At 71.1% G+C, this 56,385-nt stretch carries 55 protein-coding genes (2 of these 55 cut by a window edge); 33 read left to right on the forward strand and 22 right to left on the reverse strand.

What is annotated here, in order from left to right:
• The 7 genes from WMR31_RS08345 to WMR31_RS08375 form a co-directional block, all read left to right on the forward strand.
• Positions 1-205, forward strand: partial view of a gluconeogenesis factor YvcK family protein gene (locus WMR31_RS08345; RefSeq protein WP_340538334.1) — the final stretch only. It extends 776 nt beyond the left edge of the window; the window shows 205 of its 981 coding nt (coding positions 777-981); its start codon lies off the left edge, out of view; the stop codon is at positions 203-205.
• 122 nt (positions 206-327) lie between these two features.
• Positions 328-1,311, forward strand: a complete 984-nt coding sequence (whiA, locus tag WMR31_RS08350) for a DNA-binding protein WhiA (RefSeq protein WP_340538335.1) — start codon at positions 328-330, stop codon at positions 1,309-1,311.
• Between the two features lie 150 nt (positions 1,312-1,461).
• Positions 1,462-2,460 (forward strand): type I glyceraldehyde-3-phosphate dehydrogenase, encoded by a 999-nt coding sequence (gap, locus tag WMR31_RS08355; RefSeq protein WP_340538336.1) that lies wholly within the window; start codon positions 1,462-1,464, stop codon positions 2,458-2,460.
• 2 nt (positions 2,461-2,462) lie between these two features.
• Positions 2,463-3,701, forward strand: a complete 1,239-nt coding sequence (locus WMR31_RS08360) for a phosphoglycerate kinase (protein WP_340538337.1) — start codon at positions 2,463-2,465, stop codon at positions 3,699-3,701.
• An 8-nt stretch (positions 3,702-3,709) separates the two neighbouring features.
• A complete protein-coding gene (gene tpiA / locus WMR31_RS08365; protein ID WP_340538338.1) occupies positions 3,710-4,507 on the forward strand; it encodes a triose-phosphate isomerase in 798 nt (265 codons plus the stop codon).
• 37 nt (positions 4,508-4,544) lie between these two features.
• Positions 4,545-4,775, forward strand: coding sequence for a preprotein translocase subunit SecG (gene secG, locus WMR31_RS08370; protein ID WP_340538549.1), 231 nt, complete (start codon positions 4,545-4,547; stop codon positions 4,773-4,775).
• A gap of 61 nt (positions 4,776-4,836) precedes the next feature.
• Positions 4,837-5,196, forward strand: a complete 360-nt coding sequence (locus tag WMR31_RS08375) for an RNA polymerase-binding protein RbpA (RefSeq protein WP_340538339.1) — start codon at positions 4,837-4,839, stop codon at positions 5,194-5,196.
• A gap of 57 nt (positions 5,197-5,253) precedes the next feature.
• On the opposite strand, the gene WMR31_RS08380 is transcribed toward WMR31_RS08375, so the two are convergent.
• The 7 genes from WMR31_RS08380 to tkt all read right to left on the reverse strand — a co-directional run bounded on the left by WMR31_RS08380 (position 5,254) and on the right by tkt (position 14,485).
• Entirely contained in the window at positions 5,254-6,204 is a 951-nt protein-coding gene (locus tag WMR31_RS08380; RefSeq protein ID WP_340538340.1) for a type IV toxin-antitoxin system AbiEi family antitoxin, read from the reverse strand.
• Positions 6,205-6,322: 118 nt separating this feature from the next.
• On the reverse strand, positions 6,323-7,126 hold the full coding sequence (gene pgl / locus WMR31_RS08385; RefSeq protein ID WP_340538341.1) for a 6-phosphogluconolactonase: 804 nt from the start codon (positions 7,124-7,126) through the stop codon (positions 6,323-6,325).
• Positions 7,123-8,028: a glucose-6-phosphate dehydrogenase assembly protein OpcA gene (locus WMR31_RS08390; RefSeq protein WP_340538342.1), complete on the reverse strand. Its 906-nt coding sequence runs from the start codon at positions 8,026-8,028 to the stop codon at positions 7,123-7,125. The genes pgl and WMR31_RS08390 overlap by 4 nt, the downstream gene beginning before the upstream one ends.
• Positions 8,025-9,557, reverse strand: a complete 1,533-nt coding sequence (gene zwf / locus WMR31_RS08395) for a glucose-6-phosphate dehydrogenase (protein ID WP_340538343.1) — start codon at positions 9,555-9,557, stop codon at positions 8,025-8,027. The genes WMR31_RS08390 and zwf overlap by 4 nt, the downstream gene beginning before the upstream one ends.
• Positions 9,554-11,227 (reverse strand): glucose-6-phosphate isomerase, encoded by a 1,674-nt coding sequence (pgi, locus tag WMR31_RS08400; protein WP_340538344.1) that lies wholly within the window; start codon positions 11,225-11,227, stop codon positions 9,554-9,556. Before pgi ends, zwf begins: the two co-directional genes overlap by 4 nt.
• Positions 11,224-12,330 (reverse strand): transaldolase, encoded by a 1,107-nt coding sequence (tal, locus tag WMR31_RS08405; RefSeq protein WP_340538345.1) that lies wholly within the window; start codon positions 12,328-12,330, stop codon positions 11,224-11,226. Before tal ends, pgi begins: the two co-directional genes overlap by 4 nt.
• A gap of 43 nt (positions 12,331-12,373) precedes the next feature.
• Entirely contained in the window at positions 12,374-14,485 is a 2,112-nt protein-coding gene (gene tkt, locus WMR31_RS08410; protein WP_340538346.1) for a transketolase, read from the reverse strand.
• A gap of 135 nt (positions 14,486-14,620) precedes the next feature.
• Here tkt and WMR31_RS08415 point away from each other — a divergent pair, with 135 nt between their 5' ends.
• Complete coding sequence (locus tag WMR31_RS08415) at positions 14,621-15,595, forward strand: heme o synthase (RefSeq protein WP_445321619.1); 975 nt, start codon at positions 14,621-14,623, stop codon at positions 15,593-15,595.
• Positions 15,596-16,149: 554 nt separating this feature from the next.
• Here the strand turns inward: WMR31_RS08415 and WMR31_RS08420 are convergent.
• Genes WMR31_RS08420 through WMR31_RS08430 form a run of 3 tightly spaced genes read right to left on the reverse strand, consistent with a single transcriptional unit; the run spans position 16,150 to position 18,781 of the window.
• Complete coding sequence (locus WMR31_RS08420; RefSeq protein WP_340538347.1) at positions 16,150-17,073, reverse strand: COX15/CtaA family protein; 924 nt, start codon at positions 17,071-17,073, stop codon at positions 16,150-16,152.
• 8 nt (positions 17,074-17,081) lie between these two features.
• The gene (locus WMR31_RS08425; RefSeq protein WP_340538348.1) at positions 17,082-17,837 is read right to left on the reverse strand and encodes an ABC transporter permease; all 756 of its coding nucleotides are present in this window, start codon (positions 17,835-17,837) and stop codon (positions 17,082-17,084) included.
• Positions 17,834-18,781: an ABC transporter ATP-binding protein gene (locus tag WMR31_RS08430; protein ID WP_340538349.1), complete on the reverse strand. Its 948-nt coding sequence runs from the start codon at positions 18,779-18,781 to the stop codon at positions 17,834-17,836. The genes WMR31_RS08425 and WMR31_RS08430 overlap by 4 nt, the downstream gene beginning before the upstream one ends.
• A gap of 84 nt (positions 18,782-18,865) precedes the next feature.
• On the opposite strand from WMR31_RS08430, the gene WMR31_RS08435 reads away from it, so the two are divergent.
• The 10 genes from WMR31_RS08435 to WMR31_RS08480 all read left to right on the forward strand — a co-directional run bounded on the left by WMR31_RS08435 (position 18,866) and on the right by WMR31_RS08480 (position 26,485).
• Entirely contained in the window at positions 18,866-19,231 is a 366-nt protein-coding gene (locus tag WMR31_RS08435) for a hypothetical protein (protein WP_340538350.1), read from the forward strand.
• Positions 19,224-19,643 carry a hypothetical protein gene (locus WMR31_RS08440; RefSeq protein WP_340538351.1) on the forward strand — a complete coding sequence of 140 codons (420 nt, stop codon included), beginning with the start codon at positions 19,224-19,226 and terminating at the stop codon, positions 19,641-19,643. The genes WMR31_RS08435 and WMR31_RS08440 overlap by 8 nt, the downstream gene beginning before the upstream one ends.
• 61 nt (positions 19,644-19,704) lie before the next feature.
• Complete coding sequence (locus tag WMR31_RS08445; protein WP_340538352.1) at positions 19,705-20,388, forward strand: helix-turn-helix transcriptional regulator; 684 nt, start codon at positions 19,705-19,707, stop codon at positions 20,386-20,388.
• Complete coding sequence (gene sufB / locus WMR31_RS08450) at positions 20,385-21,803, forward strand: Fe-S cluster assembly protein SufB (protein WP_340538353.1); 1,419 nt, start codon at positions 20,385-20,387, stop codon at positions 21,801-21,803. Before WMR31_RS08445 ends, sufB begins: the two co-directional genes overlap by 4 nt.
• 79 nt (positions 21,804-21,882) lie before the next feature.
• Complete coding sequence (gene sufD / locus WMR31_RS08455) at positions 21,883-23,079, forward strand: Fe-S cluster assembly protein SufD (protein WP_340538354.1); 1,197 nt, start codon at positions 21,883-21,885, stop codon at positions 23,077-23,079.
• On the forward strand, positions 23,076-23,426 hold the full coding sequence (locus WMR31_RS08460; RefSeq protein WP_340538355.1) for a non-heme iron oxygenase ferredoxin subunit: 351 nt from the start codon (positions 23,076-23,078) through the stop codon (positions 23,424-23,426). The genes sufD and WMR31_RS08460 overlap by 4 nt, the downstream gene beginning before the upstream one ends.
• A 64-nt stretch (positions 23,427-23,490) precedes the next feature.
• The gene (gene sufC, locus WMR31_RS08465; RefSeq protein ID WP_340538356.1) at positions 23,491-24,249 is read left to right on the forward strand and encodes a Fe-S cluster assembly ATPase SufC; all 759 of its coding nucleotides are present in this window, start codon (positions 23,491-23,493) and stop codon (positions 24,247-24,249) included.
• Between the two features lie 121 nt (positions 24,250-24,370).
• The gene (locus WMR31_RS08470) at positions 24,371-25,639 is read left to right on the forward strand and encodes a cysteine desulfurase (RefSeq protein ID WP_340538357.1); all 1,269 of its coding nucleotides are present in this window, start codon (positions 24,371-24,373) and stop codon (positions 25,637-25,639) included.
• 5 nt (positions 25,640-25,644) lie between these two features.
• Positions 25,645-26,091, forward strand: coding sequence for a Fe-S cluster assembly sulfur transfer protein SufU (gene sufU, locus WMR31_RS08475; RefSeq protein ID WP_340538358.1), 447 nt, complete (start codon positions 25,645-25,647; stop codon positions 26,089-26,091).
• Entirely contained in the window at positions 26,084-26,485 is a 402-nt protein-coding gene (locus WMR31_RS08480) for a metal-sulfur cluster assembly factor (protein ID WP_340538359.1), read from the forward strand. Before sufU ends, WMR31_RS08480 begins: the two co-directional genes overlap by 8 nt.
• Positions 26,486-27,031: 546 nt before the next feature.
• Here WMR31_RS08480 and WMR31_RS08485 read toward each other — a convergent pair.
• Positions 27,032-27,496, reverse strand: a complete 465-nt coding sequence (locus WMR31_RS08485) for a GbsR/MarR family transcriptional regulator (RefSeq protein WP_340538360.1) — start codon at positions 27,494-27,496, stop codon at positions 27,032-27,034.
• A gap of 52 nt (positions 27,497-27,548) precedes the next feature.
• On the opposite strand from WMR31_RS08485, the gene WMR31_RS08490 reads away from it, so the two are divergent.
• Genes WMR31_RS08490 through WMR31_RS08505 form a run of 4 tightly spaced genes read left to right on the forward strand, consistent with a single transcriptional unit; the run spans position 27,549 to position 31,611 of the window.
• Complete coding sequence (locus tag WMR31_RS08490; protein ID WP_340538361.1) at positions 27,549-28,466, forward strand: ABC transporter ATP-binding protein; 918 nt, start codon at positions 27,549-27,551, stop codon at positions 28,464-28,466.
• A complete protein-coding gene (locus WMR31_RS08495; protein WP_340538362.1) occupies positions 28,463-30,025 on the forward strand; it encodes an ABC transporter permease in 1,563 nt (520 codons plus the stop codon). The genes WMR31_RS08490 and WMR31_RS08495 overlap by 4 nt, the downstream gene beginning before the upstream one ends.
• Before the next feature lie 10 nt (positions 30,026-30,035).
• On the forward strand, positions 30,036-30,674 hold the full coding sequence (locus tag WMR31_RS08500; RefSeq protein WP_340538363.1) for an acVLRF1 family peptidyl-tRNA hydrolase: 639 nt from the start codon (positions 30,036-30,038) through the stop codon (positions 30,672-30,674).
• Positions 30,675-30,684: 10 nt separating this feature from the next.
• On the forward strand, positions 30,685-31,611 hold the full coding sequence (locus WMR31_RS08505; protein ID WP_340538364.1) for a phosphotransferase: 927 nt from the start codon (positions 30,685-30,687) through the stop codon (positions 31,609-31,611).
• Between the two features lie 65 nt (positions 31,612-31,676).
• On the opposite strand, the gene ypfJ is transcribed toward WMR31_RS08505, so the two are convergent.
• Positions 31,677-32,624 carry a KPN_02809 family neutral zinc metallopeptidase gene (gene ypfJ, locus WMR31_RS08510; RefSeq protein ID WP_340538365.1) on the reverse strand — a complete coding sequence of 316 codons (948 nt, stop codon included), beginning with the start codon at positions 32,622-32,624 and terminating at the stop codon, positions 31,677-31,679.
• An 89-nt stretch (positions 32,625-32,713) separates the two neighbouring features.
• Between ypfJ and WMR31_RS08515 the strand changes: the two genes are divergently transcribed.
• Positions 32,714-34,312 (forward strand): ABC-F family ATP-binding cassette domain-containing protein, encoded by a 1,599-nt coding sequence (locus WMR31_RS08515; protein WP_340538366.1) that lies wholly within the window; start codon positions 32,714-32,716, stop codon positions 34,310-34,312.
• Here the strand turns inward: WMR31_RS08515 and WMR31_RS08520 are convergent.
• Both WMR31_RS08520 and WMR31_RS08525 read right to left on the reverse strand, forming a co-directional pair.
• Complete coding sequence (locus tag WMR31_RS08520; protein WP_340538367.1) at positions 34,197-35,567, reverse strand: S-adenosylmethionine:tRNA ribosyltransferase-isomerase; 1,371 nt, start codon at positions 35,565-35,567, stop codon at positions 34,197-34,199. The two genes, WMR31_RS08515 and WMR31_RS08520, sit on opposite strands and share 116 nt — an antisense overlap.
• Positions 35,564-36,265 (reverse strand): SDR family NAD(P)-dependent oxidoreductase, encoded by a 702-nt coding sequence (locus tag WMR31_RS08525; RefSeq protein ID WP_340538368.1) that lies wholly within the window; start codon positions 36,263-36,265, stop codon positions 35,564-35,566. The genes WMR31_RS08520 and WMR31_RS08525 overlap by 4 nt, the downstream gene beginning before the upstream one ends.
• A gap of 107 nt (positions 36,266-36,372) precedes the next feature.
• Here WMR31_RS08525 and WMR31_RS08530 point away from each other — a divergent pair, with 107 nt between their 5' ends.
• From WMR31_RS08530 to WMR31_RS08545, 4 genes are all read left to right on the forward strand, one after another.
• Complete coding sequence (locus WMR31_RS08530; protein ID WP_340538369.1) at positions 36,373-37,194, forward strand: enoyl-CoA hydratase/isomerase family protein; 822 nt, start codon at positions 36,373-36,375, stop codon at positions 37,192-37,194.
• A 30-nt stretch (positions 37,195-37,224) separates the two neighbouring features.
• Positions 37,225-39,144, forward strand: a complete 1,920-nt coding sequence (locus WMR31_RS08535) for an ABC transporter ATP-binding protein (RefSeq protein ID WP_340538370.1) — start codon at positions 37,225-37,227, stop codon at positions 39,142-39,144.
• Positions 39,137-40,666 carry an MFS transporter gene (locus WMR31_RS08540; RefSeq protein ID WP_340538371.1) on the forward strand — a complete coding sequence of 510 codons (1,530 nt, stop codon included), beginning with the start codon at positions 39,137-39,139 and terminating at the stop codon, positions 40,664-40,666. Before WMR31_RS08535 ends, WMR31_RS08540 begins: the two co-directional genes overlap by 8 nt.
• Positions 40,667-40,769: 103 nt before the next feature.
• Positions 40,770-41,552, forward strand: coding sequence for an SDR family oxidoreductase (locus tag WMR31_RS08545; protein ID WP_340538372.1), 783 nt, complete (start codon positions 40,770-40,772; stop codon positions 41,550-41,552).
• Here WMR31_RS08545 and WMR31_RS08550 read toward each other — a convergent pair.
• Positions 41,438-42,436 carry an SURF1 family cytochrome oxidase biogenesis protein gene (locus WMR31_RS08550; protein ID WP_340538373.1) on the reverse strand — a complete coding sequence of 333 codons (999 nt, stop codon included), beginning with the start codon at positions 42,434-42,436 and terminating at the stop codon, positions 41,438-41,440. The two genes, WMR31_RS08545 and WMR31_RS08550, sit on opposite strands and share 115 nt — an antisense overlap.
• A 332-nt stretch (positions 42,437-42,768) precedes the next feature.
• On the opposite strand from WMR31_RS08550, the gene moaA reads away from it, so the two are divergent.
• Positions 42,769-43,785: a GTP 3',8-cyclase MoaA gene (moaA, locus tag WMR31_RS08555; protein ID WP_340538374.1), complete on the forward strand. Its 1,017-nt coding sequence runs from the start codon at positions 42,769-42,771 to the stop codon at positions 43,783-43,785.
• Here moaA and WMR31_RS08560 read toward each other — a convergent pair.
• Positions 43,768-43,980, reverse strand: a complete 213-nt coding sequence (locus tag WMR31_RS08560) for an acetone carboxylase (RefSeq protein ID WP_340538375.1) — start codon at positions 43,978-43,980, stop codon at positions 43,768-43,770. The genes moaA and WMR31_RS08560 overlap by 18 nt on opposite strands.
• Before the next feature lie 4 nt (positions 43,981-43,984).
• Entirely contained in the window at positions 43,985-44,308 is a 324-nt protein-coding gene (locus tag WMR31_RS08565) for a DUF3099 domain-containing protein (protein WP_340538376.1), read from the reverse strand.
• A 45-nt stretch (positions 44,309-44,353) separates the two neighbouring features.
• Between WMR31_RS08565 and WMR31_RS08570 the strand changes: the two genes are divergently transcribed.
• From WMR31_RS08570 to WMR31_RS08590, 5 genes are all read left to right on the forward strand, one after another.
• The gene (locus tag WMR31_RS08570; protein WP_340538377.1) at positions 44,354-44,569 is read left to right on the forward strand and encodes a dodecin; all 216 of its coding nucleotides are present in this window, start codon (positions 44,354-44,356) and stop codon (positions 44,567-44,569) included.
• A 33-nt stretch (positions 44,570-44,602) separates the two neighbouring features.
• The gene (locus WMR31_RS08575) at positions 44,603-45,361 is read left to right on the forward strand and encodes a beta-ketoacyl-ACP reductase (RefSeq protein ID WP_340538378.1); all 759 of its coding nucleotides are present in this window, start codon (positions 44,603-44,605) and stop codon (positions 45,359-45,361) included.
• 1 nt (position 45,362) lies between these two features.
• A complete protein-coding gene (gene fabI, locus WMR31_RS08580) occupies positions 45,363-46,133 on the forward strand; it encodes an enoyl-ACP reductase FabI (RefSeq protein ID WP_340538379.1) in 771 nt (256 codons plus the stop codon).
• A gap of 162 nt (positions 46,134-46,295) precedes the next feature.
• Positions 46,296-46,655 (forward strand): YciI family protein, encoded by a 360-nt coding sequence (locus WMR31_RS08585; protein WP_340538380.1) that lies wholly within the window; start codon positions 46,296-46,298, stop codon positions 46,653-46,655.
• Positions 46,656-46,688: 33 nt separating this feature from the next.
• A complete protein-coding gene (locus WMR31_RS08590; RefSeq protein ID WP_340538381.1) occupies positions 46,689-48,404 on the forward strand; it encodes a Mur ligase family protein in 1,716 nt (571 codons plus the stop codon).
• Position 48,405: 1 nt separating this feature from the next.
• Here the strand turns inward: WMR31_RS08590 and WMR31_RS08595 are convergent, their stop codons facing one another.
• The 5 genes from WMR31_RS08595 to WMR31_RS08615 form a co-directional block, all read right to left on the reverse strand.
• Positions 48,406-50,472, reverse strand: a complete 2,067-nt coding sequence (locus WMR31_RS08595) for a hypothetical protein (RefSeq protein ID WP_340538382.1) — start codon at positions 50,470-50,472, stop codon at positions 48,406-48,408.
• A gap of 173 nt (positions 50,473-50,645) precedes the next feature.
• Positions 50,646-53,963: a S53 family peptidase gene (locus WMR31_RS08600; protein WP_340538383.1), complete on the reverse strand. Its 3,318-nt coding sequence runs from the start codon at positions 53,961-53,963 to the stop codon at positions 50,646-50,648.
• Between the two features lie 124 nt (positions 53,964-54,087).
• Positions 54,088-54,780 carry a YwaF family protein gene (locus tag WMR31_RS08605; RefSeq protein WP_340538384.1) on the reverse strand — a complete coding sequence of 231 codons (693 nt, stop codon included), beginning with the start codon at positions 54,778-54,780 and terminating at the stop codon, positions 54,088-54,090.
• 10 nt (positions 54,781-54,790) lie between these two features.
• Entirely contained in the window at positions 54,791-55,156 is a 366-nt protein-coding gene (locus tag WMR31_RS08610; protein ID WP_340538385.1) for a cupin domain-containing protein, read from the reverse strand.
• Positions 55,156-56,385, reverse strand: partial view of a serine hydrolase domain-containing protein gene (locus tag WMR31_RS08615; RefSeq protein ID WP_340538386.1) — the 3' portion only. The gene runs 93 nt beyond the window's last position; 1,230 of the gene's 1,323 nt are visible here — the last part of the coding sequence; its start codon lies beyond the right edge, outside the window; the stop codon is at positions 55,156-55,158. The genes WMR31_RS08610 and WMR31_RS08615 overlap by 1 nt, the downstream gene beginning before the upstream one ends.

The following is a 56,385-nucleotide window of genomic DNA, read 5'->3' on the forward strand; positions in this document are numbered from 1 at the left end:
GCACGCGCCGGGCCTGCAGATCCACACCGTCCTCGCCGACGCGGCCAACCTCTCCGACGAGCAGCGTCTCGACCTCCACCGCGCCGCCACCGACGCGGGCGCCCGGCTGGTCGTCGACGACGTCGCCCGCGACGACGGCACCCCCCGTCACGACCCCGCCAAGCTCGCCGCCGCCTTCGCCCGCATCATCGACACCGCCGACTGACCGCGAGTCGGCGCGAGTCGGCGCGAGTCGGTGTGAGTCGGCGTGTCGAGACGACGACGCGGCGTCGGGGAGCGGTCGGGGCGTCGTCGAGGGTGATTGACCAGCGTGGAAGACTCGCCCCCATGGCGATGACGGCTCAGGTGAAGGCGGAGCTCGCCAACACCCAGATCACCAAGACCTGCTGTCGCAAGGCCGAGGTTGCCACCACGCTGCGCTTCGCCGGCGGCCTGCACATCGTGAGCGGCAAGATCGTCGTGGAGGCCGAGCTCGACACCGGCGCCGCGGCCCGGCGGCTGCGCCGCGACATCGACGAGGTCTACGGCCACAAGTCCGACGTCGTCATGGTGCAGGGGAACGGGCTGCGCAAGGGGAGCCGCTACCTGGTCCGCGTCGTGCGCGACGGCGAGTCGCTGGCCCGGCAGACCGGGCTGCTCGACCAGCGTGGCCGGCCGGTGCGCGGGCTGCCGCCCGCCGTCGTCTCGGGCGGTGCCTGCGACGCGGTCGCCGCCTGGCGCGGCGCCTTCCTGGCCCACGGCTCACTGACCGAGCCGGGCCGGTCCTCGTCCTTGGAGGTCACCTGCCCGGGACCGGACGCCGCGCTGGCCCTGGTCGGCATGGCCCGGCGGCTCGGGATCCAGGCCAAGTCGCGCGAGGTGCGTGGAGTCGACCGGGTGGTCATCCGAGACGGCGACGCCATCGGTCAGCTGCTCACCCGGCTCGGTGCCCACGAGACCCTGCTCGCCTGGGAGGAACGGCGGATGCGGCGCGAGGTCCGCGCCACGGCCAACCGGCTCGCCAACTTCGACGACGCCAACCTGCGCCGCTCCGCACGTGCGGCCGTGGCCGCCGGCGCCCGGGTCGAGCGCGCGATGGAGATCCTCGGCGACGAGGTGCCCGACCACCTCAAGCTCGCCGGGTCGCTGCGGCTCGAGCACAAGCAGGCCTCGCTCGAGGAGCTCGGTCAGCTCCACGACCCCGTGCTCACCAAGGACGCGATCGCCGGCCGCATCCGCCGGCTGCTCGCCATGGCCGACAAGCGCGCAGAGGAGCTCGGCGTGCCCGACACCGAGGCCTCGCTGACCGCCGACATGCTCGCCGACGACTGACCCGGCGCCGGGGGTCCGACCCGGGTTCACCCGCGGCTCGCGGTTACCCGCACGTACGCCGGTCTGGATGTCGGCGGAGCACGCTCGGCTTGTAGGCTCGCGGTGCATCGTCCGTCGTGTATCCAGTCGAGCATTCAGGAGCAGATCGCAGTGACCGTTCGCGTAGGAATCAACGGCTTCGGCCGCATCGGCCGCAACTTCTTCCGGGCCGTGCGCGCCTCGGACCTCGACATCGAGATCGTGGCGATCAACGACCTCACCGACAACGCCTCGCTGGCCCACCTGCTGAAGTACGACTCGATCCTCGGTCGCCTCGACGCAGACGTCACCTCCACCGACGACGCCATCATCGTCGACGGCAAGGAGATCAAGGCGTTCGCCGAGCGCGACCCCGCCAACCTCAAGTGGGGCGAAAACGACGTCGACGTCGTGATCGAGTCCACCGGCTTCTTCACCGACGCCAACAAGGCGCGCGCGCACGTCGACCAGGGCGGCGCCAAGAAGGTCATCATCTCCGCCCCGGCGACCAACGAGGACGTCACCATCGTGATGGGCGTCAACGAGGGCGACTACGACCCGAAGACCGACACGGTCATCTCCAACGCCTCCTGCACCACCAACTGCCTGGCCCCGATGGCCAAGGTGCTCAACGACGAGTTCGGCATCGTCAAGGGCCTGATGACCACGGTCCACGCCTACACCGCCGACCAGAACCTGCAGGACAACATCCACAAGGACCTGCGCCGGGCGCGCGCCGCCGCGCTCAACATCGTGCCCACCTCCACCGGCGCCGCGAAGGCCATCGGCCTGGTGCTGCCCGAGCTCAAGGGCAAGCTCGACGGCTACGCGCTCCGGGTGCCCGTCCCCACCGGCTCGGCCACCGACCTCACCTTCGAGGCCGGCCGCGACACCACCGTCGAGGAGGTCAACGCGGTGGTCAAGGCCGCCGCCGACGGCCGCGTCCTGCGGTACTCCACCGACCCGATCGTCTCCAGCGACATCGTCACCGACCCGGCCTCGTGCATCTTCGACGCGCCGCTGACCAAGGTCAACGGCAACCTGGTGAAGGTCGTCGGCTGGTACGACAACGAGTGGGGCTACTCCAACCGCCTCGCCGACCTCACCGCGCTCGTCGGCGCCGAGCTCTGAGGATGGGGGAGTACGCCGGGCTGGGCGACGTCCGAGGCAAGCGGGTCCTGGTCCGCTCCGACCTCAACGTCCCGCTCGATGGTCCCGACGATGCGTTGGTGATCACCGACGACGGCCGGATCCGCGCGAGCGTGCCGACGATCCAGGCGCTGTCCGACGCCGGCGCGCGGGTGATCGTCACCGCGCACCTCGGTCGCCCGAAGGGCGCCCCGGAGGCGCGCTTCTCGCTCGCTCCGGTGGCCCGGCGGCTCGGTGAGCTCCTCGGGAAGCCGGTCGCGTTCGCCGAAGACACCGTCGGGGAGTCGGCGCGGGCGGCGGTCGCGGCGCTCGAGGACGGCGACGTCGTCGTCCTGGAGAACGTGCGGTTCAACCCGGGGGAGACCAGCAAGGACGACGCCGAGCGCAGCGCCTTCGCCGACCAGCTCGCCGACCTCGCCGACGCCTTCGTCTCCGACGGATTCGGCGTGGTGCACCGCAAGCAGGCCAGCGTCTACGACGTCGCCCAGCGGCTCCCGCACGCGATGGGCAGCCTGGTGGGCACCGAGATCGAGGTCCTTCGCAGGCTCACCGCCGACCCCGAGCGGCCCTACGTCGTCGTCCTCGGCGGCTCGAAGGTCTCCGACAAGCTCGGCGTGATCGACAACCTGCTCAGCAAGGCCGACAAGCTCCTCATCGGCGGCGGGATGGTGTTCACCTTCCTCAAGGCCCAGGGCCACGAGGTCGGCAAGAGCCTGCTGGAGGAGGACCAGGTCGAGACCTGCCGCTCCTACCTCCAGCGCGCGGCCGAGTCGGGCGTGCAGATCCTGCTGCCGGTCGACGTCGTGGTCGACACCGAGTTCCCCGGCGGCGAGCGGGCGCCCGCACCCCAGGTCGTGGCGGCCGACCAGATCCCGGCCGACTCGCTCGGACTCGACATCGGACCGGCCTCCGCGGCCGAGTTCAGCTCGGCGCTGTCCGATGCCCGCACCGTGTTCTGGAACGGTCCGATGGGCGTCTTCGAGACCCCTGAGTTCTCCGCCGGCACCCGAGCCGTGGCGCAGGCCCTGATCGACGTCACCGAGCGTGGCGGCCTCTCGGTCGTCGGCGGCGGCGACTCCGCTGCCGCCGTCCGTGCTCTCGGCTTCGACGAGACGGCCTTCGGTCACATCTCCACCGGCGGCGGCGCCAGCCTCGAGTACCTCGAGGGCAAGGAGCTTCCCGGAATCACCGTCCTCGAGACGTCAGACAGCACCAAGGACTAGGACTCGGCATGGCAAAGCCCACCCGCACGCCGCTGATGGCGGGCAACTGGAAGATGAACCTGAACCACCAGGAGGCGGTGGTCCTGGTGCAGAAGCTGGCCTGGACCCTGTCCGACAAGCGGCACGACCACGCCGCCGTCGAGGTCGTGGTGATCCCGCCGTTCACCGACCTGCGCTCGGTCCAGACGCTCGTCGACGGCGACCGCCTCGCCGTCAAGTACGGCGCGCAGGACGTCTCGGCCCACGAGTCCGGCGCCTACACCGGCGAGATCTCGGCCGCGATGCTCGCCAAGCTCGGCTGCTCCTACGTCATCGTCGGTCACTCCGAGCGCCGCGAGCACCACAACGAGAGCGACGAGGTCGTCAGCGCCAAGGCGCACGCCACCGTCGATGCCGGCATGACGCCCATCGTGTGCGTGGGCGAGGGCCTCGAGGTCCGCCAGGCCGGCGAGCAGGTGCCGTACACGATGGCGCAGGTGGTGGGCTCGCTCGCCGGCTTCACGCCCGAGCAGGTCGCGGATCTCGTCATCGCCTACGAGCCCGTCTGGGCCATCGGCACCGGCGAGGTCGCGACGCCCGAGGACGCGCAGGAGGTCTGCCAGGCCATCCGCGCGCAGATCCGGGAGGACTTCGGCGACGCCGCCGCCGACGGCGTCCGGATCCTGTACGGCGGCTCGGTCAAGGCCTCCAACGTCGCCGGCATCATGGCTCAGCCCGACGTTGACGGCGCGCTGGTCGGCGGCGCGAGCCTGCAGGCGGACGAGTTCGGCGGAATCTGCCGCTACTACGACATGCCGACGCTGTGACAACGGCCCTCCTGACGTAGGATTCCTGCTCGTGAACGTGGAACTGATCCTCACCGTCCTGTTGCTGCTGGCCAGCGGGCTCATGATCTTGCTGGTGCTGCTGCACAAGGGGCGGGGCGGCGGCCTCTCCGACATGTTCGGAGGCGGCGTGTCGAGCTCGCTCGGCGGCTCCTCGGTGGCCGAGCGCAACCTCGACCGCTTCACGATCGGCACCGGCGTCATCTGGTTCGCCTGCGTCATCGCCCTGGGTCTCGTCAAGGCATACTGACCGCACCCGCGGCACTCGCACGGCACCCGCATCACCCCGGATCGAACGAGGAGTCAGACACATGGCAGGTGGAGGAAACGCGATTCGCGGCAGTCGGGTCGGCGCCGGCCCGATGGGTGAGGCGGAGCGGGGCGAGGCCGCCCCGCGTCAAGCCGTCACCTACTTCTGCTCCCACGAGCACCGCTCGGTGATCACCTTCGCGGTCGAGGCCGTCGTCCCCGAGTCCTGGGACTGCCCCAAGTGCGGCCTTCCGGCCTCCCTCGACTCCGAGAACCCGCCCCCGGCGCCCAAGATCGAGCCCTACAAGACCCACCTCGCCTACGTGAAGGAGCGCCGCTCCGACAAGGAGGCCGAGGTCATCCTCGACGAGGCCATCCAACTCCTCCGCACCCGCCGCAAGTCCGGCGAGATCATCTTCTGACTGTTTCTTTTTCGCCGAGTCGGCACTTCTGCTAAGCAGAAGTGCCGACTCGGCGTTCTAGGACCGAGCCAGCGCGGCCGCGTAGCCCTGTCTGAGCAGTTGCTCGACATTGACCCTGCGCCCGAACACGTGGGTCTTGTCGAAGACGTCGACCTGCCAGTCGTCGTAGGCCAGTCCGGTGCGTCGGGTGTGGTCGTGGTTGATCTGTTCGGTGGACGAGTGCCACTCCTCGCCGTCGTACTCGGCGGCGTAGCGGACCTTCTCGCAGGCGAGGTCGACGATGCCCAGCAGGACGCCGTCGCGGCGGATCGCGACCTGGAGCTCGGGGCTGGGGAGACCGGCGTCGATCCACCGCAGGCGGAGGCAGGACTCGCCCGGCGAGGCCGCCAGCGGGTCGGCGAGCGGACCCAGCTCGCGTAGCCGGGTGACCCAGCGCATCCCGCGGAATCGGGGGATCCCGGCGAGGAACTCCTCCCTGTCGAACCCACCGATGCGGAACATCTGGTCCAGACACGACAGGGACGCGTCGCGGGAGCGTTGCCGTCCCAGATCCCAGGCGGTGCGGAGCCTGGTGGTCACTCGGACGCCGTCGACGACCATGATCTCGCTGGGGCGCAGGTTCCGCTCACCGCTGTCGGCCAGCTCTCGGCGCAGCCGCCCTCGGCCGGCCGGACGAAACACCGAGATCGGACGAAGGACCTGGTTCTCGCCCGGCGCCAGGATCATGTCGGCCCCGTGGAGCCATCCGGCATGACGATCGCACACGACGTAGTCGTCAGGGACGATCAGGGAGAGGCTCTCGGCTCGCAGCCGGACCGAGTCGCCTGCCTGGGTGGCCAGGCAGACACCCCGCACCGGATGCCGGATCAGTCCGGCGTCGATGAGCCGACTCAGGTTGTAGCGGGTGACCCCCGCCGCTTCGGCCATCGAAACGGTGAACGGGTGATCCAGTGGCAGCGGGAAGTCGTCGTCGAGGTGGGACCGGGTCAACAGGTGGTCGATGCGCATACGGCCTGCTGCCCGCCGCCGCATCAGCTCAATCTGCGGCTCAGCTGCCCTGTGGACAACCGTGGCGTCACGCCGAGTCGGCACTTGTGTTGAGCAGAAGTGCCGACTCGGCGTTCAGTCAGAGCTCGGCCGCGGCTTGGGGGTCGAGCCACCAGGTGATCTCGGTGGGGGTGTCGTTCGGGTCGGGATGCGGGGCGGTGGGGTGGGTCGGCACCGAGGGGGTATCGGACGGCGGGCGCCCGACCACTCCGCGGGCCGGGGTCTCGCCCACCGAGCCCTCGGCGGCGAGGGCGCGGGCGACGGCGTCGGCCTTGGACTCTCCGGAGGCGAGGAACCAGATCGCGTCGGCGCGGTTGAGGCACTCCAGGGTGAGGGAGACCCGCTCGGGCGGCGGCTTCGGGGAGTCGTGGACGCCGATCGCGATCGCGTCGGTGACCGTCACGCCCGGCAGGCCGGGGAACAGCGACGCGACGTGGCCGTCGGGGCCGATGCCGAGCATCACGACGTCGAACGCTCCCGAGCCGTGCGCGCGGATCAGCTCGGCGTACGCCGCCGCGGCGTCCTCGACCGTCGCCGCGGCGTCGGTGGCCGGGATCTCGTAGACCCGGCTCGCGCCGACGGCGTCGAGGAAGGCAGCGCGGGCCTGGCCGGCGTTGCGGTCGGGGGAGTCGGGTGCGACGAAGCGCTCGTCACCGAACCACACGACCACGGCGCCCCAGTCGACCCCCGACTCGGGCGAGAGCCGCGCGATCTCGCGGTGGACGGCGTCGGCGATGGTGCCGCCGGTCAGCGCGATCTGCGGCACGCGACCGGCCGCCTGGAGGTCGGCGAGCCGGCTGAGCAGCTCGCCGGCCACCGCGGTGGCGAGCGCCTCGGGAGTCGGCTGGACCTCGATGCGCGGCTCGATCCGGTGCTCGCTCACTTCGACTCCTTGGCCAGGCTGGTGATGGTGGCCGCGTACACGTCGTCCTCGTCGAGACGACGCAGCTCCTCGGCGAGCAGCTCGGGCACCTTGCGGCGCTTGAGCGCGATGGGCCGGTCGGGCTGGCCCGGTGAGGTGAACGTCGCCAGCCGGCCGTCGGAGCGCGAGATCCGGATCGGCCCCTCGCGGGTCTCCATCACGACCTCGGTGATGCCCGGCCCGGCCGAGCGGTGCCGGGTGACCTCGACCTTGAGCCGGTTGCGCAGCCACGCGGCCAGCAGGTCGGCGCTCGGGCTCGTCTGCTCCGAGGTGACCCGCGCCGAGGTGACCTTGAGCGGATGCTGGTCGAGGGACGCCGCGAGCAGCGCCCGCCACGCGGTGAGCCGCGTCCAGGCCAGGTCGGTGTTGCCGGCGACGTAGGACTCGCACTGCGTGCGCAGCGCGGTGCGCTTGCCGCGGTGCACCTCCGCGGCGTCGGTGATCCGGCGCCGGGCGAGTCGGCCCAGCGGATCGGACGCCGGCTCGGCGGGTGCGTCGTGCGGCCACCAGATCGCGACCGGCGAGTCGGGCAGCAGCAGCGGCAGCACCACCGAGTCGGCGTGCTTGACCACCTCGCCCTCGAGACGGATGACCGCGGCCTCTCCGCCCCAGCCGGCTCCCGTGCCGACCTGGGCGTTGACCTGCGCCGAGCCGCGCTTGGAGCCGAGGACGACGCCGAGAACCCGCGCGGGGTGCTCCTGGGTCGCCTTGCGGGCGTTGGTCATCGCCTCCTCGGCCGACGCCTCGTCGACCACGACGATGAGGGTCATGACCATGCCCATCGCGGGGGAGCCGGCCCGGGTGCGGGCGCGGACGAACTCGGCGGCGATCGCCGCGGAGTTGGTGTCGATCAGCTCGATCACGGTCGCCTCCAGACGCGTCCGTCGCGCGCGAGCATCTCATCGGCCGACGCCGGCCCCCAGGTGCCCGGCGTGTAGTCCTCCGGCTTGCCGGCGTCCGCCCAGCGGTCGAGCACCGGGTCGAGGATCTTCCAGGACAGCTCGACCTCCTCGTGCCGCGGGAAGAGCGGTGGGTCGCCGAGGAGGACGTCGAGGATCAGCCGCTCGTAGGCCTCCGGCGAGGACTCGGTGAACGTGCCGCCGTAGGCGAAGTCCATGTTCACGTCGCGGATCTCCATCGCGGTGCCGGGCACCTTCGCGCCGAAGCGCAGCGTCATGCCCTCGTCGGGCTGGATCCGGATGACCAGCGCGTTCTGGGTGAGGTCCTCGACCGAGGTCGCGGTGAACGGCTGGTGCACCGCGCGCTTGAAGACGACGGCCACCTCGGTGACCCGGCGCCCCAGGCGCTTCCCGGTGCGCAGGTAGAACGGGACGCCGGCCCACCGGCGGTTCTCCACGTGGAGGGTGAGCGCGGCGTAGGTCTCGGTGTGCGAGCGGGCGGGGATGCCCTCCTCCTCGGTGAACCCGAGGACCTTGACGCCGCCGGCCCACCCCGCGGCGTACTGACCGCGCGCGGTGCCGCGGTCCAGGCGCCGCGGCAGCCGGATGCTGGAGAGGAGCTTCTGCTTCTCGATGCGCAGCGGCTCGGCCTCGAACGAGGTCGGCTCCTCCATCGCCACCAGCGCCATCAGTTGGAGCAGGTGGTTCTGGATGACGTCGCGGGCCGCGCCGATGCCGTCGTAGTAGCCGGCCCGGCCGCCGATGCCGGCGTCCTCGGCCATGGTGATCTGCACGTGGTCGACGTACTTGTTGTTCCACAGCGGCTCGAACATGGTGTTGGCGAACCGGGTGGCGAGGATGTTCTGGACCGTCTCCTTGCCGAGGTAGTGGTCGATCCGGAAGATCGTCGACGGCGGGAACACCGCGTCGAGCGCGGAGTTCAGCTCTCGCGCGGAGGCGAGGTCGTGGCCGAACGGCTTCTCGATGACGACGCGGCGCCAGGTGTCCTCGGTGGACTCCGCGAGGCCGTGCTTGTGGAGCTGGTCGGCCACGGTCCCGAACCCACCCGGCGGGATGGCGAGGTAGAAGGCGTAGTTGCCGCCCGTGCCGCGGACGTCGTCGAGCTCCTCGACCGTGCGCCGCAGCTCCTCGAAGGCGTGGTCGTCGTCGAAGGACCCGGACACGAACCGGAAGCCCTCGGCGAGCTGGTTCCACACCTCCTCACGGAACTCGGTGCGTGCGTGCTCCTTGACCGAGTCGTGCACGATCTGCGCGAAGTCCTGGTCGGCCCAGTCGCGGCGGGCGAAGCCGACGAGACTGAAGCCCGGGGGCAGGAGCCCGCGGTTGGCGAGGTCGTAGATCGCCGGCATCAGCTTCTTGCGGGACAGGTCGCCGGTGACGCCGAACAGCACCATCCCGCACGGGCCCGCGATGCGGGGGAGCCGTCGGTCCTGCTCCTGGCGCAGCGGGTTGACGTAGGGCCGCGGGCTCACCCGGCCGCACCTCGTCGGTGCTTGCGGTAGTAGTCGATCAGCGCGCGGGTGGAGGCGTCCTGCTCGGCCAGCGCGTCGGCGTCGCCGGCGATCGCCGGGCCGACCTGCTGGGCCAGCTGCTTGCCGAGCTCGACGCCCCACTGGTCGAAGCTGTCGATGCCCCACACCGCGCCCTGCACGAAGGTCAGGTGCTCATAGAGGGCGACCAGCTGTCCGAGCACCGAGGGCGTGAGCTCCGGGCCGATGATCGACGTCGTGGGGCGGTTCCCGGAGAACACCCGGGCCGGGACGATCGCCTCGGGCGTGCCTTCGGCGCGCACCTCCTCGGCGGTCTTGCCGAACGCCAGTGCCCGGGTCTGGGCCAGGAAGTTGGCCAGGAACAGCTCGTGGACGTCGGTGTCGCCGTCCTTGAGCGGATAGCTCGGGTTGGCCATGGCGATGAAGTCGGCCGGGATGAGCCGGGTGCCCTGGTGGATGAGCTGGTAGAAGGCGTGCTGGCCGTTGGTGCCCGGCTCCCCCCAGAACACCTCGCCGGTCGTCGTGGTGACCGGTGAGCCGTCCCAGCGCACGCCCTTGCCGTTCGACTCCATCGTCAGCTGCTGGAGGTAGGCGGGGAAGCGGTGCAGCAGCTGGGTGTAGGGGAGGACCGCATGGCTCTGCGCGCCGAGGAAGTTGGAGTACCAGACGTTCAGCAGCCCCATGAGCAGGGGCACGTTGCGCGCCGGCTCGGTGGTGCGGAAGTGCTCGTCGATGGTGTGGAAGCCGCCGAGCAGCTCGCGGAAGCGCTCCGGCCCGATCGCGATGACCAGGGAGGTGCCGATGGCGGAGTCGACGGAGTAGCGGCCCCCGACCCAGTCCCAGAAGCCGAACGCGTTCGCCGGGTCGATGCCGAAGTCGGCGACCTTGTCGAGCGCGGTCGAGACCGCCACGAAGTGCTTGGCGACCGCCGCGTCGGTGTCGGTGACGCCGAGCGCCGCGAGTGCCTCCAGCAGCCACGACCTGGCCAGGCGGGCGTTGGTGAGGGTCTCCAGCGTGCCGAAGGTCTTGCTCGACACGATGAACAGGGTGGTGGCCGGGTCGAGGCCGGCCAGAGTGGTCGCGGCGTCGGTGGGGTCGATGTTGCTGATGAACCGGCATTCCAGCCCCGGCAGCCGGTACGGGGCCAGCGCCTCGTAGGCCATCACCGGCCCAAGATCGGAGCCACCGATCCCGATGTTCACCACCGTGCGGATTCGCTCACCGGTGATCCCGGTCCACGTGCCGTCGCGCACGGCGTCGGCGAAGGCGTAGACCCGGTCGAGCACCTCGTGCACGTCGTGGACGACGTCCTGGCCGTCGACCTCCAACGTCGCCTCCCGGGGGAGGCGCAGCGCGGTGTGCAGCACCGCACGGTCCTCGGTGACGTTGATGTGCTCACCGGCGAACATGGCGTCGCGTCGCTCGGTGACGCCGGTCTCGGCGGCGAGATCGAGGAGGGCGGTGAGGATGTCGTCGTCGAGGAGGTCCTTGGACAGGTCGACCACGAGGTCGCCGGCGGTGAAGGTGAACCGCTCGACGCGCCCGGGGTCGTCGGCGAACCAGGCCCGCAGGTCGGGTTCGAGCTCCTCGGCGAGGGTGGAGAGTCGAGCCCAGGCCGGGGTGGCGGTCGCGTCGACCGGGCCCTGGGTCACTGGGCCGCCTTGTCCATCTGACCCTGCACGGTGTCGACCAGCTCGTGCCACGACGCCTTGAACTTGTCGACGCCCTCGGTCTCGAGCACGTCCATCACGTCGGCGAAGTCGACGCCGGCGGCCGAGACCTGGTCGAGCAGCTCCTGGGCCTCCGCGCCCCGGCCGGTGACCATGTCGCCGAGCACCTCGCCGTGGTCGGCGAACGCCTCGAGGGTCTTCTCCGGCATCGTGTTGACCGTGCCGGAGACCACCAGGTCGGTGACGTACATCGTGTCGGGGTACTCGGGGTTCTTCACCCCGGTGGAGGCCCACAGCGGGCGCTGCGGGTTCGCGCCCGCCTCGGCGAGCACGCGCCACCGGTCGCTGGCCATGACCTCCTCGAAGGCGCCGTAGGCGACGCGCGCGTTGGCGACCGCGGCCTTGCCCTTGAGCGCCAGTGCCTCGTCGGTGCCGATCTCGTCGAGCCGCTTGTCGACCTCGGTGTCGACGCGCGAGACGAAGAACGAGGCGACCGAGCGGATCTTCGACAGGTCGAGGCCGGCGTCGCGGGCCTGCTCGAGACCGCTGAGGTAGGCGTCCATCACCTCGCGGTAGCGCTCGGTGCTGAAGATCAGCGTGACGTTGACGCTGATGCCCTGCGCGATCGCGGCGGTGATGGCGGGCAGGCCCTCCTTGGTGGCGGGGATCTTGATCAGGGCGTTGGGCCGGTCGACGGCCTGCCACAGCGCCTGCGCCGAGGCGATGGTCCGCTCGGTGTCGTTGGCGAGGTCGGGCTCCACCTCGATCGAGACCCGGCCGTCGTCGGCGGTGGCCTCGGCGACGGGCGCCAGCACGTCGCAGGCGTTGCGGACGTCGTCGGTGGTGAGGTCGAAGATCACCGCGTCGACGTCCTTGCCGGCCGCGACCAGGTCCTTGACCTGCGCGTCATAGCGCTCGCCGTCGGCGATCGCGGCGGCGAAGATGGTCGGGTTGGTGGTGACGCCGGTGACGTGGCTGTCCTTGACCAGCTCGGCGAGGTTGCCGGACTCGATCCGCTCGCGAGAGAGGTCGTCGAGCCAGATGGAGACGCCTGCGTCGGCGAGGGCCTTGAGTCGGTCGGTCATGGGTTCTCCTGGGATCGGATGGGTGGAACCGGACTGGTGGGGCTCAGGCGGTGACCGCGCGGATGCTGTCGCGGGCCGCGTCCGCCATGGCCTGGGCGGTGATGCCGAACTCCTCGTAGATGCGCTGGTAGTCGGCCGAGGCACCGAAGTGGTCGAGGGAGACGATGCGGCCGTGGTCGCCGACGTACTCGCGCCAGCCCTGCTTCACCCCGGCCTCGATCGAGACCCGGGCCTTGACCGTCGGCGGGATCACCGAGTCGCGGTAGGACTGGTCCTGCGCCTCGAACCACTCCAGGCACGGCAGCGACACCACGCGGGCCGAGATGCCGTCGGCTGCGAGCAGATCCCGGGCGCCGACGGCGAGCTGGACCTCCGAGCCGGTGGCCAGCAGGACGACGTCGGGGGTGCCCTCGGTGTCGAGCAGCACGTAGCCGCCCTTGGCGGCCCCGGAGGCCTCGCCCCAGCGCTGGCCGCTCTCGTCGACGCCGCGGGGGAAGACCGGCACGTTCTGTCGGGTGAGCACCAGGGCCGAGGGCCGGTCGGTGTGCTCGAGGACGGCGTGCCAGCAGACCGAGGTCTCGTTGGCGTCGGCAGGCCGGACGACGTCGAGGCCGGGCATCGCCCGAAGCGCCGCGAGGTGCTCGACGGGCTGGTGGGTGGGGCCGTCCTCGCCGAGGCCGATCGAGTCGTGCGTCCAGACGTAGGTGACCGGCAGGTGGCTGAGCGCGGCGAGCCGGACCGAGCCACGCATGTAGTCGGAGAAGGTGAGGAACGTGGCGCCGTAGACGCGGGTGATCCGGTCGGCGGCGATGCCGTTCATGATCGCGCCCATGGCGTGCTCACGGATCCCGAAGTGGAGGACGCGGCCCTGATAGGGGTCGGCGGTCCACTCGCCGGTGCTGCGCGAGGTGGGAGCGAACGAGGGCGCCGACTCGATGGTGGTGTTGTTCGAGCCCGCGAGGTCGGCGGAGCCGCCCCACAGCTCGGGCATCACCGGCGCGATCGCGTTGAGCACCTTCCCGGAGGCCGCCCGGGTGGCGATGCCCTTCGCGTCGGCCTCGAAGACCGGCAGCGCGGCGGCGAGATCGTCGGGAAGGCGCTGGGCCTTGAGCCGGTGGAGGAGCTCGGCCTTCTCGGGGTTGGCCTCGCGCCAGGCGTCGTAGCGCTTGTCCCACTCCGCGCCCGCGGCCGAGCCGCGCTCTCCCAGCTTGCGGGTGTGCGCGAGCACGTCGTCGGGCACCTCGAAGGTCTTCTCCGGATCCCAGCCGAGCACCTTCTTGGTGGCCGCGACCTCCTCGTCGCCGAGCGCGCTGCCGTGCGCCTTCTCGGTGCCCTGGGCGTTGGGGGCGGGCCAGGCGATGATGGTGTCGAGCACGATCAGCGAGGGCTTGTCGGTGACGGCGTCGGCGGCCTGGATGGCGTCGTAGAGAGCGGGGACGTCCTCGCGGTACTCCGTGCCGCCCTGGGTCCAGTCGACGGTCTGCACGTGCCAGCCGTAGGCCTCGTAGCGCTTGGCGACGTCCTCGGTGAAGGCGATGTCGGTGTCGCCCTCGATCGAGATCCGGTTGCGGTCGTAGATCATCGTGATGGCGCCGAGCTCCTGGGTGCCGGCGATCGAGCTCGCCTCACCGCTGACGCCCTCCTCGAGGTCGCCGTCGGAACACAGGATGTAGACGCGGTGGTCGAACAGGCTCTCGCCGGGGGCCGCCTCGGGGTCGAGCAGGCCGTGCACCCGCCGCGCCTCCATCGCCATCCCGACGCCGTTGCCGACGCCCTGGCCCAGCGGCCCGGTGGTGATCTCGACGCCGACGGTGTGGCCGAGCTCGGGGTGCCCCGGGGTCAGCGACCCCCAGGTGCGCAGGGACTTGAGGTCCTCGAGCTCGAGGCCGAAGCCACCGAGGTAAAGCTGGTTGTAGAGCGTCATGCTGGTGTGGCCGCACGAGAGGACGAAGCGGTCGCGGGCGATCCAGCCCGGGTCGGCCGGATCGTGGCGCATCACCTTCTGGAACAGCAGGTAGGCCACCGGGGCCAGGCTCATGGCGGTGCCGGGGTGGCCGTTCCCGACCTTCTGCACGGCATCCATCGCCAGCACCCGGGCGGTGTCCACCGCCTTCGCATCGAGATCGGTCCAGTCGAGGGTTGCGCTGTCGCTCACGGGGCTCCTAAAGACATGTTCTCGGGTGGTACCGAGCCTACTCACCTCGGGCGTTAGACTCACAGCGCCCGAGCGGCTCGATCGCCCGGCACCCACCCTGCTGATCCCCAGCACTCGAACTCCGCGAGGAGCTTTGTGACCTACGTCGGCGAATCGCGCCCCGCCCTCGGGCAGCCCGACCCCGAACGGGGTCCGGCCTCGGTGAAGGCCGCGCCCAAGGCGACCTTCAAGGACGTCGTCGCGGCCTACGTCGGGCTCACCAAGCCACGGGTCATCGAGCTGCTGCTGCTCACCACCGTTCCGGTGATGTTCTTCGCCCAGCGTGGCGTGCCGCCGCTGGGCCTGGTGGTCGCGACCGTCGTCGGCGGTGCCCTCTCGGCCGGCTCCGCCTCGACCTACAACTGCGTCTACGACCGCGACATCGACGAGCAGATGCGGCGCACCCGGCGCCGCGCGCTGCCGCGCCACGTCGTCACCCCCGCGGCGGCGCTGATCTTCGCCACCGTGCAGGCCGTGCTCTCCACCGTGGTGCTGGCGGTGTGGGTCAACCCGCTCTCGGCGGTGCTCTCGGTGCTCGCCAACGCGTTCTACGTCTTCGGCTACACCATGCTCCTCAAGCGCCGCACCACGCAGAACATCGTGTGGGGCGGCATCGCGGGCTGCTTCCCGGCGCTGATCGGATGGACCGCCGTCACCGGCGAGCTGTCCTGGGTCCCGATCGTGCTCTTCGCCGTGGTGTTCTTCTGGACCCCGCCCCACACCTGGGCCCTCGCCCTGCGCTATCGCGAGGACTACGCCAACGTCGACGTCCCGATGCTGCCGGTGGTCAAGCCCGCCGCCGAGGTCGCCCGCCAGATCGTGCTCTACAGCTGGGTGATGGTCGCCACCTCGCTCCTGCTCTGGCCGGTGGCCTCCACGGGCCCGGTCTACCCGGTGGTCGCCGTCATCCTCGGCGCGATCTTCCTGGTCGAGGCCCACCGCATGTGGCGCCGCGCCCGCGGCACCGAGGACCTCAGCCTGATCCAGCCGATGCGGCTGTTCCACCACTCCAACCTGTACCTGTCGCTGCTCTTCGTCGCCGTCGCGCTCGACCCGCTGCTGACGCGCTGAGGCTCCTCGGCCCGCCTGGTGTGCTGGGTGGGGCTGGGGCGGACTGGCGGGCGTCGGTGGGCCGGATGCCGTTGCCCAGCACAGCGATGACCCGAATGGCGCAATTGCGCGGATTGGGTCGGTCGAGCGGGGTGGTGGTGACCCGAATGGCGCAATTGCGCGGAACGGGTCGGTCGAGCGGGGTGGTGGTGACCCGAACGGCGCAATTGCGCGGAACGGGTCGGTCGGGCGGGGTGGTGGTGACCCGAACGGCGCAATTGCGCGGAACGGGTCGGTCGAGCGGGGTGGTGGTGACCCGAACGGCGCAATTGCGCGGAACGGGTCGGTCGGGCGGGGTGGTGGTGACCCGAACGGCGCAATTGCGCGGAACGGGTCGGTCGAGCGGGGTGGTGGTGACCCGAACGGCGCAATTGCGCGGAACGGGTCGGTCGAGCGGGGTGGTGGTGACCCGAATGGCGCAATTGCGCGGAACGGGTCGGTCGAGCGGGGTGGGGGTGACCCGAACGGCGCAATTGCGCGGAACGGGTCGTCGGGCCTCGGCGGTGCGGCCCGCCTCAACCTCCGACAGCAGCAGACCGCACCTGTGACGCCGCGGGGGAGTTCTGCCCCGGGGTGCGCAGGACGATCGCGAGCACAGCCCAGGTGACGGCGGCGGAGATGAGGGCCGCGCCGAGCATGTGGGCGCCGACGAGGATCTCGGGGAGGTCGGTGAAGTACTGGACGAAGCCGATGACGCTCTGGCCGGCCTCGACGGCAAGCAGCACCAGCACGGCGCGACGGGCGGTGCCGGCGACGAAGACCAGGCCGATGCTGAGGCCGATCAGCAGGAAGACCGAGTCGGCGTGCAGCTGGCTCATCTGGAGTGGGTCGAGGCCGTTGCGGGGGGTCTCGTCGTCGCCGGCGTGGGGGCCGGCCCCGGTCACGATGGTGCCGAGGTAGAGGACCACCCAGGCGGCGGCGAAGGTGATCCAGGCGAGGGTCTGGGCGCCGCCGCGGGTCCAGACGGCGTCGGGATCGTCGATCCGGCGCAGGAACAGCACCGCGGTGCCGACCATCGCCATCGAGACCAGCAGGTGCAGCGCGACGATCCAGGAGTTGAGGTCGGTGAGCACGGTGATGCCGCCGATCACCGCCTGGGCCGGGATCCCCAGGGCCAGGACGAGCGCGAGCACCCGGAGCTGACGACGTCCGGTCTGCCAGGCGGCCACGAAGGTCGCGATCGCGACCGCGGTGAGCACGAAGGTGAGCAGCCGGTTGCCGAACTCGATGGCCGAGTGCAGCTCCAGCTCGCCGTGCGGCGTGAACGACTCGTCGGTGCAGCGCGGCCACGTGGGGCAGCCCAGGCCCGATCCGGTGAGACGGACGGCGCCTCCGGTCACCACGATCCCGATGTTGGCGACCAGGCTCGCCCACCCGAGCGGTTTCACGAACCGCCCGGCCCCGGCCAGTCCCGGGACCTTGTCCAGCACGTTGCTCACTCCCATTCTCATTCCCACCGGAAGGTCTTCGCCGTCGCGATCGAGCCGATCACGGTCCAGGCCGCCAGCACCGCGAGGCCGCGCCAGGCGACCGCGGCGTCGTCGAGCGCGGCGCGCATCGCCTCGCCGAGCGCTCCCGAGGGGAGCCAGGTGACGACGTCGCCGAAGGAGCCGTAGGCGGAGGCCGGCAGGACGACGGCGCCGCCGGCCATGAGGAGCAGGTAGACCAGGTTCGCCACGGCCAGCGTCGCCTCGGCGCGCACCGCGCCGGCCAGCAGCAGGCCCAGCGAGGCGAACGCCGTGGTGCCGAGCAGGATCGTGACCAGCAGGCCGAGGACCGAGATGTCGGGCTCCCAGCCCATGGCGAAGGCGACCCCGCCGATCACGACCACCTGGAGGGCCTCGACGGCCAGCAGGGCGAGCACCTTGGCACTCAGCAGCGAGGTGCGTGACAGGGGAGAGGCCCCCAGGCGCTTGATCAGCCCGTAGCGGCGCTCGAAGCCGGTGGCGATGGCGAGCGCGGTGAACGACGTCGACATGATCGCCAGCGCAAGGACGCCCGGCGCGAAGGTCTGCACGTCGTAGTCGAGGTTGATCCGCTCGGAGCCGCGCACGCCGGCGACCAGGATGATCACCGGGATCACCACGGCGAGCAGCAGCTGCTCGCCGTTGCGCAGCATCAGCCGGGCCTCCATCGAGGCCTGGGTGAGGATCTGCCGCACGACGGGGGCGGCGCCGGGCGCGGGCGCGAAGGTGCTGGTCATGACGGCTCCGTGAGCGGCGCGGAGAGGGCGGTGAGGTCGAGGAAGACGTCCTCGAGGTTGCGCTGGCCGAGGGTCAGCGACTCCGGCAGCACGTCGTGCTCCTCGCACCAGCGCGACACCTTCGCCAGCGTCGAGCCGTCGGCCGGCCCGGTGATCCGCAGGCTGACGGCGTCGAGCTGGGTGACCTCGGTGCCGGCGCCCAGCACGGTGGCCAGCGACTCTGGAGCCCCGGGCGGGAAGGGCTCGGTGACGACGAGCCGGATCGTGGCGACCGAGCCGCCCCGGGTGAGCTCGAGCGGCGTCCCGGAGGCGACCAGGGTGCCGCGGTCGACGATGTGCACGCGGTCGGCGAGCCGTTCGGCCTCGTCCATGTAGTGGGTGGTGAGCACCACGGTGACGCCGTCGGCCCGCAGCTCCTCCAGCAGCTCCCACACGGTGCGGCGGATCGCGGGGTCCAGGCCGGCGGTCGGCTCGTCGACGAAGACCAGCTCGGGGCGACCCACGATCGCCATCGCCAGGCCCAGACGCTGCTGCTGGCCGCCGGAGAGCCGCCGGTACGGCGTCCGGCCGCAGTCGGCGAGTCCTAGCCGCTCGACGAGGAGGTCGACGTCGACCGGGTGCGCGTGCAGCCGGGCGACGTGGCGCAGCATCTCCACCGCACGGACGCCGCCCCAGGCGCCACCGCTCTGGAGCATGACGCCGATGCGGGGGAGCAGGGCGCGGCGGTCGCGTACCGGGTCGAGTCCGAGGACCCGGACCGTGCCCTGCTGGGGCACGCGGTAGCCCTCGCAGGTCTCGAGCGTGGTGGTCTTTCCGGCGCCGTTGGGGCCGAGGACCGCGGTGATCGTGTGCGGCTCGACGCTCAGGCTGAGCCCGTCGACGGCCACCTTGTCGCCGTAGCGCATCACCAGGCCCTCGACGCTGACGGCGGGAGCGACGGGCACTTCTCGAGTTTAGGAGACGGCCCGCCCGCCGGGCCGAGCCGGGCCGTCGTCGAGGCGACGCGGACACACTCCTATCGTGAGAGCGTGACCGACTGGCTGACCGTGAGCGTCATCGCGCTCGCCGCGATCGCGGCGGTGGTCGCGGTCGTGCTGCTGATCAAGGACGAGCCCGCCCAGGACCGCACCTTCGTGCTGCTCGGCGTCGTCGAGGTCGCGGTGCTGGTCCAGCTGGTCTACGGCATCGTGGCGCTGACCCAGACCGACCGCGACATCCTGCCGGCGCTGTTCGTCGGCTACCTCGTCGGCAACCTGCTGGTGCTCCCCATCGGCGCGTTCTGGTCGCTCGCCGAGCGGACCCGCGCCGGGACGGCCGTGCTGCTGCTGGCCGCACTCACCGTGATCGCCCTCCAGTTGCGCCTCGGCACGATCTGGGACGGCTCGGGTGCGTGAGCTGAAGTCCGGTCCCGGCCGGATCCTGGTGTTCGTCTACGGGGTCTTCGCGGTGGCGGCGACCGGACGATCCCTGGTGCAGCTCGGCGTCGACGCCGGCCGCGCGCCGTTGGCCTACGGGCTCTCGCTGTTCGCCGCGGTGATCTACCTGGTCGCGACCACCTGCCTGCTGCTCGGCGGACGCCGGGCCTGGACGGTGGCGGTGGTCGCGTGCGCGATCGAGCTGATCGGCGTCCTGACCATCGGCACGCTGTCCTACGTCGACACCGAGCTCTTCCCCGACAAGACCGTGTGGTCGCACTTCGGTCAGGGCTACGGCTTCCTCCCGCTGGTCCTGCCCTTCCTCGGCCTCGCCTGGCTGTGGTCCACCCGACCCGGGGTCGAGCGCTCAGGAGCCGAGCCCGGGAGTTGAGCCAGGTCACTAAGGGTCACCTTGCTTGAAGACCCTCCGCCATTATCGGCACACTGGTGTTGTGGAATTCGCTCCCGACCGTGCCGACCGCACGACGCGCCAGCGCGTCGCGCGGTCGATCCTGGTCGAGGGCCCCTCGACGGCGGCCGCCCTGGCCGACCGGCTCGAGCTGACGCCCGCCGCCGTGCGCCGTCACCTCGACCAGCTGCTCGAGGACGGCGCGGTCGAGGCGCGCGACCCGCGCAAGGCGGCCGGCCGTGGACGCGGTCGTCCGGCGAAGGTGTTCGCACTCACCGAGTCCGGACGCGACGGCTTCGACCAGCGTTACGACGACCTGGCGGCCGAGGCCCTGCGCTTCCTGGCCGAGACCGGCGGCGACGACGCGGTGCGCGAGTTCGCCCGGCGCCGCGCCGGCTTCGTCGAGAAGCGCTTCACCGAGATCGCCGCCGCCGAGCCCGGCCTTCGTCCGGCCGAGGTGCTGGCCCGGGTCTTCACCGCCGAGGGCTACGCCGCCTCGGTGCGCGACTCCCCGGTCGGCGACCAGCTGTGCCAACAGCACTGCCCGGTCTCCCACGTGGCCCACGAGTTCCCCCAGCTGTGCGAGGAGGAGACCGCGGCGATCAGCCGCGTGCTCGACACCCACGTGCAGCGGCTGGCGACCATCGCCCACGGCGACGGCGTCTGCACCACCTGTATCCCCGACGTTCCCGGCACCACAACCACGAAGGAGACGGTCACCCCATGACCTCCATCGAAGACCGCAATCCCGAGCTCAAGGGCATCGGTCGCTACGACTTCGGTTGGGCCGACGCCGACGTCGCGGGCGCTGCCGCGACCCGTGGACTCAACGAGGACGTCGTGCGCGACATCTCCTCGAAGAAGTCCGAGCCGCAGTGGATGCTCGACCTGCGCCTCAAGGGCCTCAAGCTCTTCGGCCGCAAGCCCATGCCCACCTGGGGCTCCGACCTCGGCGGCATCGACTTCGACAACATCAAGTACTTCGTGCGCTCCTCGGAGAAGCAGGCCCAGACCTGGGAGGACCTGCCCGAGGACATCAAGAACACCTACGACAAGCTCGGTATCCCGGAGGCGGAGAAGCAGCGCCTCGTGGCCGGCGTCGCCGCCCAGTACGAGTCCGAGGTCGTCTACCACTCGATCCGCGAGGACCTCGAGCAGCAGGGCGTGATCTTCCTCGACACCGACACCGCGCTCAAGGAGCACCCGGAGATCTTCCAGGAGTACTTCGGCACGGTGATCCCGGTCGGCGACAACAAGTTCGCCGCGCTCAACACCGCGGTGTGGTCGGGCGGCTCGTTCATCTACGTGCCCAAGGGCGTCCACGTCGACATCCCGCTGCAGGCCTACTTCCGGATCAACACCGAGAACATGGGCCAGTTCGAGCGGACCCTCATCATCGCCGACGAGGACTCCTACGTGCACTACGTCGAGGGCTGCACCGCCCCGATCTACTCCTCCGACTCCCTGCACTCCGCGGTCGTGGAGATCATCGTGAAGAAGGGCGCCCGCGTGCGCTACACGACGATCCAGAACTGGTCCAACAACGTCTACAACCTCGTCACCAAGCGCGCCACCTGCGAGGCCGGGGCCACGATGGAGTGGGTCGACGGCAACATCGGCTCCAAGGTCACCATGAAGTACCCCGCGGTCTACCTGATGGGGGAGCACGCCAAGGGCGAGACCCTCTCGATCGCCTTCGCCGGCGAGGGCCAGCACCAGGACACCGGCTCGAAGATGGTGCACGCCGCGCCGAACACCTCGTCCTCGATCCTGTCCAAGTCGGTGGCGCGCGGCGGCGGCCGCTCGTCCTACCGCGGCCTGGTGCAGGTCAACGAGGGCGCCCACGGCTCGAAGTCGAACGTCCTGTGCGACGCGCTCCTGGTCGACCAGATCAGCCGCTCCGACACCTACCCCTACGTCGACATCCGCGAGGACGACGTGTCGATGGGCCACGAGGCCAGCGTCTCGAAGGTCTCCGACGACCAGCTCTTCTACCTGATGTCGCGCGGCATGGAGCAGGACGAGGCGATGGCCATGATCGTGCGCGGCTTCATCGAGCCGATCGCCAAGGAGCTCCCGATGGAGTACGCCCTGGAGCTGAACCGGCTCATCGAGCTGCAGATGGAGGGTGCCGTCGGCTGACCCGCCGCCGCACCCCACCGCGCCCGTCCCGGGCCGAACCGTGCCCGACCGAGCCTGAACGAGAGAGAAAGTCCCTACCGTGACTGTGACCGATGCCGCCCGCGACAGCGTGGCCGCGAGCCTGGAGCAGGCGCCGCCCGAGTCCCATCTCAACCCCCCGCCGTCCTACGACCTGGCCGACCACCCCGTGCCCACCGGGCGCGAGGAGGTGTGGCGGTTCACTCCGCTCAAGCGCCTGCGCGGCCTCCTCGACGGCACGCCCTCGGAGGCCTGCCTGACGTGGGAGACCACGCTGCCCGAGGGCGTCACCCTCACCAGCGTCAGCCAGGCCGAGGCCCGTGAGCTCGGGGAGCTGCCGCCCAACGAGCGGCCTGCCGCGCTGGCGGCCGAGCTCTCCGGCGGATGCGCTCTGCTCGACGTGCCGGCCGAGGCCGAGATCGAGGAGCCGGTGGTGATCCGGCTGCACGGCGAGTCGGCCGACGACGTCGTGTGGGGGCAGGTCCTCTACCGCATCGGCGCCCACGCCAAGGTCACCATCGTCTTGGTGCACACCGGCTCGGCCGCCTACAGCACGATCCAGTCGTTCCTGGTCGGCGACGGCGCCACCGTCAACGTCGTCTCGCTCCAGGACTGGGACGACGACGCGGTTCACCTGGGCCGCGACGCCATCCGGGTGGGTCGCGACGCGAGCGTCAAGCACACCTCGGTCTCCTTCGGCGGCGACGTGGTGCGGATGCACGCCAACGTCGAGTACGCCGGTCCGGGCGGCGAGGCCGAGCTGCTCGGCCTGTACTTCGCCGACGCCGGCCAGCACCTCGAGCACCGGCTCTTCGCCGACCACAACCAGCCGCGCACCAAGAGCCACGTGCTCTACAAGGGCGCCCTGCAGGGCGAGCGCGCCCACACGGTGTGGATCGGCAACGTGCTGATCCGCAAGGTCGCCGAGGGCATCGAGACCTACGAGGAGAACCGCAACCTCGTGCTCACCGACGGCTGCCAGGCCGACTCGGTGCCCAACCTCGAGATCGAGACCGGCGACATCGAAGGCGCCGGGCACGCCTCGGCCACCGCCCGGTTCGACGACGAGCAGCTCTTCTACCTGCACTCGCGCGGCATCTCCGACCCCGAGGCGCGCCGCCTGGTCCTGCACGGCTTCTTCCAGGACCTGATCCGCAAGATCGGCGTGCCGTCCCTGCAGCAGAAGCTCACCGAGACCGTCGAGGAGGAGCTGGCCAAGAACATCTCCACCGCCCGGCTGCTGGAGGGCGAGAAGTGAGCTTCGAGCTCGCCTGCGCCGCCGACCAGGTCGGGGTCGAGGAGGCGTTCCCGGTCACGATCGGCGAGTACGACGTCGCCGTGGCCCGCTGCGAGAAGCCCGACGGCGGCTCGGAGTTCTTCGCCGTGCAGAACCTGTGCACCCACGCCCACGTCGAGCTGAGCGAGGGAATCGTCGAGGACTGCACCATCGAGTGCTGGCTGCACGGCTCGCAGTTCAGCCTGCGCACCGGCGAGCCGCTCCAGCTGCCGGCCACCGAGCCGGTGGCCACCTTCCCGGTCGAGGTCCGCGACGACGGCATCTACGTCGACACCACGACCACGCTCAACGGGGTGACTCCCCAGTGAACCGCCCGACACAGACCATCAGCCCCACCACCGGCCGCACGGCCACAGCTAAGCGAGGACACGCATGAGCACGCTGGAGATCAAGGACCTGCACGTCTCGGTCGACACCGAGGACGGTCCCAAGGAGATCCTCAAGGGGGTCACCCTCACCATCGGCGACGACGAGACCCACGCCATCATGGGCCCCAACGGGTCGGGCAAGTCGACGCTGGCCTACTCGGTCGCCGGCCACCCGAAGTACACGATCACCGGCGGCAGCGTCACCCTCGACGGCGTCGACATCCTCGACATGACCGTCGACGAGCGGGCCCGCGCCGGCCTGTTCCTGGCGATGCAGTACCCCGTCGAGGTGCCCGGCGTCTCGGTGACCAACTTCCTGCGCACCGCCAAGACCGCAATCGACGGCGAGGCCCCCAAGCTGCGCACCTGGGTCAAGGACGTCAACGAGGTGCTCAAGGAGCTCGACCTCGACCCGACCTTCGCCCAGCGCTCGGTGAACGAGGGCTTCTCCGGTGGTGAGAAGAAGCGCCACGAGATCGCTCAGCTCGAGCTGCTCGACCCCAAGATCGCGATCCTCGACGAGACCGACTCCGGCCTCGACATCGATGCCCTCAAGGTCGTCTCCAAGGGCGTCAACCGGTTCCGCGAGCAGGCCGGCAAGGGCGTCCTGCTCATCACCCACTACACGCGGATCCTGCGCTACATCAAGCCCGACCACGTCCACGTCTTCGTCGACGGCCGGGTCGCCGAGTCCGGTGGTCCTGAGCTCGCCGACGAGCTAGAGGCCAACGGCTACGAGAAGTACCTCGCCGTGAAGCGATAAGCGGCACTGGGCGGCGTTGTCGTCGCTCGACGGCCGCTTCGCTCAAAGGCCGCCTTCGCTCCTCCGCCTTGCCCAGCACCGCTTCTCGCGTCACGGCGCACGTTCCCCGAAAGGCAGATCGATGATCAACGGTCTACTCCCCGAGCTCGAGGTGGTCCGCAAGGACTTCCCGATCCTCGAACGCACCCTGGCGGGCGGGCTGCCGCTGGTCTACCTCGACAGTGCCAACACCTCGCAGAAGCCGCAGTGCGTCATCGACGCGATGGTCGACCACCTCGAGCATCACAACGCCAATATCGCCCGGGCGATGCACCAGCTCGGCGCGGAGTCGACCGAGGCCTTCGAGGCCGCGCGCGACAAGGTCGCGGCCTTCCTCGGCGCGCCCAGTCGCGACGAGGTGATCTTCACCAAGAACGCCACCGAGGCGCTCAACCTGGTCGCCAACACCCTCGCGTGGCCCGGCCCGTACCAGGTCGGGCCCGGTGACGAGGTGGTGATCACCGAGATGGAGCACCACTCCAACATCGTGCCGTGGCAGCTGCTCACCGAGCGGACCGGCGCCACGCTGCGCTGGTTCGGCCTCACCGACGACGGTCACCTCGACCTCACCGGCATCGACGACCTGCTCACCGAGCGCACCAAGGTCGTCGCGCTCACCTGGGTGTCCAACATGCTCGGCACGATCAACCCGATCGCGGAGATCACCCGGCGCGCCCACGAGGTCGGCGCGATCGTCGTCGTCGATGCCTCCCAGGCCGCCCCGCAGCTGCCCATCGACCTGGCGGCGATGCCGGCCGAGGAGCGCCCCGACGTACTGGTGTTCACCGGCCACAAGGTCCTGGGTCCTACCGGCATCGGCGTCTTGTGGGGCAGGGCCGACCTGCTCGGCGACCTCCCGCCGTTCCACGGCGGCGGCGAGATGATCGAGACGGTGACGATGGGCGGTTCCACCTACGCCCCGATCCCGCACAAGTTCGAGGCCGGGACCCCGCCGATCGTCGAGGCCGTGGGTCTGGGCGCGGCCGTCGACTACCTCGGGCACCTGGGCCTGGACAAGGTCCGCGACCACGAGCACGCGATCACCGGCTACGCACTCGACGGCCTCGCCACGGTGCCCGGCCTGCGGGTGCTCGGGCCGCTCGACGCCGCCGAGCGTGGGGGAGCGATCTCCTTCGAGCTCGACGGGGTGCACCCGCATGACATCGCCCAGGTGCTGGACTCCAAGGGCGTCGCCGTGCGCGCCGGACACCACTGCGCCAAGCCGGCCCACGCCCGGTTCGGCGCGCAGAGCTCGACCCGGATGTCGTCGTACCTCTACACGACGCCGGAAGAGATCGACGCGCTGGTCGATGCGCTGGAATACACCCGCTCGTACTTCAAGTTGGATTGAGCGACATGGATCTCGACGCGCTGTACCAGGACATCATCCTGGACCACTACAAGAACCCCCACCACGCAGGTCTTCGCGAGCCCTACGAGGCCGAGGTGCACCACGTCAACCCGACCTGCGGCGACGAGGTGACGCTCCGGGTCCACGTCGCGGACGGCGTGATCGCCGACGTCTCCTACGACGCCCTGGGCTGCTCGATCTCCCAGGCATCGGCGTCGGTGCTCGCCGACCTCGTCATCGGCAAGCCGGTCGACGAGGCGATGGCGATCTACCAGGACTTCCTCACCCTCATGCAGGGCAAGGGCCAGGTCGAGCCCGACGAGGACGTCCTGGAGGACGGCATCGCCTTCGCCGGCGTCGCCAAGTTCCCCGCGCGCGTGAAGTGCGCACTACTGTCGTGGATGGCCTGGAAGGACGCCACGACCCAGTCTTTGGAGGCACAGCATGGCTGAGACCACCCCCGACCAGCAGCAGCCCGACCACAGCGATCTGCCCGACGTCCCCGAGGCGTCGGGTGCGGCACCGGCCGGCACGTCGACGGTCGCCGTCGACGACGTCACCGAGGCGATGAAGGACGTCGTGGACCCCGAGCTCGGCATCAACGTCGTCGACCTCGGCCTCGTCTACGACATCCACCTCGACGAGGGCCACAACTGCGTCATCGACATGACCCTCACCTCCGCGGCCTGCCCGCTCACCGACGTGATCCAGGACCAGACCACCCAGGCGCTCGAGGGCCTGGTCAACGACGTCGCCATCAACTGGGTCTGGATGCCCCCGTGGGGCCCGGACAAGATCACCGACGACGGCCGCGAGCAGCTGCGCGCCCTGGGCTTTAACGTCTGAGGCTTGAGTCCGCGAGGAACGAGCGGACTCAAGACCCGAAGAGGTCGAGCGAGCCCACGGCCGAGCCTGCGAGGCCGTGACGGCGGGTCGAGACCCGGTCGCCGCTCGGACCGAGCCACCACGCCTCGGAGGTTGAGCAAGCGGGACGAGTGAGGAACGAGCTCGTCCCGCGCAGACGAAACCTCGTAACCGGTCTCGGGAGCCCTGGCAGCGCAGGTAGCCGGGGTTTCGTCGGCGCTCGCTTGCGCTCGCTTGCTCAACCTCCGGCCGGCGAGCCTCGCGACCGGCCCGGGACCCCTGGCAGCGTCGGTCGTCGGGGTCTTGTCGGGGGACCGGCCTCAGGTGTCGGCGAGGCGGCTCGGTCGGACCGCGTCACCACGCCTCGGAGGTTGAGCAAGCGGGACGAGTGAGGAACGAGCTCGTCCCGCGCCGACGAAACCTCGTGACCGGTCTCGGGAATCCTGGCAGCGCAGGTTGCCGGGGTTTCGTCGGCGCTCGCTTGCGCTCGCTTGCTCAACCTCCGGCCGAAGAGCCTCGCGACCGGCCTCAGGTGTCGGCGAGGCGGCGCTTGTGTTCCTCCCAGCGCTCGGCGATCCCGTCGAGCTCGGCGGACATGAACTCCAGGAACTCGACGGCCAGCAGGATCCGCTGGCGGGCCCGCCCGTCGTCCAGGCCGCCGGCGGCCGCGGTGAGGGCGGCGCGGATCGGGGCGTAGATCTGGTCGTGCTGGGTCATCCCCTCGTGCCAGGCGTCGTCGTCGACGACATAGACGTCGCGCCGGGACCCGCGCTCGCGCTCGCGTCTGACGAATCCGAGCGGTGTGAGGTAGCGGATCGCCCCGGAGATCCCGGCAGGACTGACCTCGAGGAACTCCGCGAGCTCGGCGGAGGTCATCCGCCCGCTGTCGGCGACCATCAGCGCGGCGAAGATGCGGGCGGGGAGCCGGACCATGCCGGCGTCCCCGAGGGCACCGCCGATCCGCTCCGCGGCGGCCTGGCGAGCGTCAGTCATGTCGGTAGTTTAGAACATTCACAATTCGCTGAATCGTGAGTACTGTGGAGGGATGACCGCGATCGAGGTCCAGCGCCTCGTCAAGACGTTCGGACACACCCGCGCGCTCGACGGCCTGGACCTCCAGGTCGCCGAGAGCGAGATACACGGCTTCCTCGGCCCCAACGGTGCCGGCAAGTCGACGACCATCCGCGTACTGCTCGGCCTGCTCCGGGCCGACTCCGGCGAGCTGCGCCTGCTCGGCGGGGACCCCTGGCGGGACGCGGCCACCCTCCATCGCCGCCTCGCCTACGTGCCGGGCGACGTGAGCCTCTGGCCGAACCTGAGCGGCGGCGAGGTGATCGACCTGCTCGGCCGGCTGCGCGGCGGCCTGGACGAACGGCGCCGCGCGGACCTCGTCGAGAGGTTCGAGCTCGACCCGACGAAGAAGGGCCGCGCCTACAGCAAGGGCAACCGCCAGAAGGTGGCGCTCGTCGCGGCGTTGGCCTCCGACGTCGACCTCCTCCTGCTCGACGAGCCGACCTCGGGGCTCGATCCGTTGATGGAGGCGGTCTTCACCGACTGCGTCGAGGAGTTCCGCGCCGAAGGCCACACCGTGCTGCTGTCGAGCCACATCCTCGCCGAGGTCGAGCGCCTGTGCGATCGGGTGAGCATCATCCGCGCCGGGCGCACCGTGGAGACCGGCACGCTCGCCGAGCTGCGGCACCTGACCCGCACGGCGGTGAGCGCTGAGCTGGCGGGGCCGGCGACGGGGCTGGACCGGCTCGACGGCGTCCACGACCTCGACGTGGAGGGCGACCGCGTGCGGTTCTCGGTCGAGACCGCACGCCTCGACCCGGCGCTGCGTGCGCTGGTCGCCTCCGGCGTCCGCTCCCTGACCTGCCAGCCACCGACGCTGGAGGAGCTCTTCCTGCGCCACTACGGCGACCAGCCCGACGAGCCCGATGTGGTGGAAGCGGCACGGTCATGACCGGGTACGGCGTCCTGCTCCGGTCGTTCCTGCGCCGCGACTGGTGGCAGGTGCTGGCCTGGACCGTCGGGATCACGATCCTGTACTGGTCGCAGGCCGTCAGCGTCGACGGTCTCTACAAGACCCAGGCCGAGCTCGACAAGGTGGCGGCCACCCTCGTCGACAACTCCGCCTTCATCGCACTCGCGGGCCCGACCCGCGCCCTGAACACCATCGGTGGCCAGGTGTTCTGGCAGGCCTCCGCGTTCGGCGCCGTGCTGATCGCGCTGATGGCGATGTTCCTGGTCGGACGCCACACCCGGGCCGAGGAGGAGAGCAGCCGCGGCGAGCTGGTGCGATCCCAGCCGGTCGGGCGCTACGCGCAAGTGGCCGCCGCCGCGACCCTCGCCGGCGGTGCCTGCCTGGTCGTCGGCATCGTGCTGGCGGTGGCGCTGGCGACCTACCCGCTCGCCGTCGCGGACTCGATCGCCACCGGTCTCGGACTCACCCTGGTGGGCTGGACCTTCACCGGAGTCGCCCTGCTCGCCGCGCAGCTCGTGGGCAGCACCCGCGCGGCGTACGGCATGACGGGCGCCGCGATCGGCGTCGCCTACGGCCTGCGCGCGATCGGCGACGTGGCCGGCTCCGGTCTGAGCTGGCTCTCGCCGATCGGCTGGTACCAGGCGATGTACCCGTTCTCCGGGCTCCGGTGGTGGCCGGCCGGTCTGCTGGTCGCGGCGACAGCGCTCAACACGGCCGTCGCCTGCGCGGTGCTGGTGCGGCGCGACTACGGCGCCGGTCTTCTGGCCGACCGCCCCGGGCCGGCACGCGGCCGACTCGGAAGCGGGCTCGCGCTGGCCTGGCGACTACAGCGCAGCGCGATCGTGTGGTGGACCGCCGGGCTCCTGGTGGGCGGGCTCGCCTTCGGCTCGATCGGCAACGACGTGGGCGCCCTCATCGGTGACTCGGCGACCACGCGCGAGGTGTTCGTGGGCAGCGGTGACGTCGTCGACGGCTTCTACGCCACCGCGCTGCTGATGATGGCCCTCCTGGCCACCGGCTTCGCGATCTCCAGCGCGCTGCGCCCGCGGGGCGAGGAGGACGACGGCACCCTGGAGCTGCTGCTGAGCACCGGTCTCTCGCGCGCCCGCTGGCTGGCCGGACATGTCGTACTCACCGGCGTCGGTGCCGTGGTGGTGCTGGCCGCCGGCGGCCTCGGCATCGGAGTCGGATACTCCCTGGCCACCGGTTCCTGGGATCACTCGATGCGGTTCTCGCTGCCGGTCCTCGAGTACGTCGCCCCGGTGTTCCTGTGCGCGGCCGTGGCCTGGCTGTTGCTCGCGCTCGTGCCGCGTGCGGCGGTCCTGGCGTGGGCGGTGCTCGCGTGGGCGTTCGTCGTCATGATGTTCGGCCCGCTGTGGTCGATCCCGGACGCCCTGCAGCGGCTCTCGCCGTTCGACGCGCTGGCCTCCGCACCCGCCGAGCCCGTCGCCGCGTTGCCGATCCTCACCGTGGCGGTGGTGGCTGCGGCCGTGACGGCAGCCGCGTTCGGCGCGTTCCGGCGCCGCGACATCGGGTAGGTTCGCGCGCGTGCCCGACGTCTACCTCCCCGTCGCGCGGTGGCAGCGGTGGGTGGAGAACTTCGAGCGTGGGCACGGTGCGACGTCGTACTCGGTGGCCGCGGGCGTGCTGAGTGGACGGGCCGAGGACGGCTCGCGCTTCGAGGCGCGGCTGCCCTTCGACCGCGACTACGACACCGCCGCCGACCCGGCCGCGTTCGTGGCGCCGCTGGCGCTGCCGGAGGACTGGGGGATCCTGCTGGTGCGCAAGGGCGGCTTCGCGGTGGCGCGGGTGGCGGGGGAGCGGATCGTGGCCTCGAAGGTGGGCCAGCGGCACGTGCAGGGGCGCACCAAGGCCGGTGGGCAGTCGCAGCAGCGGTTCGCGCGACGGCGCGACAACCAGGCACGCCAGGCCTACGAGGCGGCCGCCGACCATGCCGCGCGGATCCTCGCCGGACACGAGCGGCGACTGTGGCCGCTGGTCACCGGCGGCGACCGGGCCGCGGTGGAGGAGGTCCTGGCCGACCGGCGACTCTCCGGATTCCAGGTCGCGACCCGCTGGCTCGCCGTCCCGGACCCGCGCCGCGGTGTCCTGGAGCAGGCGGTGCGGGACGCGACGGCGATCTCGGTCAGCGTGGTGAACGCCTCCGCAGCGCCGCCGATGAAGTAGCGTCCCGATCATGTGGGAGCCCGAGCCGGGGTGGCACGCCCTGCCCGGAGGCACCGGTGCGTCGACCGTAGGGGTCTGGCGCGCGGCACTGGGCGATCAGCCGGTCGTGATCAAGAGGCTGGCGGCGCCGACGCACGGTGACCCCGCCGAGCTCTCCGACCCGACGAGTCCGGCGTACTGGCGACGCGAGGCCGACGTGCTGGAGACCGGGCTGGTCTCGGCCACGCGGGGCCTGCGCGCGGTGTCCGGGTCGGTGGAGGAGGACCCCGCCGGCATCACGATCACCCGGCCGTGGGTGGAGGACGCCGCCAGCAGCGGCCTGTTCGTCGCGATGGCGATGGGCCGGTTCGCCGGCGTCGAGCTGCCGCGGCCGCGGTTCCTGGCCCGGGACCTGCTGCGTCGCCGGCTGGCCCGCACCGAGCACCGCGCCGGCGGCTGGCCGACGCTGTGCCGGACGACGGCCTCCGACGTCGCCGAGCACCTGTGGTCGAAACGCGGGGCGTTCCTCGATCTCCTGGACGCGCTGCCATCGGTGCCGCAGCACGGCGACCCCTCGCACACGAACCTGCCCGGTCGAGACGGCGACGACGCGATCGCGATCGACTGGGCGACGCTCGGCTACGGACCCGTCGGCGGTGACCTCGGCTACTTCTGCCTTACCGCGCGCGAGGAGTTCGAGCCGCTCCTGGACGCCTACCTGATGGGCCTGGCCGACCACCCGGCGTCGGGCGTGGCCGGCGTCGATCGCGACGACGTCGTCCTCGGTGCGCGGGTGACCGCCGTCTACACCGCCTTCACCCGCGCCGACTGGGCCCTCGCCCGCGTCGCCGGCGGCGAGGGCGCGCTGGCCGGCAAGTTCCGCCACCCCGCCGTGGCTCCGTACCTGCGCGCCCTCCAGCGCCAGGCGACCGCCGTCGAGGCCCTGCTCGGCTGGTGACCCTTCCTTCACGCCGAGTCGGCACTTGTGCTCAACACAACTGCCGACTCGGCGTTCGGTAGGGGTCAGACCGTGCGGGCTCCGAAGGTGTCGCAGGCCTGCATGGTGCCTTCGGTGTAGCCGATGTTGAACCACTTCTGGCGCTGGGCCGAGGAGCCGTGGGTCCAGGACTCCTCGTCTACCGATCCGCCGCTGCGCTTCTGGATGTAGTCGTCGCCCACGGTCTTGGCGGCCGCGAGGGCGTTGTCGATGTCCTCCTGGGACAGCTCCTGGATCAGCACGTTGCCGTCGGCGTCCTCGGTCTGGGTGGCGTGCTTGGTCCACATGCCGGCGAAGCAGTCGGCCTGCAGTTCGAGGCGGACGCCGTCGCTCTGCGGGCCGGTGCCACCCTTGACCGCGCCGAGGGTGCCGATCAGGTTGGAGATGTGGTGGCCGTACTCGTGGGCGAGCACGTAGGGCTCCACGAACGCACCCGCTGGGCCGCGCAGCTGGCCCTCGAGGACGTCCTTGAAGAAGGTGTCGTCGAGGTAGATGGTCTCGTCGGTGGGGCAGTAGAACGGCCCGACGGCCGACGTCGCACCCCCGCAGGCGGTGTCGATCGAGCCCGAGAACGTCGTGATGCCCTTCTCGGGATGGAACTTGCCGCCGAGCTCGCCCTCCCAGAAGGAGGTCAACGAGTTCTCGACGGCGACGCGGGCGCAGTCGGTGCTGTTGTTGGCGTCCTCGCCGGTCTTGCAGTTCTCGTAGCGGCCGGTGTCGGTGAACCGGCTCGCGTTCAGGTCGGTGCCTCCCGGGAGTCCAGTACCGCCTCCGCCTCCGCCTCCGCCGAGCAGCTGGATGGCCACGAACACGATCACCACGATGACGCCGAGGATCCCGCCGCCACCGGCCAGGCCGCCGGGGATCGGGATCCGTCCGCCACCGCCGCCCAGACCCCCGCCTCCGCCGCCGCCTCCGCGTCCGGCGTCAGACATGCGTCCGGTGTCGAGTCTGGCCTTGGGGTTGAAGCGCATGGCGGCACATTAGTCCTGCCGGGCGGGTGACGGAGTACACCCGCGCCGATGGGGTCGCGGGCCCGCGCCGACCGTAGGATCGGGACACCATGATCACCGCGCACCAGCTCGAGGTCCGGGCGGGTGCCCGGCTCCTCATGGAGGACGTCTCGTTCCGGGTCACCGCCGGCGACAAGGTCGGTCTCGTCGGCCGCAACGGCGCCGGGAAGACCACCCTCACCAAGATCCTCGCCGGCGACGCACTGCCCGCGGCGGGCAACGTGACCCGCGTCGGCGAGGTCGGCTACCTGCCCCAGGACCCCCGCACCGGCGACCCCGAGGTGCTGGCCCGCGAGCGGATCCTGTCCGCGCGCGGCCTGGACGCCGTCGTCCGCAAGATGCGCCAGGCCGAGGAGCAGATGGCCAGCGACGACCCCAACGTCCGCGAGCGCGCGATGCGCCGCTACGCCCGGGCCGACGACGAGATGCACGCCGGCGGTGGCTACGCCGCGGAGTCGGAGGCCGCGACGATCGCCGCCAGCCTCGGCATCGAGGAGCGGCTGCTCGGCCAGCCGCTGAAGACCCTCTCGGGCGGTCAGCGGCGTCGCGTCGAGCTGGCCCGCATCCTGTTCTCCAACGCCGAGGTGCTGATCCTCGACGAGCCCACCAACCACCTCGACGCCGACTCCATCGTGTGGCTGCGCGAGTTCCTGAAGTCCTACAAGGGCGGCTTCATCGTGATCAGCCACGACAACGCCCTGCTGGAGCAGACCGTGAACCGGGTGCTCCACCTCGACGCCAACCGCTGCGTCATGGACGTCTACAACATGGGCTGGCGCAACTACCTCACCCAGCGCGAGACCGACGAGAAGCGCCGCAAGCGGGAGCGGGCCAACGCCGAGAACAAGGCCAAGACGCTCACCGACCAGGCCAACAAGATGCGCGCGAAGGCCACCAAGGCCCAGGCGGCGCAGTCGATGCTCAAGCGCGCGGAGAAGATGCTCGCCGGCGTCGAGGCCGAGCGCCAGGCCGACAAGGTGGCGCGGATCAAGTTCCCGGCACCGGCGCCGTGCGGCAAGACACCGCTCACCGGCAGCGAGCTGTCGAAGTCCTACGGCTCGCTGGAGGTCTTCACCGACGTCGACCTGGCCATCGACAAGGGCTCGCGCGTGGTCATCCTCGGCCTCAACGGGGCCGGCAAGACCACGATGCTGCGGATCCTCGCGGGCGTCGACCAGCCCGACACCGGAGAGGTCACGCCCGGGCACGGCCTGAAGATCGGCTACTACGCCCAGGAGCACGAGACCCTCGACACCAAGCGCACGGTGCTGGAGAACATGCAGAGCGCCGCTCCGCAGCTCACCGACACCGAGGCCCGTTCGGTTCTGGGCTCGTTCCTGTTCTCCGGCGACGACGCCAACAAGCCCGCCGGGGTGCTGTCGGGCGGCGAGAAGACCCGGTTGGCCCTGGCCTCGCTGGTCGTCTCCAGCGCCAACGTGCTGCTGCTCGACGAGCCCACCAACAACCTCGACCCGGCCTCCCGCGAGGAGGTGCTGGCCGCGATCCGCAGCTACGAGGGCGCGATCATCCTGGTCACCCACGACGAGGGCGCCGTCCGCGCGCTCGAGCCGGACCGAGTGCTGCTGCTCCCCGACGGCGACGAGGACCTGTGGAGCGAGGACTACGCCGACCTGGTGTCGCTGGCCTAGCCGGGCGTGTGGAGGTTGAGCAAGCGGGCGAGTGAGGATCGAACTCGTCCGCGCTGACGAAACCTCGTGAGGGTCCTCTGGGACGTTGGCAGGGAAGGGTTGCCGGGGTTTCGTCGGCGCTCGCTGGCACTCGCTTGCTCAACCTCCGGCGGGGTGCGGAGACTCGGCTGGTGTGGTGCCGCCCGCTGGCTCCGGCGGGTTCAGGGTAGGAAAGCGCACCGTCGCCGAACTCGTGCCACAGGTAGCCGCCGGTGACGGCGGCGTCGTAGGCGGCCTGGGTGAGTCGCGGGCCCGCTACGGCCTCGACCAGCAGCAGGTGGGACGCCGCGGGGTCGTGCCACCCGCTGATCAGGCCGCTCACGATGAGGGGCGGGTCGCCGGGAGTGACCACGCGTTCGGTCCAGCCGGCGCGGGCGACGAGCCGGTCGCCGTCGACGGCGGACTCGAGCGCGCGGGTCACCGTCGTGCCCACCGCGACGATCCGGCCACCCCCGGCGCGCGCGGCGTTGACGGCGCGGGCGGTCGCGTCGCTCACCTCGAACCGCTCCACCTGCGGCGCCTCCCCGGCCTCCTGCGACGACACGCCGGTGTGCAGCGTGATCGGGACGACGCCGACCCCCTGCGCCACCAGGCGGGTCACCAGCTCGGCGGTGAACGGACGGGCTGCCGACGGCATCTCCGCGCTGCCGGGGCGCGTGGCGAACACCGTCTGGTAGGCCGTGAGCGGGTAGGGGCGGTCGAGGTAGCCGTAGGCGATCGGCCGGCCGTACCGCTGCAGCGTGCGGCCGACGTCGCCGACCGCATGGGCGCGCCACAGCCGGTTGCCGTGCCCGGTCGGGGAGGAGCCGTCGTGCGGATACGGCTCGAGCAGGTCGAAGGTGGCTCCGGCGGCGGTGATCCGGTCTCCCGGCTGGCCGTCGAGGACGGCACGGGACGCGTCGGGCGCCGTGCGGACCTCGACGACCCAGGTGCCGTCGTCGAGCGGCGTCGCCAGGTGCACGACCACCGCACCGTGCCGGGTGGACCGCGCATCGAGCTGAGCCGGCACCACCGCGGAGTTGTTCACGACGACCAGGTCGCCGGGCCGCAGGTGCTCGGCGAGGTCGTGGAAGTGGGCGTGACTGATGCCGTCGCGGGTCGCCACCAGCAGACGGGTCGCGCCGCGGGCCACACCGCGCTCCTCGGCCGGAGCCGGAGCGAAGGCGTCCGGTGGCGGCTGGAAGCGCGTCGTCGGATGCTCGGCGAGGGTATTCACGCGGGCACCTCCACAGCCTCGTGTGGGCTGAGGAAGGACGCCGCGCGGTAGCGCCCGCTGGCCGGTCGCTGCTCGAGCAGCCCGAGGAAGCCCGGGACGACGGCGTCGGGGAGTGGCCGGTCGGAGATGTCCTCTCCGGGGAAGGCGTCCTGGTGCATCGCGGTGCGCATGTCGCCTGGGTCCACCGCGTAGGCCGTCAGGCCCTCCTCGGCGGCCAGGGTGAGCGTGAGGTGGTCGAGCGCGGCCTTGCCTGCCGCATACGCCCCCCAGGTCTCGTAGTGCTCCACCGCGGCGTCGCTGGAGATCGACACGACGACGCCGTCGGCCTTGCGCAGGTGGGGGAGCAGCAGCCGGGTCAGCGCGAGCGGCGCGGCAGCGTTGGTGTGCCAGGTGGCCAGCAGCTCGTCGGTGGTGGTCTCGCGCAGCGGTCGCATGGGGAGTGGGCCCAGCGTGCTGGCGTTGTGCACGAGCAGGTCGAGCCGGCCCAGCCATGCCACCTCGCGGGCCAGCGCCTCCTGGTGTGCGGGATCGGTGACGTCGCCGGGCACCGGGACCACGGCTGCGAGCCCGTCGACGGCTGCGGTGAGGCGATCGGGGTCACGGGCGTCGGTGACGACCGTCCACCCCCGGTCACTGAGGGTGTGTACGAGCGCGCGGCCGAGTCCGGCCGAGCCTCCGGTGACGAGTGCGACAGGCATGTCCAACTCCAAGGGTTGACGGGCTTCGTGGTGTGTTGGAACCGAGTCTTCAACTTCAAGTTAGGTTGAGATCAAGGGCTGTCGGCGACGACTTCTAGACTGCCCCCATGAGCACCGACGCCTCACCCGCGAACACCCCGCTGACCGCCGAGCAGCTCGAGCGCGCGCACCTGCGCTACGACGTCGACGGCGCGACCGCCCTCATCACCCTCGACCGGCCGGAGGTCCGCAACGCCCAGACCCCGACCATGTGGCGCACGCTGGCCGCGATCGGCGCACAGCTGCCCGACGACGTCCGGGTGGTGATCGTCCGAGGCGCGGGCCACACGTTCTCGGCCGGCCTCGACCGCAACCTGCTGATGCCTGGGGCCGGCCCGGGCGAGGAGAGCGTCGCCGACCTGATCCCGCGCAGCGACCAGGAGATCGCCGACACCATCGCGGAGTACCAGGCGGGCTTCACCTGGCTGCGCGACCCGCGCATCGTCTCGATCGCCGTCGTCGATGGCTATGCGATCGGCGCCGGCTTCCAGCTCGCCTTGTCCTGCGACCTGATCCTGGCCGCCGACGACGCGACGTTCTGCATGAAGGAGAGCGCGCTGGGCCTGGTGCCCGACCTCACGGGAACAAAGCCGCTGGTGGAGCGTGTTGGCTACCCGAGGGCGCTCGAGATCTGCGCCACCGCACGCAACGTCGGCGCCGAGGAGGCGGCACGCATCGGGCTCGTGCTCGACGCGGTTCCGTCCGACCGGCTCGACGAGGCGTTGGGAGACCTCCTCGCCGCCCTCAGCGCACCGCTGCCCGACGCGGTGCGCGAGACCAAGGCATTGCTGCTCGGTGCCGCTGGCCGTGACCTCGAGACCCAGTGCCGACTGGAGCGTGAGGCCCAGGCGCGGCGGTTCCGGGAGATGGCGGCGCTGCTCGGGAGCTGAGCCGAAGCACGAGAAGAACGGTGGTGGGTGATGTCCTCGATGGGCTCGGGTGGCAACGCCATGATGGCCTGGCGCTCCCTGCGCGCCGATCGCAGCGTCGTCGACCGCCGGGTCTCGCGGGAGACCATCCGGAGGATCATCGGCTTCGCCAAGCCGCACCGCAGGCTGATCGCGGTCTTCCTGGCTCTCACCGTCGTCGACGCCGCTACGGTGGTCGTCACGCCGTTGCTGGTGCAGCGAGTCGTCGACGACGGCATCGTGGCCCGCGACGTCAGCGTGGTCGTGTGGATCGCGATCGCGATGGCCGGGTTCGCGGTCTTCGGTGCGGTCCTCGGCGTCCTGTCGGGATGGCTGTCCTCCCGCATCGGTGAGGGCCTGATCTTCGACCTGCGCACCCGTGTTTTCGCGCACGTGCAGCGTCAGTCGCTGGCGTTCTTCACCCGCACCCAGACCGGCGCCCTGGTCTCGCGGCTCAACAACGACGTGGTCGGCGCCCAGCGCGCGTTCACCTCGACCCTGTCGACCACGGTGTCCAACACCATCGCGGTGATCGTGGTGGGCGTGGCGATGGTGGCCCTGAGCTGGCAGGTCACCTTGCTGTGCCTGTTGATGTTCCCGATCCTCTTCGCGGTCTCGCGGTGGGTCGGTTCCCGCCTGGCCGGGCTGACCCGCCAGCAGATGGACGGCAACGCCGACCTCGGCAACACCATGACCGAGCGGTTCAACGTCGGCGGTGCGATGCTGCTCAAGCTGTTCGGACGCCGTCGCGACGAGGACGCCCTGTTCGCCACCAAGGCGGGCGTCGTGCGCGACCTCGGCGTGCGGATCTCCCTGATCACCCGGATCTTCGCCGCGACCATGACCCTGGTGCCGGCGCTGGCCACCGCGCTGGTCTACGGGGTCGGTGGCTGGTTGGTGATCGAGGGAGAGCTCACGATCGGGACGCTGCTCGCCCTGGCCACCCTGCTGCTGCGTCTGCTCGGCCCGCTCCAGGGCCTCTCCAACGTGCGGGTCGACGTGATGACCGCCCTGGTCAGCTTCGAGCGGGTCTTCGAGGTCCTCGACCTGCCCTCGCTGATCCAGCAGAAGGACGATGCGGTCGTGCTGCCGCCCGACGCCGGCCGTCTGGAGTTCGAGCACGTCTCCTTCGCCTACCCGCGCGCCGAGGACGTCTCGCTCGGCTCCCTGGAGAACCTCGCCCGCAGCGACTCACGCGTCTCCAAGGAGCCCGTCCAGGTGCTCACCGACGTCGGCTTCGTCGCCGAGCCGGGGGAGATGGTCGCCCTGGTCGGACCGTCGGGCGCCGGCAAGAGCACGATCACCCACCTGGTCGCCCGGCTCTACGACGTCAACGGCGGAGCCGTCCGGGTCGGTGGTCACGACGTCCGCGACGTGACCCTGCAGTCGCTGGAGGACGCCGTCGGCTACGTCACCCAGGACGCCCACATGTTCCACGACACCATCGGCGCCAACCTGCGCTACGCGCGACCGGACGCCACCGACGAGGAGATCTGGGAGGCGCTGGCGGCAGCCCAGGTAGCCGGCCTGGTGCGATCGTTGCCCGACGGCCTCGACACGGTGGTCGGCGACCGCGGCTACCGGCTCTCCGGCGGGGAGCGGCAGCGGCTCGCGATCGCCCGGCTGCTGCTCAAGGCGCCCGGGATCGTCGTCCTCGACGAGGCTACCGCGCACCTCGACTCCGAGTCCGAGGTCGCCGTCCAGCGGGCTCTCGACGCCGCGTTGGAGGGCCGCACGTCGCTGGTGATCGCCCACCGGCTGTCCACGGTGCGTCAGGCCGACCAGATCCTGGTGCTCGACGACGGCGAGATCGTCGAGTTCGGCACGCACCCCGAGCTCCTGGCGCGCGGCGGCCTGTACGCCGACCTGTATCGCACGCAGTTCGCCAGCGAGCTCTCCGACGAGGGCGTACGGACCCCGGCCGATGTCTGAGACCGGGGGAGTCGGCGGCCCCGAGCCGTCGCTGCGCCTCTCCTCGGGCCCCGGTCGCTGGGTGCTGGTGGCCACGGTGCTCGGGTCCGGGCTCGCCGGGATCGACGCCACCGTCGTCAACGTCGCGCTGCCGGCGATCGGTGCCGACCTCGACGCCGACTTCGTGGCACTGCAGTGGACGGTGTCGGCCTATGCGCTCACCCTCGCCTCGTTCATCCTGCTCGGCGGCACGCTCGGCGACCGGTTCGGACGCCGCCGGATCTTCATGATCGGGGTGATCTGGTTCGCGCTGGCGTCATTGGCGTGCGGGCTGAGCCAGAACGACGTCTCGCTGATCGCCGCGCGCACGGTGCAGGGTGTCGGGGCGGCGCTGCTCACACCGGGCAGCCTGGCGATCCTCCAGGTGTCCTTCCGCGCCGACGACCGCGCCCGAGCCATCGGCGCCTGGTCCGGTCTCGGTGGTGTCGCCACCGCGATCGGCCCGCTGCTCGGCGGCTGGCTGGTCGACGTCGTGTCCTGGCGCTGGGTGTTCCTGATCAACCTGCCCCTTGCCGCGCTGGTGATCTGGCTGTGCGTCAAGCACGTCCCCGAGACGCGCGACGCAGCCGCTCAGGGCACCCCCATCGACTGGTCCGGCGGCCTGCTCGGCGCCGTGGCGCTCGCCGGGCTCACCTTCGCGCTGATCGAGTCCGGCCGCGGGCCCGATGTCGTGGTCGTCGCGCTCGGCATCGGGTTGATCGCGGCGGCGGCGTTCGCGGTGCGGGAGCGGCGTGCCCCCTACCCGATCCTGCCGCTGCGCGCCTTCGGCTCCCTCCAGTTCAGCGCCGTCAACGCGGTGACCTTCCTGATCTACGGCGGGTTCGGAGTCGTGTTCTTCCTGCTGGTGGTCCAGCTCCAGGAGCGCTCCGGATTCGGCCCGATCGCCGCGGGCTCGGCGCTGCTGCCGGTCACCGTGCTGATGCTGCTGCTCTCGTCCAGATCGGGGCAGCTGGCCTCGCGGATCGGACCGCGGTTGCAGCTGTCGGTCGGCCCCTTCGTCGCTGCCGCCGGCCTGCTGCTGCTTTCCGGCGTCGGCGAGGGGACCCACTACCTCACCGGCGTCCTGCCGGGCGTGCTGGTCTTCGGTCTGGGTCTCTCGATCCTCGTCGCGCCGCTCACCGCCGCCGCGCTGGGTGCCGCGCCCGACGACAACGCCGGCATGGCCTCCGGCGTCAACAACGCGGTGGCTCGCACTGGCGGACTCATGGCCCTGGCCGCCATCCCCGCGCTCGCGGGCTTCGGCGGCGCCGGTGCGAACGCGAGTGACGACGGCTTCGGCACCGCCATGTGGATCTCGGCCGGGGTGCTGGTGGCCGGCGGAGTGCTCGCTGCCCTGACGGTGCGCAACGACGTCCTCGAACCCGAGCCGACGCCCACCGAGCAGCCGGAGCCGGAGACCCAGTGGCTCAGCCACTGCGGCGTCGGCGCCCCACCGCTCGCCACAGCCACCGACCGCACCGGACATCCCTGCGCCGGAGGTTGAGCGCCGCGGCCGGAGGTTGAGCAAGCGAGCGTCAGCGAGCGCCCGTTGACTGATCGAACCCCGGCACCCATGGCTTGCCAGCCGCGCCCGCTACGGTCGGATCATGGATCTCCAAGTGACCGACCGCGTCTACGTGATCACCGGCGGCGCCCGCGGCCTGGGCCGGGCCACCGCGGACGTGCTGGTCGCCGAAGGCGCACGGGTCGTGCTGTCCGGCCGCAGCGCGGAGACCCTGGCTGGTGCGGCCGAGGCGTTGGGGGAGTCGGCCACCACGGTCGTCGCCGACAACGCCGACCCCGACACCCCCGCACGCCTGATCGCCGCGGCGGCAGACACCTGGGGACGACTCGACGGTGCCCTGATCTCGGTCGGCGGACCGCCGGTCGGTCCGGTCGCGGGCGAGCGCGGCATCAGCGACGAGCAGTGGACGACGGCGTTCGAGTCGGTCTTCCTCGGCGCCGTGCGGCTGGGCCGAGACCTCGGGGGCGCGATCGCCGACGACGTCGAGGAGACCGGCGGGGGCGCGCTGGCGTTCGTGCTCTCCAGCAGCGTCCGAGCGCCGCTGGCGAACATGGCGGTCTCCAACGGCCTGCGGCCGGGCCTGGCGATGGTGGCCAAGACGCTCGCCGACGAGCTCGGCCCGCGCGGAGTGCGGGTCAACGGCCTGCTTCCGGGCCGGGTCGGCACCGAGCGGGTCGCCGAGCTCGACGAGGCTTCCGGCGACCCGGCTGCTGCTCGCGCAGCGGCGGTCCGGGGGATCCCGCTCGGGCGCTACGGCGAGCCGGCCGAGTTCGGCCGGGTGGCGGCGTTCCTGCTCTCGCCCGCGGCGTCGTTCGTGTCCGGCGCGATGGTGCCGGTCGACGGCGGGATGCTCCGCGCGCTCTGATCCGCGCCCTCGGCGCCTTGTGCGCCCTGTCCGGCCTGTGCGGCCTCACGCTGCGCGCGCCGCTCGCGTCGGCTCGGGAGCTGGCTGCCCGCTGGGACGTTGGTGCGTCGCTCCCGTGGCTGTCGCTGGTCGCGCCTCGGCCGATCGCCGCGCGGGCCGCGGCGGTGCTCGTCGTAGGCGAGGTAGCCGAAGCCGAAGAGCGCGAGGATCCCGAAGAACCACCACTGGAGGCCGTAGAAGAAGTGGGGGCCGTTGTCGAGCTCGGGCAGCTCGACGGGCTCCAGAGCCTGCGCCGGCTCCGGGTCCTCCGAGCGCAGGTCGACGAAGCCGCCGTACACCGGGCGCGAGATGGCCTCCCCGATCCGAGCACTGTCGATCGCGCGGGTGGAGTGGTCATCGACCCTGGTGCTGTCGCCCGAGCCGTCCACCCGGGCCCAGCCGGTGATCGTCACCTCGCCGCTGGGCGGCTCGGGCACGCCCTCGGGGTCCGCCGTGCCGCGGTTCTCGGTGGCCAGCCAGCCCCGGTCGACGACGACGGCGGTGCCGTCGGCGGTGACCAGCGGCACCACGACGTCGACCCCGGCCTGGCCGTCGCGGGTTCGGTAGCGGACCACGACCGTGTCGTCGACGGCGTAGGTACCGGTGGCGGTGACCACCCGCCACTCCTGATCGCGCGGCAGCTCCCCGCCCGGGGGCGCGAGTACGTCCTCGACCGGCGTGGGGGCGTGGTCCTCGTTGGCCCGCACGGTGGCATTGCGCTCCTTGCGGTCCTCCAGGCGCCCGAACTGCCACTCGCCGAGCCACCACGCGAACGTCGCCAGCACCACCACGACCAGTGCGAACAGCAGCCACCGGCGACTGAACAGGAACCGGAACGACCGCACCCCGCCAACTTACCGAGCACGCCCGCGTCCCTCGGCAGCGGTGCGGTGGTGCGCGGCCGGCTGCGTGGGTGACCCGGACGGCGCAATTGCGCGGAACGGTGCAGCGCGAGGGGTGGTGGCTGACCCGGACGGCGCAATTGCGCGGAACGGTGCAGTGCAAGGGGTGGCGGGTGACCCGGACGGCGCAATTGCGCGGAACGGCGCAGCGCAAGGGGTGGCGGGTGACCCGAACAGCGCAATTGCGCGGAACGGTGCAGGGATCGCGGAAGCTCGGGGCAGGCGTTGGACGCCGGGAACGGGTCAAGGTCGCCGGCGGCACGTAGGCTGGCACCATGCACCCCACGCCACCGGACCAGCGGCTGATCACGCCGCTGGCCGACGCCTATGGGCGGGTGGCGACCGATCTGCGGGTCTCGCTCACCGACAAGTGCAACCTGCGCTGCACCTACTGCATGCCGGCCGAGGGCCTGGACTGGATGGCGCGCGAGGAGCAGCTCACCGACGACGAGGTGGTCCGGCTGATCCGGATCGCGGTCGAGCGGCTCGGTGTCACCGAGGTGCGGTTCACCGGCGGTGAGCCGATGATCCGGCGCGGGCTGGTCGACATCGTGGCCCGCACCCACGAGCTGGGCGCGGAGACCGCCGTCACCACCAACGGGCTCGGCCTCGAGAGGCTCGCGCGGCCGCTGGTCGCGGCGGGCCTGGACCGCGTCAACGTCAGCCTGGACACCGTCCGGCCCGACACCTTCCTCGCCCTCACCCGCCGCGACCGGCTCCACGACGTCGTCGCGGGGCTCGCCGCGGCAGCCGAGGCGGGGCTCGGACCGGTCAAGGTCAATGCGGTGCTCATGCGCGGTGTCAACGACGACCAGGCCGGCGAGCTGCTGGCCTGGTGCCTCGAGCGTGACTACGAGCTCCGGTTCATCGAGCAGATGCCCTTGGACGCCGAGCACGGCTGGTCCCGGGACGACATGGTGACCGCCGAGGAGATCTTCGCCCACCTCGAGCGCGACTTCGTGCTCACCCCGGCCGACGAGGCGCGGGGGAGTGCCCCTGCCGAGCGCTTCCTGGTCGACGGAGGTCCCGCGACGGTCGGGGTGATCGCCTCGGTCACCCGCCCGTTCTGTGGCGACTGCGACCGGGTACGCCTCACCGCCGACGGCCAGGTCCGTACCTGCCTGTTCGCCCGCGAGGAGTCCGACCTGCGCGCAGCGCTGCGGGCCGGCGCCGACGACGCCGAGCTCGCGAGCCGCTGGGTCACCGCCATGCGCGGCAAGGCCGCCGGGCACGGGATCGACGATCCGTCGTTCCTTCAGCCGCAGCGACCCATGTCAGCCATCGGCGGGTGAGCCAGCGGGCGCGTGCGGCTCCTGCTCCTTCAGGAAGCCACGCGCGCCGAGGAAGCCGGCCAGGTGCTCGCGGTGCTCGTCGCACGCCAGCCACACCTTGCGCCGTTCGGGCGTGTGCAGCTTCGGGTTGTTCCAGTGCAGCTGCCACGTCGCGGGCGCACGGCAGCCTTTGGCCGAGCAGACATCCGGCTCCATCGTCCTAGAGCTCCCGCTCCCGGCGGCCGTCGATCGCGCGCGGGCCGGAGTCGGCCTCGCGCAGCTTGAACCCGTCGGACAGTCCGGCCGCCGCGTTGGCCATCACCACGGCGATGTAGGGGAGCACCAACGCGCCCACGATGAGGATCGGCCACAGCCAGTTCAGGCCGACCAGAGACGCGGCGATGGCGCCGACGAAGCACAGGGTGCGCAAGGACATCGAGAACAGGTAGCGCCGCTGCCGGGCGCTGATCTCGTCGGCGCGGCTTCCCGCCGCGGTGGTGATCCGGACGGCGTCGCCTGCGTCTGCCCTGGTGCTGCGAGCCATGATCACCAGCCTACGCCGCGTCCGCGGGGGTCTACAGTGCGGACCATGACGAACCGCACCTACCGCGTGACCGAGATCGTCGGCACGTCCCCCGACAGCATCGAGCAGGCGATCTCCAATGGCATCGAGCGGGCCAGCCAGACCCTGCGCCACCTCGACTGGTTCGAGGTCACCCAGGTCCGCGGGCAGGTGAAGGACGGCACCGTGGAGCACTACCAGGTCGGCCTCAAGCTCGGCTTCCGCCTCGAGGACGACGAGTAGGGCTACGCGGCGGTAGCCGTTAGCGTCCCGGACGTGAGTCCCTCTCCAGAGTCCACATCCGAGTCCGCACCGGACGGCGGCGCGCGCGAGCCCCGCGTCGTGCTGGTGACCGGCGGCAATCGCGGCATCGGCCGGGCGATCGCCGAGGCGTTCCTCGCCGAGGGCGACAAGGTCGCCGTCACCACGCGCAACGGCGGTGCGCCCGACGGCGCCCTCGACGTCACGTGCGACATCACCGACCCGGAGGCGGTCGAGGCGGCCTTCGCGACCGTCGAGGCCGAGCTCGGCCCGATCGAGGTGCTGGTGGCCAATGCGGGCATCACCGCAGACACCCTGTTGCTGCGGATGTCGGAGGACGACTGGGGCAAGGTGATCGACACCAACCTCACCGGCTCCTTCCGGCTGGCCAAGCGTGCCGCCAAGGGCATGCTCCGCCTGCGCCGCGGGCGGATCATCTTCATCTCCTCGGTCGTGGGGCTCCTCGGCTCGGCCGGGCAGGCCAACTACGCGGCGTCCAAGGCCGGACTGGTGGGCATGGCGCGGTCGCTGGCCCGCGAGCTCGGCTCGCGATCGATCACCACGAACGTCGTGGCCCCCGGCTTCGTCGACACCGACATGACCGACGTGCTCACCGACGACCAGAAGTCGGCGATCCGCGCCCAGGTGCCGCTGGGACGCTACGCCGATCCCGACGAGATCGCCGCGGCGGTCACCTGGCTGGCAGGCGACGGCGCCGCATACGTCACCGGGGCCGTCATCCCGGTCGACGGTGGACTAGGAATGGGGCACTGACATGGGCATCCTCGACGGCAAGAACATCCTCGTCGCCGGCGTCACGATGGACTCCTCCATCGGCTTCGCCACCGCCCGCGTGGCGCAGGAGCAGGGCGCCAACGTGCTCATCTCCAACTTCGGTCGCGCCCTGGGCATCACCCGGCGCATCGCCAAGCGCCTGCCCACCGAGCCGCCCGTGCTCGAGCTCGACGTCACCGACCAGGACCACCTCGACGGACTCGCCGACCAGGTCCGCGAGTTCGTGCCGCACCTGGACGGCGTCGTCCACTCCATCGCCTACGGCAACCCCGAGACGCTGCTGGGCGGCCGCTTCCTCGACGGCCCCTGGGACGACGTCGCCCAGGCCGTGCAGGTCTCGGCGTACTCGCTGAAGTCGCTCGCCACGGCCACCCGGCCGCTGATGGGTGAGGGCGGCTCGATCGTCGGCCTCACCTTCGACGCCACGGTCGCCTGGCCCGCCTACGACTGGATGGGCGTCGCGAAGGCCGGTCTGGAGTCGTGCTCGCGCTACCTGGCCCGCGACCTCGGACCCGACGGCATCCGCGTCAACCTCGTCTCGGCCGGGCCGCTGAAGACGCTCGCGGCCAAGGCGATCCCCGGCTTCGGGGACCTCGAGGCGATGTGGGAGACCCGCGCGCCGCTGGGCTGGGACAACGCCGACCAGATCCCGACCGCCAAGGCCGTCTGCGCCCTCCTCTCGGACTTCTTCCCGGCCACGACCGGCGAGATCGTCCACGTCGACGGCGGCTTCCACGCGATGGGGGCATGAGCGGCCGGTCTGACCTACTCGCACCGAGCAGCCCCCACGCCGCCGAGTCGGCACTTTCGCTTAGCAGAAACGCCGACTCGGCGTCGCATGAACGGTCGTGTCGATTCCGGGCCGGCTCGCCCGTCATCATGGCGAACCCACCTCGAACCGACCGGAGGACCCATGACCGACACCCGCCGCTACCTGCTGCTCCTGCCCGCCCCGGAGGCGGAGTGGGCGGCGCTTCCCGAGTCCGAGCACGAGCTCGGGATGCTCAACCACAAGCGCTTCCACGAGGCGCTGGCCGCGCGCGGCCACCAGCTGGTGATGACGCACCCGCTGGAGCCCTCGGCCCAGGCCATCTCGATGCGCAACACCGCCCGGGGGTCGGCGGTGGTCACCGACGGCCCGTTCACCGAGTCGGCCGAGCAGGTCGTCGGCTTCTATCTCATCGACTCCGCCGACGAGGCCGACCTGCTCGAGATCGTCACCGAGTTCGCCGAGGGCGGCGACCACGTGGAGTTCCGGCGCCTCGCCGTCTGAGCGCGCGCCGACCGGGTTCGCTACGGTCGGCGCGTGACGTCCTCGCTTCTGGAGCTCCGGGTCCTCGAGGGACCCAATCTCTACTTCCCGCGCGCCGCGATCAAGCTCACCCTCGACGTCGGCGGCCTGAGCGTCGCGTCCGAGGAGACCGCCGCGCGGTTCGCCACTCGGATCGGGCTCAAGAACGCGCGTCCGGGGGCGCCGGGGTCGGGCTTCCGGCAGCGGTTCGCGCTCCGGGCCGTCGCGCGCCTGGTCCGGGCGGTGGCGCAGGAGTCCGGCACGCTGCGGCTCGCAGTCCGCGTGCGTTCGACCAGTGACCCGCACCAGGTCGTCGTGGCCTTCCCCTGGAAGCACCGCGACCGGGCCCAGGAGATGGGACGCGCGGTGGCCGGCGTCCTCGACTCCGTCCCCGGCGGCGACCTCGACGCAGCCCTGTCGACGGCGGCGAAGCGGCTGCGCGAGGCCGAGCCGGGGCCGACGCCGACGACGCTGACCCCCTCGGTCCCGGTCATCGCCGTGACGGGCACCAACGGCAAGACCACGACCTCCCGCATGATCGCGCACATCGCGCGCACCCACGGTCTGCACGTCGGCTGGTCGAGCACCGACGGCATCTACGTCGACGGTGAGCTCGTCGAAGGGGGCGACTACTCGGGGCCGAGCGGAGCCGGTCGCGTCCTGGAGTACCCCGGGGTCGAGCTGGCGGTCACCGAGACCGCTCGCGGCGGAATCCTGCTCAAGGGGATCGGGGTCACCCGCAACGACGTCTCGGTCGTCACCAACGTCACCGCCGACCATCTCGGCCTCCAGGGCATCGACACCGTCGACCAGCTGGCCGAGGTCAAGGCGGTGGTGCCGCGGATCACCCGCCGCTCGGGCTGGGCGGTGCTGAACGCCGACGACCCGCGGGTCTACGCGATGCGCTCGGTCATCAAGGCGCGACCGTGGGTCTTCTCCCGCGACGTCGACTCACCCGGCATCCGCGACACCCTCTCCGACGGCGGCCGCGCCACGACCGTCATCGACGGGTGGCTGTGCGTGCTGCGGCCCAATGCCGACCCCGACCCTCTCATCGAGCTGGTCGATATCCCGATGACCCTGGCCGGGCTGTCGCGCTTCAACGTCGAGAACGCGCTCGCCGCGGCCTCCGCCGCCCTCGGTGTGCGGCTGCCGCGCGACGTCGTGATCGAGGGCCTGCGCACCTTCCTCCCCGACGCCGAGCACAACCCCGGCCGGATGAACTTCTTCACCGTGCCGGTCGGCGATCCGGCCGACGGCGGCGAGGTGAGCGTGGTCCTCGACCTGGCCCACAACGAGGCCGGTCTCGAGGCGCTTCTCGAGGTGATGAACGGCGTCCGAGCACCCGGCGGCCGGCTGCTGCTCGGTCTCGGCGTCGTCGGCGACCGCACCGACGAGCTGATCGAGACGCTGGGGGAGATCGCGGCGCGCGACAGCGACGTCGTCGCGATCGGGCACAAGGAGCGCTACCTGCGCGGACGAACCTTCGAGGAGCTGGAGACGCTCATGCGGGCCGGCGCCGAGCGGGTGGGCGTGACCGGCATCCCGGCCTACCCGACCGAGGTCGCCTCGCTCTCGGCGCTGGTGGGACAGGCGCTCCCGGGCGACGTCGTGGGCCTGATGTGCCACGCCGAGCGCCAAGAGGCCTACGACTGGATCGCCGAGCACGGCGGTCGCCCCGACACCGCCGCCGACCTCGCCGCCAAGGTCCGCGCCGCAGCGTCGGGCTGACTCATCGGCGGCGGGCGTAGTAGACGTGCGAGATCCTCTCCGAGGAGGTGTTGCCGCGCGCGTCGGTGGCCGACACCCGGAGGCTGACCCTGCCTGCTCCCACCGGATTCGGGTAGCGCACCTGGAAGGTCGACCCACCCGTGCGCACGAGACTGGCGGCTCGCCAGGTCTTCCCGTCGGTCGAGTAGCTCACCGCCGCCCGGACGATGCGGTGGTGGGCCGGCCCCACGTTGTCGAACCTGAGCGGGAACCTGACCCGTCGGGAGTCGACGACGCCGTCCATGCGCATCGGGACCGACCAGTCCGACCGCAGGAGTGGCACGACGGACTCGCCCTTCGGGACTCGGAACCGGTAGCGGCTGGTCGACCGGTCGGAGAGTCGCCACTTCATCCTCGTGGTGACCTCGAGGGTCAGCCGCTGGCCGGCGCGGACCGGTATGCCTCGGAAGTCGATCGTCCGGACGCCGCCGGCCAGCACCTTCTTCCCGCGCCGGATCGACCACGAGAGGCGCTCCGGCGTGCCCGGGTCGCCATTTTGGGCGGTGGCGCCGCTGGAGATCGCCGCGAGGTGGCCACGCAGCCGGCCATCCTGCACGCAGAGCCCGCAGCCGGCCGAGACGCGGCCCTGTTCCAGGCCGCGGTCCTGGACCGGGGCGACCGGGCCTTTGAAGAAGGCCATCGTGACGCCGTCTCGTGGGATCCGGCGCCGATCGACGAGATCGGGAGCGTAGGGCGACTGCCCGGCCGCCACGTCGGTGATCCAGGTCAGGTGCCGCGACCTCAGGTACCACCCCTGGATCGTGCTCGGACTCCGGAACGGGTAGAAGCTGATGAAGGCGAAGACGTCGGCCGGGGACCATCCGTAGACTCCGACCAGCGCAGCGTTGCGGGCTGCTGTCGGGTAGACCTCGACCCGGTTCTTGGCGAAGTCGGTGGGGACGTAGTCGAAGGTCAGGTCGGTGGGGATGCCACGCCCCCACTCCTTCGCGAGGATGAGCCGGTGCAGGTCCTCGCCTCGGCTTGATGAGTAGTCCCGGTTCGCCCACGCCGCACTCACGAGCGTTCTCTGGGAGCCGACCCGGGGTGGCGGCTTCGGGTTGAGCCGCGGCAGGTCGCCGAAGTACATGAAGCTGTAGACGCCGAAGCCTGCCGCATCGCGGATCAGGTTGAGGGAGGTCTCGAGGTGTTGGTGCCCCGCAAGCCTCATCCTGGGCCTGACGGTCGCCTCCGACATCCGGGTGGTGTCCGTCGTGTCGGCGGTGACGCTCACCTCGTGCATGACGACGGCGCGGTCGCTCGATGCCAGCACCATGTAGTTGCCTTCGGGCACCGACACCCGGTACTCGCCGTCGATCGCGGCGCCCTCGGCGTAGAACAGGCGGGTGTCGTCGACGTTCAGCACCGTGACGTCGGCATAGTCGACCGGCCCGCCGTCCGCCCGGACCTTGAGCGTCAAGGTCCGCAGCTGATAGTCGCCCTCGGCGCGCTGGATCGCCGGCTCGGGGCCGGTGATCCGGGCGACGCCGGGCAGCTTCCCGAGGGTCCTGGACCGCAGTGCTGTCGGGTCGTAGCTGGCACGCACGCTCGTCGCGCCGTCGGCTCGGTGCCGCTCGGTGCCCGTCTCGAGCTCGAGGCCGGGGATGCCGCGCGGAGTGACGCCCGGCTCGAAGGTGACGCGCAGCGGCACTCGGTCGCCATGCCTGCTGAGCGCCGCGACGTCGAAGACCGAGTGGTCGAGCTTCGTGCGGGTCGCGATCGGCAGGCTCGGGACGACGTAGAGGTGCTCCCCCACGTATCGGACCTGGACCGGTTCGCCATGGTGGGGCGAGCCGGGCAGCACCGAGGCGATCGTGCGGCCGTCCGCATCGGCGCCGACGCGGACCCGGTCGCCGGTGAGCAGCGTGTAGACCCCCGGCGAGACCGCGGGCGGGGGTTGCCGCGTCGCCGGTGGAGGCACCGGTCCGGCGGCGTCGACACCCGGCGGCGCCGACGCGATCGATGCGATCGGTGCGATCGGTGCGATGACCACCAGGATCGTGGCGGCGATGGCGGTTCGGATGCGGCCCATGTCTGATCCCAACTCCCGAGGGGCGAGCGGTCGGGTACCCCTCGCACACCATCTAGACGGGTGCGCCCACGTACGCGGTTGCACGCGACCAGCGCAGAACAAGCTGGCACACAAGAAGGGTGGGTCGGCGTCGCGAGACGCCGACCCACCCTTCTTCGGGTGGAGCTGCCGGATCAGGGCTCCGTCGGCGGCGCGGCGAGGAACGGGGTCAAGCCCCTCGGCGTGCCGAAGCCGGTCGGTGCGTCGTAGCCGGGCTTTGCGGTGCACATGTAGTTCTCCTTGCAGAACCCGTTGGCGCCCGTGGTGACGTCGAAGAACGCGCCCGACCTGTTGTACAGGGCATCGGGCTTCATGCCGCCCGAGCCGGCCGCACCGATGAGCCCGGCCACGATCGGCGAGGACGCGCTGGTGCCGCCGACGAGCAGCCATCCCCGGAAGCGCTTCGGCACGTAGGTGTTGTAGACCGCCAGCCGGTCCGCGACCGCGGACAGGTCACCGATCGTGCGCATCCCGCACGAGCGGTCGGTCTGCCAGGCCGGCTTCGCGAAGTAGGCCGAGCACCCTGACCCGCCGAACTCCCATGCCGTCTCACTCCAGCCTCGCGCGTTGCTCGTGCGCTTGAGCTTCGTGCCGCCCACGGCGACCACGTTCGGCAGCGCGACCGGCACCGACGCCGGCTGATAGCCGTAGTCACCGGTGGCGCTGACGGCGGTCACACCGGGCTGGTCGTAGGCCGCGAAGTGACTCGGGCTGTCGCCGGTGAGCTCGATGCGGCCATAGGAGTGGTTGGTGACCGTGGCCCCGGCACCGATGGCGGCCCTGGTCGCCTTGATCAGCGCGGCGTCGACGGGCTGGCGGGCCTCGGCGAGTACGAGCTTGCAGGTCGGGCACGCGGCCGAGACCATCTGCAGGTCGAGAGCGGCCTCCACGCTCCAGCCCTGGTCGGGCTGGGGATAGTTGCCGGTCTCGCCCTTCTGGTTGATCTTCTTGAAGCAGCCGTTCGCCGTGGTGCACGGGGGCAGTCCGAACTGCTTGCGGTACACGTTGAGGTCCCGCTCGGCGGTGGGATAGTCGTAGGCCACCACGATGCCCACGGTGGTGTCGGCACCACCGGAGGGGATGCCGTAGGCAGTGCGGATCGCCTGGGCGCCCAGGCCCTTCGGATTCGAGGTGCCCCGGGCGACGATCCGCGTGCCGTGCTGGAGCTTCGCATAGCAGGTGGACATGCGTGTGTCGGACGCGCGACACAGCCGCTTCGGGTTGAAGCGGTGTGCCGAGCGGCGGTCGAGTCCGGCGCGCGAGGAGGCCGCGACGGTGTCCACCAGCCCGACGGTGCTCACGGCGTTCACGGTGTCCGCAGTGTTCACAGTGTCCGCGGTGCCCGTGGCCCGTGCGTCCTGCGCCGCCACCCCGCCGCGACCGCTGGTGGTGTAGACGTGGGAGACCTGCTCGGTCGAGCTCTGCCCGCGAGCGTCCTGGGCGGAGACCCGGATGCTCACCCGGTTGCTACCGGGCGGGTTCGGGTAACGGACCCGGAAGGAGCGGGCGCCGGTGCGGCTGACCTTCGCCTTGCGCCAGGACTTGCCGTTGGTGGAGTAGGAGACCTGCGCCGACTTGATCCGGTTCCGAGCCGGACCGATGTTGTCGAAGCTCAGCGGGAAGGTCACGGTCCGTGCGGAGACGACCCCTTGCAGGTTCATCGGGACCGACCAGGCCGAGCGCGACAACGGCACCGCACCGTCGCGCTTGGGCACCTGGAAGCGGAACGTGCTACTCGAGCGATCCGACAGCTTCCACTTCTTCAAGGAGGTGGCGGTGCTCAGGGTCAGCCACTGCCCAGGCTTGACCGAGACCTTCTCGAAGGAGACCAGCCCCTTGCCCTTGGCCAGCACCTTCTTGCCTCGGCGAAGGGTCCAGCGCATGGCGCCCTTTCCGGTCGCCGAGCCGAACTGTGAGGTGCCACCGGTCGACAGCCCGGCGAGGAGGCCGCTCAGCCTCCCGTTCTTCACGCACAGCGGGCAGGTGAAGGAGGTGGCATTGCGGTCGAGGCCACGGTCCTGGATCGGCGAGACCGGGCCCTTGAAGAAGGGGATCGTGACCGGCTTGCGGATCTTGCGCATGTCGCTGAGATCGGGGGAGTCGAAGTCGTTGCCCGCGGTCACGAGAGTGTTCCAGCGGATCGCCTTGGACTTCTGGTACCACGCCCGGACCGTCGAAGGACGCTGATAGGGGTACAGGCTGATCCAGGCGAATGTCTCGCCCGGTGCGTAGGCGTAGCTGCCGAGGAAGCCCGACTCGGTCGCGCCGCTGGTGTAGCTCTCGACCTTGTTGTGGGTGAAGTCCGAGGCTCGGTAGCGGTAGCTCAGATCGCGCGGGACGCCGCGCTCGGACTCCTTGGCCTGGATGAGCAACCGGTAGGAGGCCGGGTCCTCGAGGTTGTAGTTCTTGTTGGCCCACAACGTGCTGACCAGGGTCGTCTTCCGGCCGATCTCGGCGGGCTTCTGCGGGTTGATCCTCGGCATGAACCCGGAGTAGGTCGAGCTGAGGCCGCCGACCTCCGAAGCATCGCGGATGAACGTCAAGGAGGGCTCGAGCTGTTGATACTTCCCGCGTACCCGCATCGAGGGCTGGACCGTGGCCTCGGCCTCGCTCAGCGAGTTGGTCGTGTCGGCGCTGACGTTCACCTCATGCGCCAAGACAGCTCGGTCGGTGGCCGCCAGGATGATGTAGTCGCCCTCGGGTACCGACACCCGCCACTCGCCGTCGACGGCGTCACCGGCGCCGTTGAACAGGCGCGCATCACGGGTGTTCATCACGCTCAGACCCGCGTAGGGAACCGGCTTCCCCTTTCGGTCGGTGACCTTGACCGTCAGGGTGTGCAGGACGTAGTCGCCCGGGGCCCGCTGGATCGTGGACTCGGGTCCCTTGACCGTCGCCACGCCGCCGAGCGAGTCGAGCACCGAGGATGGCAGGGGAGCCGTTGCGTCGTAACTGGCCCGGACGACCGTGGCGCCGGTGCCGAGCCGCTTGGCGCTGGCGTCGTCGACCTCGACGCCTGGCAGGTCGCGTGGGGTGGCCCCTCGATCGAAGGTCACCGACAGCGGCACCCGGCCTTCGACACGGGACAGCGCGCCGACGTCGAAGACCGAGGTGTCGAGCTTCAGCCGCTCGGAGAGAGGGAGCTTCGGGATGACGTAGAGGTGATCACCGAGGTTCTGGACCTGGACCGGACCGCCGTAGTGCGGAGAGCCGGGGAGCAGGGCGGCCGTCGTGTCGCCGTCGGGGCTGGTTCCGACGCGGACCCGATCGCCGGTGAACAGCGTGTAGTCCCCGGGCGCGACGCTCCCCTCGGGTCCGGACGAGGTCGCGTTGTCGGGCCCCCGCGTCGAGCCGGGTGGCGCGGCGCCGGCACCCGGTGGCGCGGCGCCCAGGGTGGTGGCTACCAACGCCAGGGTGGTGGCGGCGATTGCAACCCGGACGTGACGACGCATGGTTCCTCCCGTTTCCGGGCCGGGAAGTCCCGGTCCAGGCTCGCGCGGAGAGACCGAGTCGCCCCCCGCTCCACCCATCCAGACACATTTGGGGTCCATTCGGTTGCCCGCCATGTCCTCAGGATCACGATGTGAGACGAGCTCTCCGATCGCGGGTGGCTCGGCGGACCCAGGGACAGGTCATCAGGGCCCACACCACCGCGACGATCACGATCTCGGCCAGCACGTACACCGGCCACGGGCCCAATAGGTCGAGGAACGAGCCGTTGCTCGGCTTGCGCTGGAGGTAGCCGTAGTTGGTGTCGGCGATCTCGTTGAAGACGTAGGCGACCACCGCCCAGACGCCCGTGGCGGCCAGGGTGAAGCGGTAGTCGCGCCAGTCGGGCGTCAGGCGCAGGCCCCAGACGAGGAAGACCGCGGCCCAGGGGATCATCAGGTGGATGAACCAGTAGGCGAAGAATCGCAGGTCGGGGAAGTCCTCGCCCAGGGACGGCGTCACGATCGCCTGGGTGGTGAGCACCAGCCCCCAGAAGTAGGTCAGCGCGACGGCGTAGCGGTGGTGCGTCCACAGCGCGACCGCGGCAGCGATCCAGGCCAGGTCGCTCAGGTGCAGTGGGAGCGACACCCCGATCTCGAATCGGGTGGCGATGTCGACGATCTGGGTCGGCACGTGCACCAGCGGGATCGCGACCGCGGCGACGCGGCTGATCGTCCAGGTGACCCGGCGCAGCTCCCAGCGGCCCAGGAGCACGGCCAGCGGCACACCGACCACGAAGACGCCGAGTGCCAGCAGGTGCGCCGTGCCGTAGTTCTCCATTCCTGCCTGCTCAGATGTCGCCGGGGTCGACCTGGTGTCCGGGCGCGCCGAGGTCGACGTCGCCCTCGACGATCAGCGCCACCAGCCCGGACGTCGTCCGAGTCTCGTGTTGCTCGCCGGGCTCCCAGCAGGCCGCCTGACCCGGGCCGATCTCGACCGCGTCTCCGGCGTCTCCGCACACGGTCGCATCGCCGGAGATCACGACCATCAGCTGACGTCCGGCGGCCGGGTGCCGGCCGATCCGGCCGCCGGGACGCAGCGACACGCTCACCAGGGCCGTATCGGCGGTGATGCCGAGCGCGCCGATGCTGAACCCGACGCTTTCGTGGGCCTCGATCGGCCGGTGGGCCGCGCGGTGCAGGTCGAGGATCCGCATCAGGCGCGCACCGCGATCCGGCCCTGGGCGAACAGGTGCGGGGTGCCGTCGGGAAGCGAGCCGAAGGTGAGCGTCGACCACGGCTCGGTGTCCGAGCCACGCCGCACGAAGGCGTCCCCGGAGTGATCGCGCGGGTGCAGGACGAACTCCTCGGGACCGCCGTCGTGGGAGGCGAGCTCGCCGGTCGGCGTCGCGGTGAGACGCAAGGACCCCTCGACGAGCTCGACGTCGTAGCGAGCGGCCCGTCGTGAGTAGGTGCCGACGTGGCGCTCGAGGCCGGGGAGCGCGTCGGACGCGGCGATCGGTGCCGGGAGCGGCGGCGTCTGGATGCCGGTGAGCTCCTGAACGACGGTCGGCACGACGGCGTGATGGACCGCGTCGGCGTGCTCGGAGTTGGCGAGCAGGCACACCGCGAGATCGAGCTCGGGGACGACTCGCAAGGTCGCGCTCTGACCGAGGGTCAGACCGTTGTGCCCGAGCACGCGGACGCCGTCGCCCCAGCTGCCCAGGCGCCATCCCCATCCGATCGACGACAGCTCCGATCCGTCGGGCACGGGCACCAGCGGCTCGCCCATCGCCACCGACCACGCGGGGACCGCCTCGCCCAGCCAGTGCCGGGCGAAGCCCAACAGGTCGTGCGCGGAGGTGGTGATCGTGCCCGCCGGGCCGACCGATCGAGGCAGGGCCCACTGGGTGACCGGGACGCCCTTCTCGTGGCCGACCGCGGCGCTGCGCAGGATCGCCTCGTCAGGCAGCGTGCACACGTCCGTCAACCCGAGCGGCGCCGCGATCCGGCGCTGGATCGCGTGGTCCCAGGTGCCTCCGAGGAGCACCTCGACGATCCGGCCGAGCACGACGAAGCCGCTGTTGCAGTAGGAGTAGGCCGCCCCCGGCTCGTGGCTCGTGACGGCGTCGGCGAGCTCGTCGACGTAGCGTGCCACGGCGTCGTCACCGCGACCGGTGTCGGTGAAGACGTCGCCGTCGATGCCGCTGGTGTGGGTGAGCAGATGGCGCACGGTGACCCGGTCAGCCCGGTCGTCGTCGCCGAGCCGGATCCCCGGCAGCAGCTCGGCGACGGTCGTATCGAGGGTGAGGCTGCCCTCGTCGGCCAGCTGGGCGATCACCGCGGCGGTCCACGGCTTGGAGACCGACCCGATCTGGAAGACGCTGTGCTCCAGCACCGGCGCGCCCGTCGCGCGATGGAGGACGCCGTGGGGCACCACCGTCTC

The sequence above is a fragment of the Nocardioides epinepheli genome, assembly GCF_037936805.1.
Taxonomy (GTDB): Bacteria; Actinomycetota; Actinomycetes; order Propionibacteriales; family Nocardioidaceae; genus Nocardioides.

What these genes read in the sequence shown, in the direction of transcription:
- WMR31_RS08605 (WP_340538384.1), bottom strand. Translation starts at nt 54,780, where the DNA reads ATGGAGAACTACGGCACGGCGCACCTGCTGGCACTCGGCGTCTTCGTG.
- WMR31_RS08375 (WP_340538339.1), top strand. Translation starts at nt 4,837, where the DNA reads ATGGCAGGTGGAGGAAACGCGATTCGCGGCAGTCGGGTCGGCGCCGGC.
- WMR31_RS08545 (WP_340538372.1), top strand. Translation starts at nt 40,770, where the DNA reads ATGGATCTCCAAGTGACCGACCGCGTCTACGTGATCACCGGCGGCGCC.
- WMR31_RS08570 (WP_340538377.1), top strand. Translation starts at nt 44,354, where the DNA reads ATGACGAACCGCACCTACCGCGTGACCGAGATCGTCGGCACGTCCCCC.
- whiA (WP_340538335.1), top strand. Translation starts at nt 328, where the DNA reads ATGGCGATGACGGCTCAGGTGAAGGCGGAGCTCGCCAACACCCAGATC.
- WMR31_RS08565 (WP_340538376.1), bottom strand. Translation starts at nt 44,308, where the DNA reads ATGGCTCGCAGCACCAGGGCAGACGCAGGCGACGCCGTCCGGATCACC.
- WMR31_RS08600 (WP_340538383.1), bottom strand. Translation starts at nt 53,963, where the DNA reads ATGCGTCGTCACGTCCGGGTTGCAATCGCCGCCACCACCCTGGCGTTG.
- WMR31_RS08470 (WP_340538357.1), top strand. Translation starts at nt 24,371, where the DNA reads ATGATCAACGGTCTACTCCCCGAGCTCGAGGTGGTCCGCAAGGACTTC.
- WMR31_RS08425 (WP_340538348.1), bottom strand. Translation starts at nt 17,837, where the DNA reads ATGACCAGCACCTTCGCGCCCGCGCCCGGCGCCGCCCCCGTCGTGCGG.
- sufB (WP_340538353.1), top strand. Translation starts at nt 20,385, where the DNA reads ATGACCTCCATCGAAGACCGCAATCCCGAGCTCAAGGGCATCGGTCGC.
- WMR31_RS08360 (WP_340538337.1), top strand. Translation starts at nt 2,463, where the DNA reads ATGGGGGAGTACGCCGGGCTGGGCGACGTCCGAGGCAAGCGGGTCCTG.
- WMR31_RS08530 (WP_340538369.1), top strand. Translation starts at nt 36,373, where the DNA reads ATGAGCACCGACGCCTCACCCGCGAACACCCCGCTGACCGCCGAGCAG.
- WMR31_RS08525 (WP_340538368.1), bottom strand. Translation starts at nt 36,265, where the DNA reads ATGCCTGTCGCACTCGTCACCGGAGGCTCGGCCGGACTCGGCCGCGCG.
- fabI (WP_340538379.1), top strand. Translation starts at nt 45,363, where the DNA reads ATGGGCATCCTCGACGGCAAGAACATCCTCGTCGCCGGCGTCACGATG.
- WMR31_RS08540 (WP_340538371.1), top strand. Translation starts at nt 39,137, where the DNA reads ATGTCTGAGACCGGGGGAGTCGGCGGCCCCGAGCCGTCGCTGCGCCTC.
- WMR31_RS08610 (WP_340538385.1), bottom strand. Translation starts at nt 55,156, where the DNA reads ATGCGGATCCTCGACCTGCACCGCGCGGCCCACCGGCCGATCGAGGCC.
- WMR31_RS08485 (WP_340538360.1), bottom strand. Translation starts at nt 27,496, where the DNA reads ATGACTGACGCTCGCCAGGCCGCCGCGGAGCGGATCGGCGGTGCCCTC.
- sufU (WP_340538358.1), top strand. Translation starts at nt 25,645, where the DNA reads ATGGATCTCGACGCGCTGTACCAGGACATCATCCTGGACCACTACAAG.
- WMR31_RS08560 (WP_340538375.1), bottom strand. Translation starts at nt 43,980, where the DNA reads ATGGAGCCGGATGTCTGCTCGGCCAAAGGCTGCCGTGCGCCCGCGACG.
- tal (WP_340538345.1), bottom strand. Translation starts at nt 12,330, where the DNA reads ATGACCGACCGACTCAAGGCCCTCGCCGACGCAGGCGTCTCCATCTGG.
- WMR31_RS08380 (WP_340538340.1), bottom strand. Translation starts at nt 6,204, where the DNA reads ATGCGCATCGACCACCTGTTGACCCGGTCCCACCTCGACGACGACTTC.
- WMR31_RS08595 (WP_340538382.1), bottom strand. Translation starts at nt 50,472, where the DNA reads ATGGGCCGCATCCGAACCGCCATCGCCGCCACGATCCTGGTGGTCATC.
- WMR31_RS08535 (WP_340538370.1), top strand. Translation starts at nt 37,225, where the DNA reads ATGTCCTCGATGGGCTCGGGTGGCAACGCCATGATGGCCTGGCGCTCC.
- WMR31_RS08495 (WP_340538362.1), top strand. Translation starts at nt 28,463, where the DNA reads ATGACCGGGTACGGCGTCCTGCTCCGGTCGTTCCTGCGCCGCGACTGG.
- tpiA (WP_340538338.1), top strand. Translation starts at nt 3,710, where the DNA reads ATGGCAAAGCCCACCCGCACGCCGCTGATGGCGGGCAACTGGAAGATG.
- moaA (WP_340538374.1), top strand. Translation starts at nt 42,769, where the DNA reads ATGCACCCCACGCCACCGGACCAGCGGCTGATCACGCCGCTGGCCGAC.
- WMR31_RS08585 (WP_340538380.1), top strand. Translation starts at nt 46,296, where the DNA reads ATGACCGACACCCGCCGCTACCTGCTGCTCCTGCCCGCCCCGGAGGCG.
- WMR31_RS08490 (WP_340538361.1), top strand. Translation starts at nt 27,549, where the DNA reads ATGACCGCGATCGAGGTCCAGCGCCTCGTCAAGACGTTCGGACACACC.
- ypfJ (WP_340538365.1), bottom strand. Translation starts at nt 32,624, where the DNA reads ATGCGCTTCAACCCCAAGGCCAGACTCGACACCGGACGCATGTCTGAC.
- sufC (WP_340538356.1), top strand. Translation starts at nt 23,491, where the DNA reads ATGAGCACGCTGGAGATCAAGGACCTGCACGTCTCGGTCGACACCGAG.
- WMR31_RS08515 (WP_340538366.1), top strand. Translation starts at nt 32,714, where the DNA reads ATGATCACCGCGCACCAGCTCGAGGTCCGGGCGGGTGCCCGGCTCCTC.
- WMR31_RS08480 (WP_340538359.1), top strand. Translation starts at nt 26,084, where the DNA reads ATGGCTGAGACCACCCCCGACCAGCAGCAGCCCGACCACAGCGATCTG.
- WMR31_RS08505 (WP_340538364.1), top strand. Translation starts at nt 30,685, where the DNA reads ATGTGGGAGCCCGAGCCGGGGTGGCACGCCCTGCCCGGAGGCACCGGT.